The sequence below is a fragment of the Mesorhizobium sp. IMUNJ 23232 genome (genome assembly GCF_044326205.1).
In the GTDB taxonomy this organism is placed as follows: Bacteria; Pseudomonadota; Alphaproteobacteria; order Rhizobiales; family Rhizobiaceae; genus Kumtagia.
Window position 1 is genome coordinate 170,442 of sequence record NZ_JBIRCY010000005.1, and the last position, 57,671, is coordinate 228,112.

Here is a 57,671-nt window from a genome sequence, read left to right on the forward strand (position 1 = left end):
GGCTGCTCGGGCTTCCGACCTTGCCGCTGCCCGGCATCGGCGCGGGGGAATTGACGCTTTCCGCAAAGGGCGTCGCGGCAACTGGCCTTGCGAGCAAGCTCGAGCTCAAGGGCGACCGGTTCCTAGCCTCCTTCGACGGGACGACCAGCATCGACGGCGACGGGTTTTCAGCCAAGGGCAAGGCATCGGTGGAGGCGGCGGACATCGAGCCGTGGCTGATGACCTTGGGGGTGGTGCTGCCCGGCATGGGGCTGGGCACAGCGGCCGAGTTTTCGGCGCAGGCGGATCTTGGCTCCGGCCTGCTGGTGCTGAGCGGCATGGATGGCGTCGTCAACGAGACGGCTGTTGCCGGCGACCTCAACGTCGAGTTCAAGGACGGCATGCCGAATTTCAGCGGCGCTTTGGTGCTTGACGAATTGCCGCTGGAGCCTTTCGCCGCGATGATGGTCGGCGAGGAGGCGCTGAAGAGCAATCAGGGCGCATGGGCGACGGCCCCGTTCAGCCAGAAGGCGGTGCTGCCGTTCACGGGTTCCGTCGATGTTTCGGCCGCGACGCTGACGGCGGGAAGCGCCAGCGCCTACGACGCGACCTTGTCGCTGGGTATCGGCGCGGAGGGTTTTCGCGCCGACAATATCAAGGCGACTTATGGTGGCGGGCAGCTCAGCGGGCGCTTCGAACTGAAGAACAATGGCGGTACAGGGCTGTTTTCGGGGCAGGTGCAGCTCAACGGGGCCGATCTTACGTCCGACAGCGGGATTGGGGGGCTGGCGGGTAAGGGCAATTTCTCGGCCACCGTCTCGGGAAGCGGTAAGTCGGTCGAGGCGATCATAGCTGCGCTTTCCGGCTCCGGCACGGCGGCGATCAAGGGGCTTCGCATCGATGGTATCAATGGCGATGCGCTGCCGGCCTTGCTGGCCCGCGCCGATGCCATCGGTCGCGACATCGATGCCGCCAAGACGGGTGCCTTTGCCCCGGAAATCGGGGCCGCCGGCTCCTTTGCCGGGGGTGACGCCGATGTGGCCTTTACCATCGCCAACGGGGTTTTGCGGGCGCCGCCGGTGACGCTGGAAAATTCTTCGGCGCGCATCTCGGCGGAATTGCGTGCCGACCTGAACACCGGCGACCTTTCGGCGAGCGGCACCGTCACCTATGCGGCGGGAGAGGAGGCGCTGGCCGGATCGGAACCGGCGCTGCGGTTCACCGCCGAAGGGCCGGCCGGCGACGCAAAAATTACCTTCGACAGCGAGCCGCTCGCACAGTTCCTGACGCAGCGGGCATTGGAGCGCGAGCAGGCGCGGGTGGAGGCCATGCAGGCCGTCCTGCTTGAAAAGCAAAGGCTTCGGCGCGAGGTGCGTTATTATGCGGCGCTGGAGGCCGAGCGCAGCCGACTGGCCGCCGAGGCGATGCGCAAGGCTGAGCAGGAGGCCCGGCAGCGGGCGGAAGCCGAGGCGCGCGCCAGGGCTGAAGAGGAGGAGCGTAAGCGGCTGGCCGCGGAGGAAGCCAGGCGGCAGGCGGAAGAGGCCGCGAGGCTCAAGGCCGAGGAAGAGGCGCGTCTCAAAGCCGAAGAGGAAGCAAGGCAACGGGCGGAAGAAGAGGCGCGGCAAAGGGCGGAGGAGGAAGCTCGCAAGGCCGAGGAAGCACGACGCAAGGCCGAGGAAGAGGCAAGGCTGAAAGCGGAGGCCGACGAAAGGGACCGCATCGCCGCCGAGCAGGCGCGGGTTGCCGCGGAACAGGCCGAGCAGGAGCGGCAAGCGGCTGAAAAGGCCGAAGAATCCCGGCGCCAGACCGAGGAGGTGGTGCGCCGCCAGGCCGCGGAGGAAGCGCGGCAGGCCGATGAAGCCGCGCGCCGGGCGGCTGAACAGGCGCCCCGCCGGCCGGTCCAGCCGGAAGCCGAGACGCCGTCGGATGAACCGCGCCAGGGCCTGGAGATGGGCGACTATCCGCCGCTCGCGAAGCCGAAGCCCTCGGCGTTCGAGGATTTCTTCCGGTCGCTGACGGGAGGATGAAACCCGGCGAGAGGGTTACGGCACTTGGGTCGGAAGCGCGGGCTTGAACGGTTGGGAAGCTGTAGCTTTGACCTCTAAATTCGCCCGTTCACTCTTCACCCAATCCAGAACGTGGACGCGGATGGCCGAGGAAAGATTTGCTTCGCGGGGCCGGCCTTCGTCGATCTCGGCAATCAGGGCGGCAAGAGGCAGACCGCGCAAGCTGGCGATCCTCGCGAGTTCGTCGAAGAAGGGTTGTTCGAGCGAATAGCTGGTCCGGTGGCCGCGGATCGAGACCGAATGTTTGCGCACAAGGCTCATTCGGTGGCTTTGGGGTCGCGGCGGCGCGCCTCGACATGCGCGTCCAGCCTGCCGGCTTCGGCCCGATCCCTCTGTTTTTCGCCCTTGGTGCGGCCATGGCGGACGCGGTTCTCGTCAGCGAGACGCGCCTTCTCGTCGCGGTCGCGGCGTTTCCTGGCGGCGCGAAGGTTGACGATGTCGCCCATGACAAAATTGTCCCCGAGCGCAGGCTATGCCGGCTATTTCTTGCGGAAGGCGTCGAGCGAGACGACGTCGGCGCCCTTGCCGTCCTCGGCCACGGCGGCTGGCTTGGCGGGAGCCGGCTTTTCCTTTTCCTTGGGTTCCGGCTTCTTGGACGCGGCAACGGGGGCCGGTTTCTTTTCGACGGCGACCGGGCGAAGCGGCTCGGGCGCAACAGGCGCGGCCGCCTCGGTCTTCACGTCGAACTCCAGTTCGAAATTGACCGACGGATCGTAGAAGCCGCGCACCGCCGAAAACGGAATCTCCAGCTTTTCCGGAACGTCGGAGAAGGACAGGCCGATCTCGAAGCCGGTCTCGGTGACTTTCAGGTCCCAGTACTGGAACTGGATGACGATGGTCATCTGCTCGGGATAACGCTCGCGCAGCCGCGACGAGACGCGCACACCCGGCGCGCCGGTGAGGAAGGTGATGAAAAAATGATGGCTGCCCGGCAGGCCCGTGCGCGCAACCTCGGCCAGAACCTTGCGCATGACGCCGCGCAACGCCTCCTGGGCAAGAATGTCGTAACGGATGTGGTCTTCGGCCATCGCGCTGCGGGTTCCGAGTGAATCGACTGCCTTACCTCTAATGAAGGATAGGGCCGCCGTAAACGGAATATAGGGCTCGGCATGCAGAGCTTCAGGTGAGGCTGGCCTGCAAATGCAGGCTTTCTGCGCTTCCGGTGCTCACGTACCCAAAAGTACGCTCCGCTCGTCGCTTCGCGACCCCGAAAGCCAGCATTTTCGGCTCAGCCTGACCTGAATCTCTTGCATGCCTATGCGGAGCGGACAAATAAATCCTCTAACCGCGTTTGCCATAGGCGCGGAGAAACGTGCGAACGGCGTTCTTTGCCGAGGTTTCGAGAAAATTGTCGTCCATGTCGTCGCCGAGCAGCATGGCGGTCTGCAGGTCGGCATTAACCAGCGCCAGGAACTGGCGAGCGGCGAGGTCGGGGTCGTCGAGGTCGAGATGACCGGAAAGGGCGAGGCGGGCGAAGCGTGCGGCGAGCGCCGACCAGACCTTTGCCGGGCCGTTGACGCGCCAGTCGGCGAAGAGTTCTGGGTAGCGTTCGCCCTCGGACTGGATCAGCTTGCGCAGGAATTTTCCGTCGCGGTTGCAGATGCAGTTGCGCGTCAGGCGGACTGCGAAGGCGGCGAGATCGGCCTCAAGGTCCGTGGGTTTGTCCGGAAAGGTGGCGAGCGTGTCGAAAATGTCGGCGTTGATGCGCTCTGTGACCTCGCGGACGACGGCCTGGAACAGCTTTTCCTTGTCGCCGTGATGGTTGTAGACGGTCTGGCGCGAGACGTTGGCCTGAACGGCGATCATGTCGATGTTGGTGCCGCCAAAGCCTTCGCGGCAGAAGACGCAGGCCGCCGCGTCGATGATCGACAGGCGCTTCTCGATATGGCCGCGCGGGCCGGTTTCGATCTGGCCGCGGGGGCCGGCTATGTCAGGAGCGGTGACAGGTGGCATCGGAAATTTATGTACACCTGATTGACAATTTGGACAAGAGCGTCCAAAAATATCGATATTGTGCAGTGCGGGAGCTTTTGGCCGAAGCTTCGCGTTGCCAGGCCGCCGCCATTCCGGACTAGCGGCCGCAGCAAAAGAGCCATACGTCATGCAAACGAATTACCTGCGCTACGCGATTGTGCTTGGGCTGGTTTCAGCCATCGGGCCGTTCGCGATCGATATGTATCTCCCGGCATTGCCGTCGATCGGCGCCGACCTCGGCGCCAGCGACATGGCCGTGCAGATGAGCCTGGTCGTGGTCTTCCTGTCCTTCGCCATCGGGCCGCTTTTGGTCGGGCCGCTGGCAGACATCCATGGCCGCAAGCCGATTCTCTACGGTGGATTGGTGGTGTTCGCGCTGGCGAGCGTCGGCGCCGCACTTGCCCCCAATGTCGGCTGGCTGATCTTCTTCCGCCTGGTGCAGGGGCTTGGCGCCAGCACGGGCATGGTCGTGCCGCGCGCCGTCGTGCGCGACCTGCACACCGGCCCCGAAGCGGCCAAGCTGATGTCGCTGCTGATGCTGGTGTTCAGCGTGTCGCCGATTCTCGCGCCGCTGACCGGCAGCTTCATCATCGACGCTTTCGGCTGGCGCGCGGTGTTCTGGGCGGTGACGATTGCGGCGGTGCTGGCTTACATCCTGATGGTCGCCGGCCTGGAAGAGACGCGCCCGGCCGAGATGCGCGGCGGCAGCTCGTTTTCCGCCGCCTGGGCGGGTTACAAAAAGCTCTCGGTCGATCGCAGCTTCCTCGGCCTCGTGCTGATCGGCGGTTTTGGCATCGCCAGCTTCTTCGTCTACCTCGCCAACTCGTCCTTCGTGATCATCGACCACTACGGCATGTCGCCGTCGACCTACAGCCTGTTCTTCTCGGTCAACGCGGTTTCGTTCTTCGCCGTGTCGCAGTTCAGCGGCTGGCTGGCGCAGAAGTTCGGCTTGCGCCGCGTCGTGCGCATCGCCGTGTTCGGCTACGCGGCCGTGATGATCGCGATGTACGCCGTGATGGCGACCGGTGTGGAGTCGCTCGCCTTCATGGCCGTCGCCCTGTTCTTCGGCTACGGCTTCCTCGGGCTGGTCATCCCGACGACCTCGGTGCTGGCGATGGAAGACCATGGCGAGATCGCGGGAACGGCGTCGGCACTGATGGGCACGCTGCACATGATTACCGGCGTCGCCGCCATGACGGTGACAGGGCTGTTCGCCAACGGCATGCCGATGCCGATGATCACGGGTATTGCCGCCTGCGCGGTCATTGCGCTGGTTTTGTCCGTGGTGACGCTCGGTTCCCGGCGCCGCCGCCAGGAGATGGAGGTTGCGCCGGCAGAATGAATGCGGGCGTACCGAGTGAGATTATGTCGAGGGCGCCGCGAGCGCCCTTGATTTTATGAAGGCCAACCTGTCGGCAATCGGGGCGCGCGGCACTGCCACCAGATCGTAGCCGCAAGCGGTGTAGGCTGCGGCCACCGCCTCGAAGGTTCGCACCGCCTCGGCAAAATCCTGCTTGCGCTCGGTGTCGTTGCCGTAGATTTCCGGCCAGGGCGGCAGGATGAAGACGGTCCTGTTGTAGCGGAACTTTTCCGCGGCGCGGCGAAAATGATCGGGGACGGGCAGGCCGCATAGGTTCATGTAGCCAACGCATTCGGGAACGCCGCGGTCGAAGAAGACGGGGCCGGCGACAGCAAGCGCCTGGTTCCAGGAACGCATCTCCCAGGCGAGCATCAATTCGGCGAAGAGTTTCTGGTCGGCCCAGTGCAGCGCGCTGCCGCCGATGGTCACCTGGTCGCGGATGATACTGCGCCCGGCTTCCTCGGTGCCGGCGAAACCCTCGGCGCGTAGTGCGTCGATCAGTGTGGTCTTGCCGGAGCCGGGGCCGCCGGTGAGGACGAAGAAGGTGTTGGGAGACATCGCGCCAACTATTGATCAAGAACGAAAATTGAGCGGCGGGACAGATCGCTATTCGCCTTCGCGCTGGATCTCGTCTTCGACGATCGCACGAAGGGCAGGGAGGGAGAGCTTGACGGTTTGCCAAACAACGGCAGCCGAAACATAATCGTAGCCGTGCCTGTAGATGTTCCCCGCACCTGCGATCTGCTGCCAAGGGGCGTCCGGATGACGGTCCTTGATCGTCGCAGGCAAGCGGCGAGATGCCTCGGATATTATCTCCAGAGCCCGCGTCACGGCGTAGAAACGGAGGGTATCCGTGGCCAACTCGTCTTTGCTGGTATCCGCTAGAAACGTTTCGGCGTGGCCGATGTTCTCGAGGATATCGAGGAGGGCGTTGCGCTCCCGCTCAGAAAGCATAGACGAGATCGCGGGTGACCGCAGAGCGTATGCGGGGCTTCAATCCAGCACCGTCAATGACATCCACGGGCTGGCTGAACAGGCTTGCGACCTCTTCTTGAATGCCGACGTAGTCGTAGATCGTGATAGGCAGCGCCGGATCGAGGTCGACTAGGATATCGATGTCACTCCGGGGCTTGGCTTCGTCCCGTGCAACCGAGCCAAAAACACCGGCATGCTGAATGCCTTTTGCGCGCAATTGTGACTCGGCGGCGCGCAATGTTGCCAGTGCGTCTTCACGTTTCGTGCCCATGCCGCGATCGTATCAAACGGAAAGCTCAGTCGCGAGAAGGAAAGTGGAGGTTTCTGTTGCCAGGTACCTCCGAACCCCGCCTAGAAGTGCGAACCTCTAGGACTTGATTTGAAGCTATCGCACCGCATTAAGCGGCGAGACGTGCTTCCGCATAGTTGTCGTTGGCAACTATAAGTTTAGCCCGATAACGGTGGTACAATGCCGGGCAAAAGTACGATCTTTACACCTTCGTCGATCCTATTTCGCCCCCAGCAGAAGCCGCCTTTTTGCGGCGGCTTTTGGTGGAGGCGCCGGGTACCGCCCCCGGGTCCGAACGGCTTATTGCATCGCCCATTTATTGCCATAGTCAGGCAAGCTGACGGACCGAATATAGGGGGCCGGCGAAGGAATTGAAAGCCCCGGCGCATTCAAGCGAAAGCGCTTGTGGACGGCCATTCGGCCTTGACTCGCGCCGGTACGTCCACAAAGCTTGGGTTGTGGAAACGCGTCCGAAGTCCAGCCGGTGCGATTCGGCTCTTGGACGGCACGCACAGCCGGAGGGATAGAGATGGCCGATTACCTTGCAGACGTGAAGAAATACGATGCCGGCGCCAGCGCCGAAGTCGTCGACAAGATCGTCAAGCATCTCGGCATCGCGCTGCGCAACCGGGATTCCTCGCTGGTTTCGGCCACCGATCCCAAGGAACTCGAGCGCGTCAAGACCAACTGGGCCGGCAAGAAGCTCGGCGTGACCGACGGCGCCAAGGCTGACGCGGCAATCGCCAACACCGCCAAAGCGATGGCTGCCGACAATTCGAAGAGCCGCGTGACGTTCTACTACCTGGTGGCGAAGGAACTGGGGAAGCTCGGCTCGCTGTAGGGTTGGTCCGATGCGGTCGGCATCGTGCCGGCCGTTCGCGTTCCGGCACTTGCCGGCAAGATGTCTGTTGACGATATCTGGAGAAGCGGCCGCGACTGCTGCCCGCAGGCGCTGCCAGATGTTATGCTTGGGACCATCCTGACCCTTTCGTGATCCGATGCGCCAGTATCTCGACCTTCTCGACCATGTGCTGAAAAACGGCACCGACCGTCCCGACCGGACAGGCACCGGCACGCGCGGGGTGTTCGGCTATCAGATGCGCTTCGACCTCAGCCAGGGCTTTCCGGTGACGACCACCAAGAAGCTGCACCTGAAGTCGATCATCCATGAACTGCTGTGGTTCCTGGCCGGCGACACCAACACAAAATATCTCACCGACCATGGCGTGACGATCTGGGACGAATGGGCTGACGAGAATGGCGACCTCGGTCCGGTCTATGGCGCGCAGTGGCGCTCCTGGCCGACGCGCAATGGCGGCTCGATCGACCAGATCGCGAACCTTCTCATACAGATACGGAAGAATCCTCACTCGCGGCGTCTGATCGTCTCGGCCTGGAACCCGGAAGAAGTGGACCAGATGGCGCTGCCGCCGTGCCACTGCCTGTTCCAGTTCTACGTTTCCGACGGAAAGCTGTCGTGCCAACTCTACCAGCGATCAGGCGACATTTTTCTCGGCGTTCCCTTCAACATCGCTTCTTATGCGCTGCTGACCATGATGGTGGCGCAGGTGACCGGGCTCAAACCCGGTGATTTCGTGCATACGCTTGGCGACGCGCACATTTATTCCAACCATTTCGAGCAGGCGCGCGAGCAATTGAAGCGGACGCCGAAGAAACTGCCGACGATGCGGATCAATCCGGCGGTCAAGGACCTTTTCGCCTTCCGTTTCGAAGACTTTTCGGTCGAAAACTACGTCGCCGACGCTAGCATAAAAGCACCGATCGCCGTGTGACGATCGCTTGCGGGCGGTGACCGTCGTTCGCTTCCATGCGGCGGGAGCCGCTCCGGTTCCGTCATCAGGGAGAAGAAGAATGTCCCGACTTGTCCGGGTTCTCTGCGCGGCGGCAGGGCTGGCGTCGATGGCCGTGCCTGCGGCGGCTAACGATTCCATCGCCGGACTCGGCGCCGGCGGCATTATTCTCGGCCGCACCGACGACATCGCCATGGAAAGCGAAAAACTGTTCATCTCGATGCAGGAGGTGAAGGTCGACTATATTTTTCGCAACCAGTCCGACAAGGATTTCGAGACGATCGTCGCCTTTCCGATGCCGGACGTCGATGCCAACCCGCACGAGATGCCGCAACTGCCGGACGACACCTCCGACAATTTTTTGGGCCTCGAGGTGACGGTGGCTGGCGCGCCGGTGAAGGCCGAACTGGAGCAGCGGGCCGAGGCCGTGGGCGTCGACGTGACCGGATTGCTGAAGGCGCAGGGCGTGCCGGTCAATCCCTTCGCCAAGCCGGTCTTCGCCGCGTTGGAAAAGCTGCCGGAAGACGTCGCGGCCGACTGGATCGATCGCGGCATCATTTTGATCGATTCCTACGACGACGGCTCGGGCTGGAAGAACGTGCGCACGCCGCTGTGGACGCTGAAATCCACCTATTGGTGGCGGGCGAGTTTTCCGGCCGGCAAGCCGGTCGCGGTGGCGCATCGCTACCGGCCGAGCGTCGGCGCCTCGGTCGGTCTGAACTTCTACAACGGCAGCGCGTTCCAGGAGGCGTATCCGGAATACAGGCAGCGCTACTGCATCGACAAAAGTTTCGAGAACGCCGTCGTCAAAGCGAAAGCCGGCCCTGACGGCTATCCGGCGCTGTCGGAAAACCGCCTGCAATATGTGCTGACCACCGGCGGCAACTGGGCGCTGGGCACGATCGGGAAATTCCATCTCACGGTCGACAAGGGCGACCCGAAAAACCTCGTCAGCTTCTGCGCGACGGGATTGAAAAAGACCGGGCCGACGCGGTTCGAACTCGAAGCCACGGATTATTATCCTGAGCGCGACCTCGATATCCTGATCCTGGAACCGGCGGGCACGGCGAACTGATGCGTATCGCGATCTATGCCGCCGTCGCCGAAAATGGCGTGATCGGCCGCGAGGGTGGGCTGCCGTGGCGGCTTTCGAGCGACCTTAAGCGTTTCAAGGCGGGCACGATGGGTAATCCGATCGTGATGGGCCGCAAGACCTGGGAGAGCTTTCCGAAACGCCCGCTGCCCGGCCGGCTCAACATCGTGATCAGCCGCGATCCGGCCTATCGCGCGGAAGGCGCGGAGGTGGTCACCTCGCTCAAGGATGCGCTGACGCTGGCGACCGCAAAGGGCCGCTGCATGGCCGGCGCGGATGAGATCTGCATCATTGGTGGCGGCGAGATCTACCGGCAGGTGATCGGCCTCGCCGACAGGCTGAAACTCACGCATGTGCTGGCCGACATCGACGGCGACACGCTGTTTCCCATCGTCGACCCGGCAGTGTGGGCCGAGGTCTCGGCAGAGGACGTGCCGGCCGGCGAGAAGGACAGCCATGCGACACGTTATACCGTCTATGAGCGACGTGATGAGGCAGCCGGGCGGACGTAGTCTTCGATCTCGTCATGAGTTTCTGGGCGGCGGCGATCGTTTCGAAGCCGGCCTAAAAATGGACGGCAGCGAGACCGGAAATGCCGCATTGTCGGCTGCCCGTCCGGCGTGGCAGAAGCATGCGCTACAGCAAATAGCGGGGCGATCCGGCAGTTTCCTGGTAATTTGACGTGGGATTGATCGTGGCGGGCGCGGCCCGCGTTGAAAGCGTGACGGCGCAACCCTATACAAGGGACAACGACTGCATACGACCGCCGGTCACGGGTGTGTTGAGATTTGGGTGATGCTGGCCTGCAAATGGTGATTTCTGCGCTTCCGGTGCTCACGTACCCAAATGTACGCTCCGCTCGTCGCTGCGCGACCTCGAAATCGCCATTTTCGGCTCAGCCTGACCCAAATCTCAACACACCCTAACGTGCGGCGCGCGGAGTGAAAGGAATTCGATGCCCTGGAAGAATCAGAGCGGCGGCGGCGGCCCTTGGGGCGGCGGCGGCAATGGCGGCGGAGGTGGTCCATGGGGCCAGGGGCCGCGCGGTCCGAGCGGCCCGCAAGGTTCTCCGCCCGACCTCGAGGACATCATACGGCGTGGCCAGGACCGGCTGAAGAACGTGCTGCCCGGTGGTGGCGGCGCCAACCCGCTGATGTTTGCCATCATTGGCATCGTGATCGTCGTGTTCTGGCTGTTCCAGGCAATCTACACCGTGCAGCCCGACGAACTGGCCGTTGAACTGCGCTTCGGCAAGCCGAAGGCGGAATTGTCCGAGCCCGGCCTGCACTTCCACTGGTGGCCGATCGAAACGGTCGAGAAGGCCAAGACCGCGGAGCAGCTCATCGACATTCCGGAAGGGCGCGGCAGTTCGACCACCGGCCTGATGCTTTCGGGCGACCAGAACATCGTCGACGTACGCTTTTCCGTCGCTTACCAGGTAGCCGATCCGAGGGCCTATCTTTTCAACGTGGCCGATCCGGACAAAATGCTGCGGCAGGTCGCCGAAAGCGCCATGCGCGAGGCCGTCGGACGACGCCCGGCGCAGGACATCTTCCGCGACGACCGCCAAGGCATCGCCGACACGGTGCGCACCAACATCCAGCAGACGATGGACGAGTACGGTGCGGGCCTGACTATCAACGCCATTTCCATCGAAGACGCCGCGCCGCCGCGTGAGGTGGCTGACGCGTTCGAGGAGGTGCAGCGCGCCGAGCAGGACGAGGACCGCTTCGTCGAGCAGGCTAACCAATATTCAAACCAGAAACTCGGCGCCGCGCGCGGTGATGCCGCGCAGATCCGCGAAGAGGCAGCCGCCTACAAGAACCGCATCGTGCAGGAGGCGGAAGGCGAGGCTCAGCGCTTCATCTCCGTCTACGATGAATATGCCAAGGCTCCGGATGTGACGCGCAAGCGCCTCTATCTCGAAACCATGGAACGGGTCATGCGCGACGCCAACAAGGTGATCGTGGAGCCGGGCAGCGGCCAGGGCGTGGTCCCCTATCTGCCGCTTCCCGAACTGCAGAAGCGCGCCCCGGCCACCGGAGGGAGCAATTGATGTCGAACCGCCTCGCAGCTATTGGCGTTGTCGCCATCGTCGTGCTTTTCCTGATCTATTCTTCGATCTTCGTGGTAAACGAGCGGGAACAGGCAATCGTGCTCCGCTTTGGCGAGATCGTCGACGTGAAGACCGAGCCCGGAATCTACTTCAAGGCGCCGTTCGCCTTCCTCGAAGCCGACAATGTCCAGATCATCGAGGATCGCGTCATGCGCTTCGACCTGGACGACATCCGCGTCCAGGTGTCGGGCGGCCGGTTCTATGAGGTCGATGCCTTCATCGCCTATCGCATCAACAATGCGCGGGTGTTCCGCTCGGCCGTATCGGGCAGCGTGCCGCTGGCCGAGCAGCGGCTGCGCACCCGTCTCGACGCGGCGCTGCGTCGCGTATACGGCCTGCGTGGCTTCGAGGCCGCCCTGTCGGAAGAGCGCGCGTCTATGATGCGCGAAGTACGCGACCAGCTTCGCCCCGACGCGACATCGCTCGGCCTTGAGATCGAGGACGTGCGTATCCGCCGCACCGACCTGACGCAGGAGGTCTCGCAACAGACCTACGACCGCATGAAGGCCGAGCGTCTCGCCGAAGCCGAGCGGCTCAGGGCGCGGGGCAACGAGGCGGCGCAGCGCATCCGCGCCCGCGCCGACCGCGAGGTCGTCGAGACGGTGGCCGAAGCCCGCAAGGAATCGGAAATCCTGCGCGGCGAGGGCGAGGCGCAGCGAAGCATCATCTTCGCCAACGCCTTCCAGCGGGATCCGGCTTTCTTCGAGTTCTACCGTTCGATGAACGCCTACGGCACCAGCCTTACCAGCCAGGGCACGACGATGCTGCTGACGCCGGATTCAGAGTTCTTCCGCTACTTCAAAAATGCGGAGGGAACTCCGACCGTCCAGCCGGCGGCGCCTGCCGCTCCAGCTCCGGCGCCCAGTGGGACTTCGTCCACAGGCTCCGTGCAATAGGCGCCGGCAGGTGAACGACTTCCTGGCCGCCATGGGCCTTGTCCTCGTTGTCGAGGGCCTGGTCTATGGCGGTTTTCCGGCATTGGCGAAAAAGCTCGCCACGGAAGTCCTGTCGATGTCGGAGAATACGCTGCGCGGCGCCGGCCTTGTAGCGATTGCCGCCGGTGTCGCCATCGTCTGGCTGGTGCGTGGGTAGGCCGCCGCGTCGCGCTCTCACGCAACTTTGTGATTTTGCCGATAGGCAGAGCCGCAAACACGCCCTATTTCTTGTCCACGGTCGACATTCGGGCGCTGCTGCCTGACCCGAATATCAGCACGCCTAATGTCTTGAACGAACCGCAGGTTTTGCATTCCGCAGGACACGCAGGTTCCGCAAATTTCCGGAGAACGACTACATGAGCGCAACGTCCGTCCGTTCGGCCATCGCCAAGAGACTGTTCGCGACGACGACCGCCTTGCTTTCCGGTGTGCTTGTGGTTCCGTCCTTTGCGCCGCTGGCGCTGGCCCAGGAGCAGGCACAACCCGCTCCGGCGGCGGCGCAGCCAGCACCGGTCGCTCCGCCTCAGGTTCAGCTCCAGCCCTCGCACGGACCGGCCTCGGTCGCCGATCTCGCGGAAAGGCTGCTCGGTGCGGTGGTCAACATCTCGACCACGCAGAACGTCAAGGGCACCGAGGCGCCGAACGCCGTGCCGATGCCGCAACTGCCCGAAGGTTCGCCCTTCCAGGATTTTTTCGACGACTTCTTCAAGAACCGCGAAGGCGAGGGTGGCCAGGGCGGCGGCGGAAACCAGAAAGTCCAGTCGCTGGGCTCTGGTTTCGTGGTCGATGCCGAGCAGGGAATCGTGGTCACCAACAATCATGTGATCGCCGATGCCGACGAGATCGAGGTCAATTTCTCCGACGGGTCGAAGCTGAAGGCTGAACTGGTCGGCACCGACACCAAGACCGATATCGCCGTGCTGAAGGTCGACCCGAAGCTGAAAAAACTCACCGCCGTCAAATTCGGCGACTCCAACGTCATGCGCATCGGCGACTGGGTGATGGCGATCGGCAATCCGTTCGGGCTCGGCGGCACGGTGACCGTCGGCATCATCTCGGCGCGCAACCGCGACATCAATGCCGGCCCCTATGACGACTTCATCCAGACCGACGCGGCGATCAACCGGGGCAATTCCGGCGGACCGCTGTTCAACATGGAAGGCGAGGTCATCGGCATCAATACGGCGATCATCTCGCCCTCCGGCGGGTCGATCGGCATCGGCTTCTCGATCCCATCGGAACTGGCGATCGGCGTCGTCGACCAGCTTCGCCAGTTCGGCGAGACGCGGCGTGGGTGGCTGGGCGTGCGCATCCAGCCGGTGACCGACGAGATCGCCGAGAGCTTGGGCATGGCAACCGCCAAGGGAGCGCTGGTCGCTGGCATCATCAAGGGCGGCCCGGTGGACAACGGAACGATCCTGGCCGGTGATGTGATCCTCAAATTCGACGGCAAGGACGTGAAGGACATGCGCGACCTGCCGCGCGTCGTGGCCGAAAGCCCGGTCGGCAAGGCCGTCGACGTGCTGATCGTGCGCAAGGGCGTCGAGCAGACAGTGAAGGTCACGCTCGGCCGGCTTGAGGACGGCGAGAAGCAGGCTTCGGCCGAGGAGAGCGCCGGCGAGGAGCAGGAACAGGCGGTGACGACCGCCTCGGTGCTGGGCATGACGGTCGGCGAACTCAATGACGAGACGCGCAAGAAATTCGAGATCGCCGGCGATGTCTCGGGTGTGGTGATCACCGAGGTCGAGCCGAAGTCGCTTGCGGCCGAGCGCGGCATCCTCGCCGGCGAAGTGATCACCGAGATCGCGCAGGAATCGGTGTCGTCACCGAAGGACGTGATGGACCGCATCGGCGCGCTGAAGGAACAGGGCCGCAAGAACGCGCTGCTGATGCTGGCGTCGAAGTCAGGCGAACTCAGGTTCGTGACGTTGCGGATGGATTGAGTCCGGAAAGTCAACCAAGTATCTGATTTTGCTTGGCTGGCAGTCTATTCCGATAAGGCTTGGCGCGCTTTCCAATCTTCCCGCGCAAGCCGGTAAAGCTGATGTCGCTTCAACGCGGGGTGCGTATCGGGAACGCCCGGGTGGTCGAAATAGGCCTCGCGCTTCATGCCGAGACGTTTCATGACGGCGGTGGAGCGGTCGTTGTTTGCCACGGCGAATGAGACGATCTCGTTCAGTCCGAGGCTGTCGAACGCGAAGTCCAGCAACTTTGCCGCACCTTCCGTGACATAACCCTTGCCCCAGAATTCGGGGGCGAGCCGCCAGCCGATCTCGAAAGAACCTGCCGGCACGACCGGAACGATTTCCGCGGCGTGCAAGCCGACAAAACCGATGCATTCGCCGGTGGCGGCGATTTCGGCCGCCGTCCAGCCGAAACCGTCGCGGTCGATCTCGGCGCGCATGCGGTCCATCATCGCGTCGCTCTGCGCGCGATCGCGGCGAAAGGGGAAGAACTCCATCACCGTGTCATCGGAGTTTATGCGGTGGAAGAGGTCGCGGTCGCGCTCCTCCCAGTTGCGGAGGATGAGGCGGTTTGTTTTGGAAAGGATCATCTGACGAAATCGGCCTCGGCATAACCCTGGATATAAAGCAGGGCGGTCAGGTCGCCGTGGTCGATCCGGATGCGAGCCTGCTCGGCGACGGCCGGCTTGGCGTGCAGGGCGACTCCCGCGCCAGCCAGCGCCAGCATGTCGAGATCGTTGGCGCCGTCGCCGACGGCGATGACATCCGAGGTGGAGATGCCGAGGCGCGCGGCGATCTCGGTCAGGGCGATCGCCTTGGCCTCGCGTCCGAGGATCGGCTCGGCGACCTTGCCGGCCAGCTTGCCATCGGCCTCCAGCAGAATATTGGCTCGGTTCTCGTCGAAGCCGAGCTTTTCGGCGATGCGCGTCGTGAAGGCGGTGAAGCCGCCCGAAACCAGCGCCGTCCAGGCACCGTTATGGCGCATGGTGGCAACGAGTTCGCGGCCGCCGGAGGCCAGCGTCAGCCGGTTGGCGACGATGCGATCAACGACGCCGGCGTCCAGACCTTTCAGCAGGGCGACGCGCTCGCGCAGTGCCGGTTCGAAAGCCAGTTCGCCATTCATCGAGCGCGCGGTGATTTTCGCGACGTGGTCCTTCAGCCCGACCTCGTCGGCCAGTTCGTCGATGCATTCCTGGTCGATCATGGTCGAGTCCATGTCGGCGAGCAGCAGCTTCTTCCTGCGGCTTTCCCTTGGCTGGATGACGAGATCGATTTTCGCGGACGCCAGCTCGGCGCGGAGGCCGGATGCCTGGTCCCGCATGTCCAGACCGTCCGGCAAAGTCAGGTCGCAGGCGATGCCAGCCGCAAGCCAGCGCGAATCGGTTGCCTTCAAGGCGCGCGATGCCATATCCACCAGCGCAGGTTTTACGGCGCGTTCAGCCGGGTGCGAGATCAGCGTGGCGACGAGCGACATGGAAGAGTCCGTTCGGGATGCGGGACGGCTGAAGGATGCGATCCTGATAGCCGGGCCCACCGCCAGCGGCAAGTCGGCGCTGGCGCTGGATATTGCCGAGCGCGTCGGTGGGACGATCGTCAACACCGATTCCATGCAGGGGTATTCGGTGCTGAACGTGCTGACGGCGCGCCCCTCCGAAGCGGAACTCAAGCGCGTGCCGCATCATCTCTACGGGCACGTCCATCCTTCTACGCCCTATTCGACCGGCGCGTGGCTGCGCGACGTCATGCGGCTGATAGACAGCGGCGTGCTCGATGGGCGCAGGCCGGTCTTCGTCGGCGGCACCGGGCTTTATTTCCGCGCGCTGCTGCAGGGGCTCTCGGAGATGCCCGATATTCCGCAGAATGTGCGCGACCGCTGGCGCTACGAATTGATGGAGCAGGGCGCACACAGGCTTCACAGGATTTTGATGCGGGAAGACCCGGTGACCGCTTCCGGGCTGCGGCCTTCGGACAGCCAGCGGATCGTGCGTGCACTTGAAGTGCTGGAAAGCTCGGGAAAGTCGCTGCGGGAGTGGCAGGCGATAGAGGGTCAGCCACTCGTCGACCGAGGCAGTGCGCGCCTGCTCGTCATAGATCCGGATCGGGCTGAACTCATCCGGCGCATCGAGGCGCGATTCGACAGGATGCTGGAACGCGGCGCGTGCGAGGAGGTGCACAATTTGATGCAACTTGGCCTCGACCCGGCGCTGCCGGCGATGAAAGCCATCGGCGTCAGGGAGCTTTCAGCCGCCGCCGCGGGGGAGATTTCCGAGGGCGAGGCGATCCTTCGCGCAAAGATTGCAACCCGCCAATATGCCAAGCGACAATCGACATGGTTCCGCAACCAGTTCGGACCGGAATGGCAAAGAATTCAGTCAGTAAGGCGCGAATCCGAAGAAAGGGATCGAAACAGTTCTCAGGAACTATGGTTACCTGACGTTTAAGTCATGGTTCACGCCATGGTTGTTGATATTAACGCTCCGTAAGGTCGAAGCTGCGATAAGTCCGCCGTATGCGTGCGGAGCGGCAATGAGGTTCCACAAATCCGAGTCGGCCTTCATTGTTTTCATCGCCGTGATCCTTGCGGCCGGTGTGGTGATCCTGCATGCCTATGACGTGCTGCAGGACAGTCCCCGGGTTCTGGCAAGCGCTCAGGACGTGGCCGCCCACTTCACCTATCTGGCGCATCTGCTGTTCGCCACCGGCGTACTGATCGCCACCGCGCTGTTCTTCGGCATCTTCTTCATCTATCCGCTGATCCGCACCCAGGTGAAGGAAGAAGGCAAGCTCCGTGCCATGACCAAGTCGCTGAGCGACCGCTCGGTGACGCTGGAACAGGCGGCTCTGACCGACGCGCTGACCGGCATGCAGAACCGGCGCTACTTCGACGAGGCGCTCAAGGAATATCTTGAGGAGTTCAGTAAGATCGACAAGCCGGTCGGGCTGATGATCTTCGATCTCGACCATTTCAAGCAGGTCAACGACACACATGGCCACGACGTCGGCGACGAGGCGTTGCGCGTGGTCGCCGGCTGCCTGAAGGACATGACAAGATATCACGACGTGGTGGCGCGGCTGGGCGGCGAGGAGTTCGCCGTGGTGGCGCCGAACATGGATCTGGACATGCTGACGCGGTTAGCCGAGCGCATCCGCAAGGGCATTGCCAACATGCCGATCCTTTCCGGCAACGTGCGCCTCAGGATCACGTCAAGCGTCGGGCTGGCGGTCTGGGACCACAAGGAAACAGCGGAGGACTTCTTCCGCCGCGCCGACCAGCAGCTTTACCAGGCGAAGAAAGAAGGCCGAAACCGCGTCAGCGCGTGAAGTGCCATTCCATCCCGGTCGGACCAAAATTTCGATAAGAGAGATTGAGCGCGTTTGGGCGGCCTATCGGCGTTGGCCGAAGCCGGTGTTGCGAAACTCGCTGCGCTGGTCGTCGCGTTGCACGCTCTGGCTGGACGACTGCTCGGGGAAGGGCGCCCTGCGGTATCCCGGGTCGCCGGCCTGCCGCGCCGGCTCGACCGGCTCGGCTGCAGCGAGCGACGGTCCCGTGGGCCGCTGGTGGTTGCGGAGCTTGTCAACGATCATCGCGAGATCGACCTCGCCGCCGACGCCGGACACCACATCCGCCGCATGATGCTTGCCCGCGCCTGGTATGCGATCGGCTGTTAGTCTTTCGAACTTGAACCGCATGGTGGTGGCGATGCCGTCGCCGAAGGCGATCGCCTCGCGCTGGCCCATGGACGACAGGAAGGAGAGGGTTGACGCGGATGAGTCGGCGATGGCCGAACGGATGATCGCCTGATCCTGCTCGTTGGCGAGACGCATGGCGAAGATCGTCGAGCATTGCGACAGGATCGTTGGGTCCAGTTCGCCAGGGCGCTGCGTGACGACGCCGAGGAAGCAGCCATATTTGCGGCCTTCCTTGGCGATGCGCGACAGGGCATGGCGCGTCGGCGCGAATCCCAGCCGCGAATCGGAGGGCATGTAGCGGTGCGCTTCCTCGCACATCAGCAGCAGGCGCAGCTTGCCCTCACTCCATAGCGCAAGGTCGAACGCGAGCCGCGCCAGCACCGAGCAGACCGAGTTGACGACCTCGGAGGGCAGGCCGGCCATCTCGAAGCAGGTGACCGGCCGCCCGCCATGCGGCACGCGGAAGATCTTGCCGATGGTCTCGTGGATCGAATCCTCGATCAGCCGCGCCGCGAACATGAAGCGGTAGCGCGGGTCGTTGATGGCGGACTCGATGCGCGTGCGCAACGCCTTGAGGGCAGGGCGGTCGTTCTTACTGTCCAGCAATCCCATCCGCTCGTCGATCAGGCGGATCAGGTCGGCGATGCGGTAGGGCACCGGCAGGTCGGCCGTCATCGAATCCTGGCCGCGCCGGACGAGGCCACCGGAGGCGGCGTTCTTGTAATTGTTTTTGGCGACGGGAATGAGATCGCGCAGCACGTCGACCTCTTCAGGCACCACCTCCCGTCCGCGGAAAAGAACCTCCGCCAGTTCCTCCAGCCGGAACAGCCAGAAGGGGAGTTCCAGGCTGTTGGTGTCGATCTTGTAGCTGTGTTCGGGCAGCGCGCTGGCGAATTCGTTGTGCGGGTCGAGGATGAGGATGCGCAGATCCGGCCGCGCCTCGATCGCCTTGCGCAGCAGCAGGGACACAGCGGTCGACTTGCCGACGCCGGTGGTGCCGACGACGGCGAAATGGCGCGACAGCGTGTCGTCGATGGCGATGCGGGCCTCGATCGTCTCGTCCTGGGACAATGAGCCCAGAGTGACCGCCGGACGCCCGGCGAGGTCGTAGACCGCTTGCAGGTCGCGCGAGCGGATGCGGTGTGCCACCGCGCCGATATGCGGATACTGGGTCACGCCGCGGTCGAACACCGGAGCCGCTGGCGGAACACTGTCGCGCACCTCGCCGATCAATTCGACGCTGACCTCGATGGCGTTCTGGTCGCCGGGGTTCCAGTGGCGGTCGGCCTTGCCGATGGCGTAGACGAGACCGACGGTGCGGATCGGGCCGAGATTGATCGAGATCATCTTGCCGACGGTCCACATGCCCGTGATGGCGCCTTCCGCGTCGTCGGCGAAAGCGGCGATCGTCGCGCGGGCGCCGTCGCACTGGACGACATGCCCGAGTATGCGCTTGTCGTTCTGGGCAGCGTCGCGCCGTTCCTGCACTGTGCCTTCCCCGGCGGATCGGTCCCGCTCAACAAACATTCAGACTGCCGCCTCTGGTCTCAAAACGAAAGTCAAGCCTAGCGCGGTTGGGTTAAGGTCGCGTGTGGCGCGATGGTTTCGGGAGATTTAACGAGCGAAGTACAGTTTTCGGTATCGCCCGTGTGGACTCGTCCGTGGACTACCAAGCTGAATTGCTGGAAGACGGTTTGAAACCATACTGCCCTACTATGCAGGGTGTCACCGGTGTTCAAATGTCGTCGACCTCGCTGTCGTCGGGACGGGCAGTATCGAGCGAGATCGGTTCATCGATGGTCTGCGGCATCGGCTTGCATCGTACGCGCTGAGCAACCGCCCAATTGCTGAACTCAAATGTCTCATACCAATCTTCGAGATCTTCTAGCCCGAAGTCGTCGACAAAGCCTTTTGCAAAATGGTCAGTGTAACCTTCACGAAATGACGGCCGGAACCTAGGGTTCAATTTCTGGCTATCCGATATGTTTGTCGCACCGCTACCCATGGCGCCGATCTCTGCGAGCCCGAAAGAACCTTTTGCCAATCCGACGATCGGATTCTTGAGTTCGCGAGCGCACTGGATTCGGAAGGTCAATTCGCCCACCAGTTCGGGGGCGCCGACAATTCGAACGGGAACGCCCGCATCTTCCACGTCGAATCCCAATGCCTCGATCATGGTCAGCGTCGTCGAAACGCAGACCGGGGAAATTCGCAAGGGCGGCACCATTGCCCGGAAACTGACAAGGATGAAATTACCGCGAAAAAATGCTTCTCCCATATGTGTAGGGAACCAGTTCCTCCGTAAGACCTGCACGTGATAGCGAGCGTAGGCCATATAGATGGCTGGCATCATGGTGCCGTTGGCCGTGGGATGGCGGTCACCGGCCCTGGGGTGAGGTTCCTTCGCCTTTCCATAATGCATGAAAGGATAGTCTGGTGTCGCCAGGAAGTAATCGGCGTCGTTGAGCGCCATGGACAACTGCGCCGCGGCTGTCTGCCGTCGAGGCGAACCGTATGCACCGGACACTTGCGTGGCTATCCAAGGGGCGGGCAGGTCGGAACCAGTGATCTCTCTCGACCAGGAATTCACTTTCAGCCGGAAAGCCCGATGGTCTGTCATATATTGGCCGGCGGGAGTGCTGCTACCCTCATTGTTCTGTCCATGCCGCTCGAATGTGATCGAATGACCGGCAGGCAGATCGGGAAACTCGGCCCGCGACACATCATGGGCTTTGCGAATAGCATCCTTAGTGCGATCTATGGCGGGCGGGCCGGAGATATGTTCGAGGCTGAGTTCGTTTCGGGCAACGTTCACCGCCACATCAAAGTCCGCAAATGTTGGTTCCGTGGAAGCTCCCGCAGCCCTGCGGTGTTCATCAAACAGTTGTTCAAATGTAATGCACGCGGTGGGAAGAGGGGTCGCTCCCCGGGCCTTCGGATGATAGTCGCCGGATATTCGTTGTTCGTTGGAGAACTGAATTTCATATCGAACCAGCGTCTCCGTCAGCGGCGTAAGCTCAGCGCTGCCATAGTGGTGATAGGATGCCCCATCCCCATGGCACCGCTCGGCCGACCCGAGCATTTTAGCACGGTAGGTTACATCTTTGAGGGCCATATCCGGCACCATGTTGAGACGTGTGGCGCTTGCGCTTCCAGCCATGAACGACTGGCCGACGCCGAGCGCTATCCGGGCTCCGGACAACGCCGGGGCGACTGCCTCGACCGACTGTGACATAAGATCCGAAGATCGAAGGGTTGCGGCCAAATCGATGGCCTTTATCTCGTCTTCGTTGAACCCTCCTGCTGTTTGAGGTGTCAGCCAGCCAGCTCTTTCGGCCACCAATCTGGCAGATTTTGATGCTGCCATGGCAGATTTCTGCGCACTTTTTACCGCCTTCTCTATATTTTTTACTACCTTCTCCACAGATTCTGCTTTCTGTAGCGAGCGATTCGTCGTCCTTTTTAGAATGATTGCTTTGCGGTTCACCAAAAATATATAATAGAGAGCGACCGCCGCGATGATGGTAATGGCTATCGAAAGGTAGCCCAGAGCCATCACAAACATATCGGAATCCATGCTTCCCCCCAAGCCACCTTACTGTAAGACCGGTTCGCCATTACAGGGATGTGCATTGTGAGGCAACCTGTATCCCTTGCTGGTTTGTCTAATATCTCGGGCAGGCAATTTGGGATGGCCAGTCGCCTCTAACTTCGCTATGTGTCCGTGTTCGGAATTCCGTTGTGGTGGGATACATGAATCTTTCCGTTGATGCACTGCTCGTTGAGCAGCGGGCGACCCGTGCCGGATATGGCCCGGCGGAGTTGAGATTGTATGGCGATACAATCCAGGCCGAGCCGAATGCTGTCATCGGCCTCTACAAGGAGATGCCGCTCGACGGCTTTCTCGCCAATCAGGCGCGCTTCGGTATTGGCAACTATGCGCTGGTGGACATGACGCCTCAGCGTTGCCGTATTGTGACGGCTCCGGGCTATTGTGGGGGCTATATTCACACCGGACCCAAGGGATCGATAGCCGCGACCACGCTTTCGCCCATCCTGCGCGCACTCCAGGGCGACATACGGATGGACTCGTTCGGTTTAGGGTTTTTCCTGAACTATGCATCGAGGCATTCCTACAACCAACTGCCGTTTCGAACTGTTTTCGACAAGATATTTCGCCTTCCTCCTGCGTCAGTCGTCGAGTTTGAGGAAGGCAAGTTCACTCGTTACTCCAGCTACATAATGAAGGGGAGAGAACTCGGTCCTGCTGCTTCGTTTGAAGCTGCCATGAATGAGGTGAGCAGTGCGATTGCTGCATATTGCAAGCGTCGAGGGATAAAACCCGCAATCATGTTTTCGGGCGGTGTCGATTCGCTAAGCATATATCTGTCGATGCGTCAAAAGCTTGGGGCTGCGAATATCCAGGCGATCACTGTTGATCACAATCGAGCAAATGGACCGGATAGAGCTTTTGCGGTTGCAGATAAACTTGGAATCAAAGTCGATCACGTCGCAGACAAGTATTCCAATTCTCCAAAAACGAACGCTATCCTAGCGGAAATGATGAGGAAAGATATTATCTTTAGCAGAGGGCCGAGTGTAGCACTTCTGGAGAAGAATCTTTCAGGTACTCTCATTCTTCACGGCCAGAACATGGACGCAATATCCAAAATAAATATGGTTGTTCTGCAAGCGAATCTTGAGAGAGGATACCTCTCAGTCGACAGGGTAAGAGAGGCTAGAACGGATGCTGAAAAGATATTGCAGTATGAATATTTTATTGGAAATCTTCAGTTTACTCCCCAGTATTTGAATGATGTTGAATTTCAGCAGCAAACATTGTCATTCTTTTCTAGGTTACACAGCGGAACTATACCTGACCCTGATCCTGGCCGCCGCGGTATCTTGCGAGGTATGATATCAGCTCAAGCGCCTAACCTCCTAGGGAAGCCTGATTATCCTGTCGATCAGATCGAAAATCTGGACATCGAGGTTGATACATTCAAGAATTTTGTTGGAATTAAGGATCTGGATCCAGCATTGGCGATTCACCTTATTCGATATTATACTTACGCCCATATTGGCAACAAGCGGCTCGCAACCTTGCCAACTCCGGACGGCAGTCGCCAGCTTCTCGTCGCGTCGAGCGGTCCGATCGTCACCTACTTCGTGGGCAAGCCGATCGAGCTCTCCCGTACACTCCGGCCGAAAAAGGAAACCTATGCCTATGTCCAGAAGTTGGCGGGGATGTCGTACAGCAAGATGACAACCCAATCGCGCGAAAATTTTAATCTCCGGAAATTGGACAAGTTCGCCGGAGATGGTCTGCTGATGGGAAATATGGAACGCCTTGATCCGAAAAATTCAATGGTCATTCCGAGGATCGTCGACGAGCCGACACGCGCCTATGTCGAGTATATGTATCGTGATGTATATCAGACTGCTCGCCCGGATGACCCAAACGTCAGCCTTCTAAGCCAGAGTCGTGCTCGTCAACTGCTCAATCTTGAGCAATTGCTTGTCGGCGCTCTCGAAGGCGCTATGCCTGGTCACCAGGAGCAACTTGCGGTCATAGCCGCATAGGCCACGACAGGATTGCCGCCGACAGCGATGTGTCCACTAGGTCCGGCTGGCGTGAAAGCGAGCGCGGATCATTTAAATTCCTAGGTTTGATCGTGGGGTCGCTGGTATCATAAAATGACTATTTGTCTTGTCGGTCTGCTTCCGACAGGATGCGAGCCCGAGCGAGCGCGGAGGGCAAGCCATCATGCTGACGAACGTTACCGTCGAGGACGAAGGGCAGATCATTCGTCTCGCCTGGGCTGATGGCGCGAGCGCGCGGTTCCATGCCGCGTGGCTGCGCGACAACGCGCTGGACGACAGGACCAGAAGCCCGGGCAACAACCAGCGACTAATCACCGTCCTCGATATCCCGGCCGATACGCGGATCGGCGAGGTGTCGATAGCGGCGGGCGATCTGTCGCTGCATTTCCTGCCCGAGGACAAGACGGTGCGCTTTCCGGCAGGCTGGCTGGCTGCGCATGTCTATGATCGGGATGTGCGGCAACAAGCCGGCTGGACGGACGAAACGATCCACCGCTGGACGCGCGCCAGCATGCAGAACGCTATCCCGCGCGCCGGTCTCGCCGCCGCTGCCTCTCATCCGTCGGTGCTGCGCGACTGGCTGGCGGCGGTCCATAGCTATGGGTTCGCGGTAATGGACGGGCTGCCGGCGGAATCGGGTGCGCTTCTCAAGGTGGTCGACCTTTTTGGTTATATCCGCGAAACGAACTACGGGCGCTGGTTCGAGGTGCGGGCGGAGGTCAATCCCAACAATCTCGCCTACACCAATCTCGGGCTACAGGCGCATACCGACAATCCGTACCGCGACCCGGTGCCGACGCTGCAGGTTCTCGCCTGCATCGAGAATACGGTGGAGGGCGGTGAATCCAGCGTCGTCGACGGGTTCTCGGTGGCGGCCGCCTTGCAGGAGGAGGATCCCGAGGGGTTCCGGCTGCTCTCGTCATGGCCTGCGCGGTTTGAATATGCCGGCTCGGCTGGTGTGCGGCTGCGCTCGAAACGGCCGATGATCGAACTCGGGCCGGACGGCGAACTCATCGCCATCCGCTTCAACAACCGCTCGCTGGCGCCCGTGGTCGACGTGCCGTTCGACGATATGTCGGCCTATTACCGCGCCTATCGCCGCTTCGCCGAACTGATCGAGGATCCGGCGTTCGAAGTGTCGTTCAAGCTCGAAGCCGGACAGGCCTTCATCGTCGACAATACGCGTGTGATGCATGCGCGCAGGGCGTTTTCCGGTTCGGGCAAACGCTGGCTTCAGGGCTGCTACGCCGACAAGGACGGGCTGCTGTCGACGCTTGCCGCTCTCCAGGAGAATGTGAAGGAAGCCGCCGAATGAACCAGACCGCACCCACATCCGAAACCATCGTCGAAATTATTGCCGACATTTTTGAGCGGCGCGGTGCCGACGCCTATCTGGGTGAGCCGGTGACCGTGTCCGAGCACATGCTGCAAGGCGCCTGGCTGGCCGAGCAGGAGGGTGCGCCGGAGGAACTGGTGGCGGCGGCGCTGCTGCACGACATCGGCCATTTCACCAGCGAGTTCGGCACCTATTCTCCTGATGACGTCGAGGACAAACATCATGACGAGGCGGGCGGCGCGCTGCTTGAGCCGTTCTTCCCGCCGGTGATCGTCGAATGCGTGCGGCTGCACGTGGCTGCCAAGCGCTATCTCTGCGCGACCGACCCCACCTACTTCGGAAAATTGTCGGATGCGTCGGTCCACACGCTGTCGTTGCAGGGCGGGCCGATGAATTCGGAGGAAGTAGCCGAATTCCGTAAGAATCCGTTCCATGACGAGGCGGTGCGGGTGCGGCTGTGGGATGAGGGCGGCAAGGTCGCCGGTATGAAGACCAAAAGTTTTCGCGATTATGTGCCGCTGCTGGAACGGGTGGTCAGGGCACACGACGCGACGGCGTAAGGTTTCACATGCGGATCGCTCGCGTCCTTGAGAAAACCAGCGCGGGACGCCGATTCAACCGCTGCCGACGACGGGTTCAAGCCACGACGAAATCGGCGTTGGTGAGGTTGAGGCTGGCTGTCAGGGTCGCGAAATGGATGCCGGCGGTCGCGCCGGTTCCGTCCACGTCGTAGAATAGCTTGCCGGTGTCGGTCTCGTAGATGATGCGGTCGCTGGTGTCTTCCGCTGCGCCGGTGGTGTTTGCGCGGAAGGCGGAACTGGCGAGCACGCCCGTCGCCGTCAACGCCGTGAACACGGCGTTTTCCAGTTCGATCCGGTCGTCGACGGTGCTGAAATCGGTGATGCTGTCGACATTTCCGGCCGCCAACGCCGACGAAAAGACAAACATGTCCTTGCCGGCGAGGCCCGACAGCGCGTCGCTACCGCCATTGCCGTCGATGCGGTTGGCGCCGGCATTGCCGACGAGTTGCTGGCCGATCTCGTTGCCGGTGAGGTCGAAACTCGACGTGCCGGCGCCGTTGGCCGTGGCCAGCCATTCGACATGGACCCCGAAACCCAGTGTGTAGTCGGCATTGACCAGCGCGCGGTCCATCGCGCCTTGCGTTGACGTTTCGAGGATGGTCGTGGCGGCGCTGTAGATCAAATAGGTGTCGTTGCCGCCAAGACCGCGCAGCACATCGCTCGCGCCACCGCCGTCCTTCAGCGTGTTGTCGCCGGCATTGCCCATTATTTCCTGTGCCAGCGTATTGCCGGTCAGGTTGATGGCGGTCGTTCCGCCATTGGAGGTGGTGCGCAGTGTCTCGACCGCAGCCCCCGCTGCAAGCGTGTAGCTAATGCTTGCAGCGACGACGTCATTGCCGCCGCCAACGGTCTCGACGATCGTGTCGCCGGCGTTGTCGACAAAATAGGAATCGTTGCCGGCGAGACCCTGCATGGTATCGGCGCCGCCCTTGCCGTTGAGCGTGTTGACGCCGGCGTTGCCGACCAGGGTCTGGGCGAATCCGTTGCCGGTGAGGTCGATGGGGACGAGTCCATCGTTGGACGTGGTACGCAGGAACTCGACGCGGGCGGCCGCGGCCAGCGCATAACTGACCGTGGTCGCGACGAGATCGGCGGTGCCGCCACCAGCGATCTCGACCACCACGTCACCCTGGCTGTCGACAAAATAGGTGTCGTCGTCGGCGCCGCCGGTCATCGTGTCGTCGCCGCTGCCGCCGATCAGCACGTCGTCGCGCATGCCGCCGAAAAGGCTGTCGTTGCCGGCGCCGCCGTCGAGCACATCGGAGCCGTCGCCGGCGGCGACGCCGGGGGTGAGCCGGTAGATCTGGCCCGACAGGATGACGGCGTAGAGATTGCCAGCATTGTCGGTGCCGAAGGAGGAGATGTGGCCGAGCGTCGCGCCGGTCACATGTTCGGTGTGGTCGATGAAACCCTGCGCCTCGCCGTCGACGACGCGCAGCGTCATCAGCCGGTTGGTGACGTAGTCGCCGAAGAAATAGGCGCCCTGCAGGCCGGCGCCCGGCCCGTGATAGACATAACCGCCGGTAATCGCCTCGCCGAAGGGATGTTCGTAGTCGAAGACGGGATCGGTGAGATTGGGCGGGTTGGGAGGCGGGCTCGGACCCTGGATCGAGCCCTCACGGAAATCCCAGCCATAGTTGACGCCGCCCGGACCGCCGGCTGCCTCGAAATCCACCTCTTCACGCGCACCCTGGCCGACGTCGCCGATGTAGAGGTCGCCGGTGGTGGAATCGAAGCTGATGCGCCAGGGATTGCGCAGGCCGTAGGCCCAAATCTCGTCGGCGCCGGCGGTCGCGCCGGCGAAGGGGTTGTCGTCCGGGATGGCGTAGTTGCGGGTGGTGTCCGCGGCGAAATCGTCGCCGTTGACGTCGACGCGAAGGATCTTGCCGAGCAGGGAATCCAGGTTCTGGGCGTTGCCGTCGGGATCGTTGGAACCGCCGCCGTCGCCTGTGGTGATGTAGAGGTTGCCGTCAGGCCCGAAGCCGAGGAAGCCGCCATTGTGATTGCCGTGGCCGGGATGCGGGACGGTGATAATCCTTTGCACGATCGCCGCGTCGGCGACGGTCGGATCACCCTCCGAGCGCGCATATTCACGTACCTCGAGATTGCCCGACGAATTGGTGATGAAGACGAAGAAGCGGCCGTTGGTCTCGTAGTCCGGATGGAAGGCGAGGCCGAGCAGGCCGCGTTCCGAGCCGCTGGCCAGATGGCTGTCGGGGATGTCGAGGAACGAGGTCTGCGCGCCGGTGGTGGTGTTGATGCGCAGGACCTCGCCCGTGTCCTTCTTAAGCGCATAGACGAAACCGTCGTCGCCGGGCGCACCGGTGACGAAGGTGGCGCCGGCGCCGATATTGGCGAGAAGAGTGGCCTGGATGTTCCCGGAGGCGGGATTGAGATCGGCGACGCTATGGCCGTAGAGCGTGTCGTCGCCGTCGCCGCCTGAGATGGTGTCGTTGCCGTCACTGCCCGAAATCGTGTCGGCGCCTGTCGTGCCGTCGAGGTCGTCGTCGTTGACGGTTCCATCCATGGGATAGCTCTCGTTAGCCCTTCTATGCGCAACCGATGCTGCGGAGCATGTTCACGGCACACGCGGCACAGTTGCACACGGGCGACGTTGACGTGAACCGGAAACTGATACGAAGAAACGACGACGTGAGATCATCCGAGCCTCGAGTGTTCTCATAGATCGATTGCCGCCAGTCGCGACAGGGTCGGCTTGTTGTGTCCGGCAGCCGATCGAGGGCGTTTCGTGCCGGATCCGCAAGCCCCGGCAGTTCACTCCTCTACGCCTGCTCCATGACCAACGTCGAAACAGGCGGAAATCTTCCCACGATAAAGAGACGGGGCCGGCGTTGCCACCGGCCCCTAGGATCTAGGCCACCACGAAGTCCGCCGCGGTAAGCACGGGGTTGCCGCTGAGTTGAGCGAACTGAATCGCCGTTCCGGCGCCGTTGCCGTCGGCGTCGTAGAACAGCTTCCCGGTATCCGTCTCGTAGACGATGTGGTCGTTGGCATCGACGGCCACGCCCGAGGCGTTTGCGCGGAAGTTGCCCACCGCCAGCGCACCGGTTGCCGTCAGCTTGGTGAAGATCGCGTTCTCCAGTTCGATCGTATCGGCTGCCGCGCTGAAGTCGGCGATCGTGTCGATGTTGGTCGCGCCGATCGTTGCGGAGAAGACGAAGGTGTCCGTGCCGCCCAGCCCGTTCAGCGTGTCAAGGCCGCCCTTGCCGTCGATGCGGTTGGAAGTGGCGTTGCCGGTGATGTCCTGGGCGAAGCTGTTGCCCGTAAGATCGATGATGGCCTTGCCCGCGCCGCTTGTGGTGGCCAGGTGCTCGACCTGCGCGCTGGACGCCAGCACGAAATCGACGTTGACCAGCACCTTGTCGTCCGTGCCTTGGCCGGCGCCCTCGACGATCTCGGTGCCGGAGGCGTAGACGAGGTAGGTGTCGTCGCCGGCGAGGCCCTTCAGCACGTCAGCCGCGCCGCCGCCGTCCTTCAGGATGTTTTCGCCGGCGTTGCCGGTAATCGTCTGGGCAAGGTCGTCACCCGCGAGGTCGATTGACGCGTTGCCGTTGCTGTTGGTGGTGGCGAGCTGTTCGACATAGACGCCGGCGCCCAGCGTGAAATCGACGTTTGACAGGATCTTGTCGGCCACGCCCTGCGTCGAGCCTTCGACGACCACGGTATCGGCGCTGTAGACGAGATAGATATCGTCGCCGGCCATGCCGCGCAGCGTGTCGCCGGCACCGCCGCCGTCCTTCAGCGTGTTCTGAGCGACGTTGCCGATGATCTCCTGGGCAAGGGCATTGCCGGTGAGATCGATCGCCGCATTGCCGGAAGCGTTGGTGGTGGTGAACAACTCGACCTCGACGTTCTTGGCGAGCGTGTAGTCGACGCGCGCCAGGACGCGGTCCGACCCGTCGCCGGCAAGCTCGATGACCACATCGGCGGCGTTGTCGACGATGTAGATGTCGTCGCCCATCAGGCCTGAGAGGGTGTCGACGCCGCCCTTGCCTTCGATGATGTTGTCGCCGTAGTTGCCCATGATGTGGTTGTCGTCGCTGTTGCCGACGAGCTTGAGATCCAGAACGCCAGCCGCCAGGGTTGTGGTGAGGATCTCGATGTTGGCGCCTTCGGCCAGCGTATAGTCGACCAGCGTCTCGATACGGTCGGCCGTGCCCTCGTTGGCCATCTCGACGATCGTGTCGGCGCCGTTCCCGATGAGATAGGTGTCGTCGCCGGCGCCGCCATGGAGCGTGTTCTTGTCGTCGCCGCCGGACAAGCGGTCGTTGCCGTCACCGCCATAGATGATGTCGTCCTCGTTGCCGCCAAACAGTTGGTCGCTGCCGTCGCCGCCATACAGGGTGTCGTTGCCGTCGCCGCCATTGATGAGGTCGTTGCCGCCTAAACCGCTCAAGATATCCTTGCCGCCAAGCCCGGCGATATCGTCGCGCAAGGCGTCACCGCCGAAGGCATTGTCCAGATCGTCGCCGGTGGTGACGCGGGTGATCTCGTTGATCTCGGCCGAGATCTGGCCGCCATCGTCGTCAGTGCTGTTGTCCTGCCAGGCGGCGACGAATTTTCCGGACAGCAGCCCGGCGATCGTGGGGTTCGTGTCGAGGTTGCCGGAGGCGGTGATGGTGAATTCGTCGGTCACCGCGACGCCCGCCGGCGTATAGACGCGAGCCATGATGTCGTGGTCGGTGGCGCTGTACTGCTTCGTCCAGGTGACGACGATGAAGCCGTTTTCGAGAACGCTGATATCGGGATCGCTTTCCACATAGGCCGACGGCGCGTTGACGTGCTGGTAGAGATCGGGCGTAACGTTGAGGCCGTTGCCATCGAAGATCTGCAGGGTAATGCCGGAGTTGCCGGCGTCGGCGCCCTGCCAGCCGGTGTCCTTGTAGACGATGGCCCAGCGGTCGTCGCCAAGGCCAACCGCTTGCGCCTGGGTGTTGTCGCCGGAGGTGGCGGCGACGAAATCAGCTACCTTGGTGGAGCCGTCGGCATTGTAGATGCGGGCGTGGATCGTCTGGTCGGCGGGATTTGTGTCGGTATAGGTGACGACATAACCGCCGCCACTTAGCGCGGCCACGGTGCTGTCATGCGCATTGACTGAACCCGTGTCGACCTGGAAGTACCCGCCGCCGAGAAATCCGCCATTTTCGTTGAAGCGGCCCTGGTAGGTATGGTCGCCGAAATCGTACGCAGCAACGAATCCGCCGCCGCTAAGCGGGGAGAGCTGAAGGTTTTCGGCACTCCCGTCGAACGAAAAAGCCAGCTCCTGACTGACCTCGGCGCCGGCCTCCGTATAAATACGCGCTCTGAAACCTTCACTCGAATCATGCCAGGCGACGACAACGTTGCCGTTTTCCAACTGAACGACCTGCGGCTGGCCCACCACGGTGGTGGGCCCGACAGACGGCGTGCGGAATGTTCCGATGAGTACTTCTGCGGCGTCATAGAAATCCACCTGGAGCGAGCCGGTGTCGACTGTGCCGCTGTGATAGGCGACGGCGAAACCGCCATTGGCGAGGCCGGTGACATGGGGGAGGAGCTGGTTTCCTGCCAGGAAGCTATTGGCCTGGAACTCTTCGATGGGGGTGTTGATGTAATTGCTGGTTATGGCCATGGGTCAGTGTCCTTAACGAGATGATGGGAACGTCGGCGCGTGCTGGCGCGGCGACGTGGTTCCGGAATTGTCGCGGACGAGCGACTCCGCAGACGGGGCTTGATCCCGGTTGGATGGCGCTCTCGATTGCTAGGTTTGATAGGCGCGTAGGCGTGTTTGTCTTGTTTTCCGCGGGAAACGGCTCAATTGCCGTGCGCCTCGTCATTCAGGCTGACGCGACGCTTTTCCCCCTTATGCTCCCCCGAGCGGTTTCGACGAACGAAGAACCTGCCATGCGCCCTGAGCTTTGAAGAAAGTGGCAAAGGCGTTCTGGCAAGCTGTGCGTGCCGGTGCGTTGATAACGCCCGTTTAGTTTCGCTCTGTTTCGAATTGAGTTCGGCGAAACCAATTTCCGTTTCGAACCCTGTTTCATGATCTGGAGGAGGGCGTGTTCTCGATGCGCTTGCCGCGTGTCCCAAGTCATGGCCAGATGGGCGCTGGTCGCTGCAAGCTGCTGCCGAGCATGGTGTTGGACACCCCTGCAAGCAAATCCGCGGCAAGCCTTTCGGCCTGCCGCGGACGGTGTTCAACGAAGATTCGCCGGTGGGCGGGATTTACGCCACCACGAAATCCGCCGCGGTGATCGCCGGATTGCCGGTGATCAGTGCGAACTGGATCGCCGCGCCGGCGCCGTTGCCGTCGGCGTCGTAGAACAGTTTTCCGGTGTCGGTCTCGTAGACGATGTAGTCGTTGGCATCGACCGCCACGCCGGAGGCGTTTGCCCGGAAGTTGCCCGCCGCCAGCGCCCCGGTTGCCGCAAGCTTGCCGAAGATCGCGTTCTCAAGCTCGATCGTGTCGGCGGCGGCGCTGAAGTCACCGAGCGTATCGACATTGCCTGCGCCGAGCGCCGAGGAGAAGACGAAGGTATCGGCGCCGCTGCCGCCGTTCAGCGTGTCGAGGCCACCCTTGCCGTCGATGCGGTTGGCGCCGGCGTTGCCCCTGACCTCCTGGCCGATCTCGTTGCCGGTCAGGTCGATGGCAGAGACGCCCGCCGAACCGTTGGTGAAGAGCTGTTCGACATAGACACCCTTGCCGAGGGTGTAGTCGACCGCCGCCATCACCTTGTCGGCGGCACCTTGCGCCTGGATCTCAACCACAATGTCACCGGAGTTGTAGATGCGGTAGGTGTCGTTGCCCTCAAGGCCTTTCAGCATGTCGGCAGCACCCGTGCCGCCATCGTGCAGGACGTTCGATCCAGCATTGCCATATATGTCCTGCGCGAACACGTTGCCGGTGAGATCGATGTTCGACAGGCCGGCAGAGCCGTTCGTCGTCATAATCTCGACGTAGGCGCCCTTTCCGAGCGTGAAATCCACCGCCGACACGACTTTATCCGCCAAGCCCTCCGCAGCGCCCTCAATGACGATGTCGCCGGAATGGTAGACGCGGTAGGTATCATCGCCACCCAGGCCTTTCAGCGTGTCGGCTTCTATGCCGCCGCCATCGTGCAGCAGATTGTCGCCGTTGTTGCCGGTAATCTCCTGGCTCAGTTTGTTGCCTGTCAGGTTGATCGCCGTTGTCGCGGCTTGATCGATGGCTGCGAGGAACTCAATGTCAGTGCCGAATGTCAGCACAAAATTGGAACTCGTGAGCACCTTGTCTTTGGTGCCGTTTCCGAAGTCCTCACCTATGCTATCTGCCAGGTCGTCCACGATATAGAGGTCGTTGCCAGCCCCGCCATATAAGTCGTCGTATCCCGTCCCACCTTCCAGCGTATCGTTTCCATCTCCTCCATACATAGAATCGTTCTGGGCGCCGCCGACAAGATGGTCGTCGCCGCCTTCGCCGTGCAGGATGTCTTCGCCGCCGTTTCCGGTCACGATATCCTTCAGTTCGTCGCCGGTGAAATTGTCGTCGGCTGCGTCGCCAACGGTGGTGCGCACGATCTCGTTGATCGCCGCGCTGAGGCTCGTGCCGTTGGAGTCGGGCGTATTGTCGAACCAGACGGCGCCGAACTTGCCGTTGAGCAGGCCGGCGACGGAGGAGTTGCTGTCGTCGCTGGAGCCGAGGCTGAGCGTGAACTCGTCGGTCACGGCGACGCCCGCCGGCGTATAGACACGGCCCTGCACGTTGAAGTCGGTGAAGCTGATCTGCTTGGTCCAGGTGACCGCGATGAAGCCATTCTCCAGCATCGTGACATCCGGCTCGACCTCGGCCTGGCTGGACGGGGTGTTGACCCGGATGTAGCCGGTGAGGCCGTTGCCGTTGCCGTTGAAGACCTTCAGCGTGATCGCGGAATTGCCGGCGTCGGCGCCGCCCCAGCCGTTGTCCGTGTAGACCACCGCCCAGTTGCCGTCCTTCAGGCCGACCACCTTGGCTTCCGTGTTGTCGCCGATGCTGTCGAGGGCGAAGTCATTCACCTTCGTCGTGCCGTTGGCGTTGTAGATACGGGCATGCAGAACCTGGTCGGCCGGGTTGGTGTCGGTGTAGGTGACGACGTAGCCGCCGGTGCTCAGCGCCGCGACAGCGCTGTCGTTCTGGGTTCCAGGCAGCAGGATATCGTTGACCATGGCGCTGGCGCTGACTTCGTCGCCGGCGTCGTCGAAGACGGTCTGCCAGACATTGTCGGCCCTGGTATCGGTCACGACAAAGCCGCCGCCTGCAAGCGCCGTAACCTGGATGTCGCTGCCGACGGGATCGATCGCGATCTCGGAGCCGATCGGCGTGCCGTCTGCCTGGAACAGGTGGCCTTTGGTGTACGCAATAGGCGATTCGGCGTCGACCCAGGTCACCAGAACGTTGCCGTTGGAGAGTTCGATCACCTGAGGCTGGCCAACGGCCATGGTTCCATTTTCATAAGGAATGTGGAACGCCCCGACAGGCTCGTGGGCAGCATCGTAGAAGTCGACTACGACTTCTCCGTCATTGATGTTGCCGTTGTTGTAGGCGACGGCGAAGCCGCCATTCGACAGGCCGGTGACGTCAGGCAGAAGCTGGTTGCCGGTTTCGAAACTGTTGGCCTGGAACTCGGACTTGATGACGTTACGGGTATAGGTGCTGGTGACAGTCATTGGAGTCTACCTCTTGACAATGGGGCGCCGCGCCGCGCCGACAAGGGAGCGGGACGGTCATGCCCGGTTGGTGGATACGGGCGCGGGTCCGCCCACTTCAGGGACAGGGAACCGGCACTCGCTATGGGCGCCGTGTTAACCTCGCGTCACCGCCCCGTCTTGTCCGCAGGGGAACCCGACTTGACCGCTGGGGAACTCCGGCGAACAAAATGCCCGAAATTTTCACTTTTCTTCGATTTCGGATATCGCCTGGCCGGCAAAGCCACAGTAGGAGGCATCTGCTCTGAAATTGACGACGGCCGCAGGGTCGGGAATGAACGATTGCAACGCAAACCCGTTCGAATCGATTTCGCTTTCCTTCGCGAAGCCGCTAACCCCGTGCTATTCCCTTCGTTCGATCTTGGAGATAGGCTTGTGGCACCTTTTCGCGCGCGGCCAGGGGGCGAAGTTCGGGCGCAATGGAAAAGCTGGTTCTGTCGACCCAGGGGATGCCGGACCGCCTTGACGACCGGGCGCGCTTCAGCACCTGGCACGACATGTATGTGGCGGCCTATTGCGAGTTCGACCTGAGGCGCGTGGAAGGCAAGCCCTTTGCCGCCAACACGGAATTCCAGGCGATTGGCGGCATCGGCGTGGCCAGCACGGACGCCGCCGTCGACCAGGTTCTGCGCAACAAGCAGCATGTCGGGGGGGCGTCGTTACGATCAAACTTCTGTCTGGCCTTCAGCCGCAACGAATTCCCCATCCTCCAGGCGCAACTCGGCCGCGAGGTGGTGCATCGCGTCGATAGCCCAGTGCTGGTGACGGAAGGCGAAGCAGGCGATATCCGGCAGCCGGGCGGCTTCAACTTCCACCTCCTCGACATCCCGCCGCAACTGCTGATCGGGCGTGTCGCCAATGCGTATGACATGGTCGCGCGCCCGCTCGATGCCGCCCCCCAGGCGGCCGCGCATCTCAAGCGCTACATCGGCATCCTGCCGCAGATCACGCAGGGCGAGCCCGATTCGGCCCTGTTCGACCATATCGCGACCACCTTGATCGATCTGGTGGCTCTGGTGCTCGGCGCCAATGGCGACTCGGCCGACTTGGCAAGGATGCGCGGGCTGCGCGCCGCCCGGCTCGAGGACGTATTCGCTTTGATTCGCAAGCACTATGCCGATCCGGAATTTTCCACCGCCCATGTCGCGCGCAAGCTCGGCTTGACGCCGCGCTATGTGAACGATCTCCTGCAGGAAACCGGAACCGGCTTTGCCGACCGGGTGATCGAACTCAGGCTGCAGGCAGCGCGGAAAATGCTGGCCGACAAGGGCAAGGACCGTCTCAAGGTGATCGACATCGCCTATGCCGTGGGCTTCGGCGAAGTATCTTACTTCAACCGCCGTTTCCGTCAGCGTTTCGGGGAAAAGCCTTCGGAGGCACGGGGCCATGGCGATGGTCACGTCAGCGAGAAAGCCTGAGTCTTGCGGGAGCTAAATCTGGCAATCCGGTCTCGACTTTTTCCCCGCTTCGGCGACGGTATCTCCGCGGTCGCGGTCCGGCTGCCTGACGGACGTTCGATATGACGCAGAAGCTCATCCTCTCCACGCAAGACATGCCGACCGGGCTTGACGACCGGGCGCGCTTCAATACGTGGCACGACATGTATGTGGCGGCCTATTGCGATTTCGATCTGAGGCGCATCGAGGACAGGCCGTTCTTCGCCACGGCCGAAGCCCAGCATTTCGGCGGCATCAATGTCGGCGCCACCACCGCAGCCATCGATACGCTGATGCGCAGCAAGCAGCAGGTTGCTGCTGCTGTCCGCTCGAACTTCTGCCTGGCGTTCAGCAACAACGGGTCTCCGCTGATCCAGGCGCAGGCTGGCCGGGAGACGGTGCATCGAGCGGAAAGCCCTATTCTGGTGGCCGAGAGCGAGGCGGGTTATGTGCGGCAGCCCGGCGGCTACGACTTCCTGATGCTGGACATCCCCGCCAAAATGCTGCTGGAGCGTGTCGCCGATGCTCACGATCTGGTGGCGCGGCCGCTCGACGCGGCGCCCAAGGCAGCTTTGCACCTCAAGCGCTACATCGGCATCCTGCCGCACCTGACCCAGGGCGAACCGGATCGTGCCCTGCTGGATCATGTGGCGACCACGCTGATCGATCTTGTGGCGCTGGTGCTCGGCGCGAACGGCGACTCGGCGGAACTGGCGACGATGCGAGGGCTGCGCGCCGCCCGGATCGAGGAGGTGTTCGCCTTGATCCGCAAGCATTTTGCCGATCCGGAATTTTCCACCGCCCATGTCGCTCGCAAGCTCGGCCTGACGCCGCGCTACGTGAACGACCTGCTGCAGGAGACCGGCATGGGTTTTGCCGAGCGCGTGACCGAACTCAGGTTGCAGTCGGCGCGGAAAATGCTGGCCGACAGGAGCAAGGACCGGCTCAAGGTTATCGACATCGCCTACGCAGTCGGCTTCAATGAAGTCTCCTATTTCAACCGGCGTTTCCGCCAGCGGTTCGGTGAGAAGCCGTCGCAGGCACGCGGCGGCCCCGAAGCAATGCAGCCCCGAGGCATTGCTGATCCTCGGCCGGAATGACGGTGCCCGGCATTCCTGCCGGGTGCGCGAAAATTGATACGGCCGGGTCCCGCGACCGCGCTACCCCTTGTGATGGACTTCCTGGAGCCCGTAGACGGGCGTGGGCAAACCTTCCATCCGAGCTTTCAATTGCAGCGACAGAAACTGCGAATAGTGGCGCGACTGGTGCAAATTGCCGCCGTGGAACCACAGCGCGTCCTGCTGCGTCGGCTTCCACATGTTGCGCTGCTCGCCCTCCCAGGGGCCGGGGTCCTTGGTGGTGCTGGAGCCGAGTCCCCAGCATTTGCCGACCTTGTCGGCCACTTCCCTTGAAATGAGATCGGCCGCCCAGCCGTTCATCGAACCGTAGCCGGTGGCGTAGACGATCAGGTCGGCGGGCAGCTCGGTGCCATCCTCAAGCAGGACGGAATGCTCCCTGATCTCCTTCACGTCGCCGCGCGCGAGCTTGATCTCGCCGTCGATGATCAATTGCGAGGCGCCGATGTCGATGTAGTAACCCGAGCCGCGGCGCAGGTACTTCATGAACAGGCCGGAATTGTCATCGCCCCAGTCGAGCATGAAACCCGCCTTTTCCAGCCCCGTGTAGAAATCGGCGTCGCGTTTCTTCATCTCGGCATAGAGCGGGATCTGGAACTCGTGCAGGATTCTGTAGGGCAGGGAAGCGAAGATCAGGTCGGCCTTGGCCGTGGTCATGCCGGACTGGACCGCCTTTTCCGAATAGAGCGCGCTCAGGCCGACATCCATCAGTGTGTCGGAGCGCACGATGTGGGTCGACGAGCGCTGCACCATGGTGACGTCGATGCCGGCTTCCCAAAGGGCGGCGCAGATGTCGTGGGCGGAGTTGTTGGAGCCGATGACGACGGCCTTCTTGCCGATATAGGCGTCGGGGCCGGGATGTTTTGAGGAGTGGTGCTGGTCGCCCTTGAAACTCTCCATACCCTTGATTTTGGGCATGTTCGGCTTTGCCGACATGCCGGTGGCGAGGATCAGGTGCTTTGGTTTGAGCACGATGTCCTTGCCGTCGCGGGCGACAGTGACCGTCCATTCCTTCTTCTTGTCGTCGTATGAGGCACTCTTCGCCTCGGTCGAGCCCCAATAATTGAGCTCCATGACTTTAGTGTACATTTCCAGCCAGTCGCCGATCTTGTCCTTGGGCGAGAAGATCGGCCAGTTCTTGGGGAAATCGATATAGGGCAGGTGATCGTACCAGACGGGATCGTGCAGGCAGAGCGACTTGTAGCGTTTACGCCAACTGTCACCGGGCCGCTCGTTCTTCTCGACGATGATGGTCGGCACGCCGAGCTGCCGCAATCTTGCGCCGAGCGCGATGCCGCCCTGGCCGCCGCCGATGATCAGGCAGTAGGGCTGCTTGGTGAAGCCGAGTTCGGCAGCTTCCTTCTCGCGTTCTTCCTTCCAGGTCGGGCGGTTTCGAGCTGCGCCATGCTTGGCGCCGAGCGGACGGTCGAAGCCGGCGGGTTCCTCGAACCCCTTCAGTTCGACCATGGTTGTCAGCAAGGTCCAGATCTTTCCGTTGCGGACCCTTATCTGGCCAAAGCCGCGCGCAGCATCGGTTTCGAAGCTGATCCAGCCCTCGATCAGGCCGTTGTTTTCGGTGGCGTCCTCGCCCTCGGCGATCCGCCAGTTGGACGGGTTTGTCTTCGCCAGCTGATTTTTCAGCATGTCGCGAATCTGATCGCGACCCTCCATCGTCTTGATGTTCCAGGTGAAAGTGACGAGGTCGCGCCAGTAGCAATCCTCCTGGAAACAATCGGCCGCGGCCTCGATGTTGCCGGCGGCAAGCGCGCCGCCGAATTTGTCGAGCAGGTCCGAAAGTTTTTTGTTGGGCGCCTTGTCGAGCATGAAAATCCTCCCAGGAAAGGCTTCGCGGCCCGCACGCCTCCTCGCGGCGAGCCTTTTTGCAGTATGTGCGAAGGCTTTGCCCGCCGTCACGCCCGACCAAAGTCGGGACCGGTTTATGTATTGTACCAGAAGCTCGCGGCCGGACTCACGCCACGGAGAAATCCGCGTTGGTCAATGCCAGCCCGGCGATGATCGTCACGAAGTGGATGCCGGCAGCAGCGCCTGTCCCGTCTGCGTCGTAGAAGATTTGTCCGGTGTCGGTCTCGTAGATGATGCGGTCGCTGCCATCCTGGGCCAGCCCAGTGGTGTTCGCCCGGAAGGCCGCTGCGGAAAGCGTACCGGTGTTCAGGGCGGTGAAGATGGCGTCCGAAAGCAGCAGGCGGTCGTCCGGCACGCTGAAATCGAGGACCGTGTCGACATTGCCGTCGCCGATAGCTGTCGTGAAGACGAAAGTGTCGGCGCCACCCAGACCGCGGAGCGTGTCGGTGCCGCCCTTGCCGTCCAGCCGGTTGGCGCCGGCATTGCCGGTCATCATCTGGCCGATCTCGTTGCCGGTAAGATTGATGGCGCTGGTCCCGGCGACCGAGGTGGTCGTCATCCACTCGACATGGACGCCGGCGGCCAGCACGTAGGAGGTCCCGGCACCGACCTTGTCGACGTCGCCTTGCGTCGAATTCTCCTGAATACTGTCGGTCGCCCTGTAGACCAGATAGATGTCGTCGCCGTCGAGACCCGACAACGTGTCCCGGCCGCCGCCGCCTTTCAGAGTGTTGGCGCCGGCGTTGCCCGTGATGGTTTGGTCGAAGTCGTTGCCGGTGAGGTCGATCGCCACCGCATCCGTTTGCGACGTCGTTTCGAGAAATTCGATCTCCACGCCGGCTGACAGCACCCAGGAGGCGGACGCAAGCACGGTATCGATACCTTCGCCGACCGCTTCGACCACCGTGTCGGCGATATTGTCGACGATATAGGTATCGTTGCCCAGGTGGCCGATAAGCGTGTCGGCGTTGCTCCCGCCGTCCAGGCGGTTGGCTGCGCCGTTGCCATTGATGTTGTCGGCGCCGGAGCCGCCGATCACATTTTCAATCAGGGACGCCGGGTTGTTCTGATACATGAAGGCGTTGAACACGTTGCCGCGCGCAAAGCCGCCATTCGGGCCGCCGCCGAGATAGGCGCGCTGATCGCTGGAGAAAGTAGAATAGCCGCCGGGGGTCAGGCTAACGAACAGGTTGGTCGTTTAGCCGGAAAGATCGTAGGTATCGTTGCCGCCGCCGTCCCACACGGTCTGGAAAATTCGGTTTGCGCCGGGGTCGATGGCAAGGTTTCCGTTGACGTAGGTTTCGCCCGTCGTCGCGTTCCAGGAATAGACGGTGTTGCCGTTGTTGGTGGTGTAGTCGGCGCCGTACATGTGCTGCAGGGCGGCGATGTCGTCCATCATGAAGGTCTGCGGCGCACCCCAGGTCTCGTAGTTGTAGCCACTGGTGTCGTCGCCGATGAAGGTGCGGTACGTCATCACGCTGTATTCGAGCGAGTCGCGGTTGGCCGGCAGCGCGCCGAAACCGCCCGTCTCGTGGCCGTGCTTCAATCCAAGGGCGTGGCCGGTCTCGTGAATGATCGTATGCCAGTCGTAATTGCCGGCCGTCGGCAGGTCGCCCGAGGGACCGAAGAAGGCGTCGCCGCCGTAGTTCGCAGTGTCCGGGTAGTAGGCGTATGCGGTGCTGGGATTGCTCGTGTTGGCGTAGCGCAAGGTCGCGGCGCCGGTGTCCGTTCCCGCATAGGATATGGTGAGGCCGGTAAAGCCTTCGACGGAAAAGCCGACCGCACCGCTCGGCTGCGTCTGGATATCGGCGTTCAAGGCGAAGTGCACTGCAACCATCTGCTGGGCGCTAAGCTGGGAAAAGTTGGTAAATGCTTCGGGATGACCGGTGCCATACTCGGAAGCAGCGTCTGGATCGCTGTAGCTGATCGAGCCGTCGGACCATCTGTTGGGGCCGAGGAGGCCGTCGATGCGCTGGACGCCGGAGGCGACGTTGGCGGCTGTTGGATCGCTGGTGCCGTTGGCTACGGGGCCGACATCGAGAGGTGCGGCGCTCATCATGGCCTCCGATCAGGCAGGGCAGGGGCCACGGCCCGACCTGGCGATAGGCTCGATGGGGAGAGGGCTTTCGCTACCGTTGATCTGCTGCCGTTGTGGCCACAACGTGCGTGCACAGCAGGATGTTGAATGGACATCGCCCGGTCTTTCCAAAAGGCTTTTAAACGGCCAAGTCGTAAAAAATTTCGAAACTATGCCGATCGTTATTGTATCGAATTGACGCTTCCCTCCGCCTGCGATGGGTACAACCCAGGGACGATTCCGATACGTTGCCGTTGATCGTTTGCACCTGGTTGCCGGAAAGGCGCGGGCCAAGGCGGCCGCGCGCGCATGGACTGCCGGAAGGCAGTCTGGCTGCCGTGATGAAACGCGGATCGCAATGCGATGAAAGCGGCCGGTGCCCTGCAGGTGCCGACCAAGCAAAGGAAATCAAGCCAAAGCGTTGGCGTATGAGGCATCCCGATTCAACCCAACCGCCCGCCGCGCTTGCGGCGGGCGGCGTTTGGCATGCGGGAGTTCACGCTACGGAGAAATCCGCGTTGGTGAGTGCAAGCCCAGCGGTGATCGTCACGAAATGGATGCCGGCCGTGGCCCCGGTTCCGTCCGCGTCGTAGAAAATCCTGCCGGTGTCGTTCTCGTAGATGATCCGGTCGCTGGCGTCGCCGGCCAGTCCGGTGGTGTTCGACCTGAAAGCGGCGGAAGCCAGCGTGCCGGTGTTCAGCGCTGTAAAAATGGCGTCCGAAAGCAGCATGCGGTCGTCGGGCACGCTGAAGTCGAGAATCTTGTCGACATTGCCGCCGCCGAGTGCTGTCGCAAAGACGAAGGTGTCTGCGCCGCCGAGACCGCGATACTGGTCGGCGCCGCCCTTGCCCTCCAGCCGGTTGGTTCCTGCATTGCCGGTCATCATCTGGCCGATCTCGTTGCCGGTGAGATTGATGGCGCCGGTGCCGGCGGCCGAGGTGGTCGTCATCTGTTCGACATGGACGCCGGCCTTGAGCACATAGGAGACGGCTGTGGCGATCCTGTCGACGGCACCTTGCGTAGAACTCTCCTGAATGACGTCGGTGGCGTTGTAGACAAGATAGATATCGTTGCCGCCGAGGCCGGACAACGTGTCGAGGCCACCGCCGCCCTTCAGGACATTGATGCCGGCATTGCCGACGATGGTCTGGGAGAAGGCGTTGCCGGTGAGGTTGATAGCGCCGGTTCCGCCCATCGAGGTGGTGCGCAGCGTCTCGACCTCCGCGCCGGCGGTGAGTACATAATTTGTGTTGGTGGCGACGATGTCGGCGAGATCGCCGGCATCTTCCAGAATGACGTCCCCAGCATTGTCGACGAAATAGGTGTCATCGCCGGCAAGGCCTTTCATGGAATCCGCGCCGGCGGCGCCGTTGAGCACGTTGTTCACGTCGTTGGCCACAAGAATGTCATTGTGGGACGAGCCGGTGAGATTCTCGATCGAGAACAGTTCATCGCCGGCCGCGTGTCCGCCCGTGTAGGTCTCGGTCCACATGTTGACGTTCACGGCGGCGTTCGAGCCGGCGTAGCTCGCGGTGTCGACGCCGCTGCCGCCATGCAGGTGATCAGCGCCGGCGCCGCCCACCAACGTATCGTTGCCGGTCTCGCCGAGAAGGTGGTCGTTGCCGCCGAGGCCGTTGATGACATCGGTGCCGCCGGCGCCGAACAAATCGTCTATGCCGGCGGTGCCATTGATCGTCTCGTTGACGTTACCGGCGAAGATGAAGAAGGACTCTTCCAGATCGGCCACCTCGATGCCGCCGAGCGTCAGCACGTCGGCGACGCCGTTCTTGCGGATCGTTATGTCGGCGCCCTGCACCGTGTCCGAGAGCACATGCAGCAGCGCCTCGAAGGTGCCGACGTTGAAATCGGTCAGGTCGATCCTGTCGTTGCCGGTATCGCCCAGATTGGCTTCAAGCTGCCCGCGGATTTCGCCGCCGGTGAACTTATCGGTGTGTATGTTGACGTAGAGGCCTTTGCTCAACAGGTCGTCCACCTCGGTGATCGGGATGTCCCAACTCCTGGAAATGCTGAAAGCCTGGGCCGACGGCGGCGTGAGACTGAACACCACGCCGCCGTTCACGCCGGCGACTCCGTGGTGGATGTGGCCGCTGATCGCGTTGGTGCTGAGTCCTGTGACGTCGACGTCGATATCGAGCTTCGTCTGTGCGAAATTCAGCACCGCGTCGGCGGTGCCGGTTGCTGTCGTGTCGCGCGGCGGAACCTCGTTGGCGCCGCTCAGGTCGGCGTGAAAATAGCGGGAGCGGAAATCGACGACGGTGTTGTCGCCCGACCCGACCTCGAATTGGAAGCTCTGGTTGCCAGAGCCAAGCGTGATGTTAGCCATAATGCCCTCCCAGACTTTGCGCTAAAAACCGATGATAGACCCAGGCCGGGGGAGCGGCCCGTAGCAATCGTGTCAACGATGGCGGGGCCGCACTTCTTCCCGCAAAGAAGCAACGAGCGGCGCGGCACGAAAGTTTCGGCGGCAATGAAAGAGCATGCGCGAAACCACCGGAGGACCGCTGGCATCCACAGATGGAGAATTCCGAGTGAGCGGCCAGTTTGGCGGGCGGGCGAGTTGAGGCGGGCGGGATTCTCGGGTGGGACCGCCCTCAACATCAGTTCGTCGGTCGATTCGATGCCGAACTCGCGATTTTCAGCAGGGGGATAAAATGCCCGGTAAAAATTCCGTGATGAAGAGCCGAACCCGAATATAACTCAGTCATTTCAAAATGTTGATTGAAAGGCGCCTTTTGTCGCGGTGAGAAATTGTTCCTGTTTTGTTCCCATCACATACAGTGAGCGCATAGTCCGGTCTCCGAAACGAGAGACCGGAAGGCCGCATGGGGCGGCCAGGCTCTCGCAACGGACGCGACTGCGCCATGCCGGCCATTCGCGAACGGCGACACGCGATCCTTTGAGGACCACTATGGCTCTGCAGACAGAAACACAAACACTCATCGCTTCGTTTGCGGTACCCCCGTCGGAAAAACGGGTGAGTCTGATCGACCTGACTATTCGCGGGCTGAAAGAGACGGGCGTCTGGACCCAGTTGAAAGCACTTTATGTGCTCGCCGCGCATGACAGCCAGGCTGCGAACATGAATTGGAAGTCGCCTCCAACCGCCCCGAAGTTTGACCTTACTTCTAGCGCATCCCCTATTTTCATTCCCGATATCGGCTATAAGGGCGATGGCGTCGATGACTACCTCGACACCAATCTTGCCGGCAACGATGCGACGGTCTTCACGACCAGTTCGGCCGTGATGGGGGTATGGGTTCACGAGAATCCGGCTGGCGGGGACCAATATCTGATCGGCCAGGCAAGTTCGTCCGGCGAGCGGACGGTTCTGGCTCAGAACGATTCGACCGGATCGCTTGCAGGCCGGCTGGGCAGCCCCAGCACGGTCGCCCTCGGCCTGGCGCCCGTGAATTCGGTCCATCTGACCGTTTCGCGAACCGACAACGCCAACCTGACACGCTATTTCAACGGCAAGAATGCCCAGACCGATTCGTCGGGAAGCCCGGCCCTTTCCGCTTCCAAAATCACGCTCCTCAGTCGCGGAACAGCCGATTTCAGCGATGCCATCATATCAATCGCTTACTTTGGCAGCGGCCTGACCGCGCAACAAGTGGCCGATCTCGACCGTATCCTGCGGAACTATCTGAACAACGTTCAGATATCGGAGTATCCCTATGCTACCCCAGAGCAGTTCGGTGCGATCGGTGATGCATTTCTGAACAGCAACGATGACTTGGTTGGAACCGACGATACGGCGGCGCTCGATGCCTGCCGTGACTACTGCGTCGCGACGGGCAAGACCATGCTGCTCACCTCGGCTTACTGGTACAAGGGCGGTGCTTTCCAACTCAACGATCCGATCACCATTCGCGGCACTGATCGGTCGACCAGCGGCCTCTTTCTCGACATCGACAATACCAAGCCGGGTATCTTTATTCTCGGGCAACACATCACCTGCGAGAACTTCTTCATCGATGTGCACACTCCCGAGGAAATTCAGAACGGGCAAGGGAACAACGGAACCTGCGTGACCGTCGGGGATGTATATTACATCCTGCCCGTCGATGCGGCGCCGGTGGAAGGCGAATCTCCTTACGAATTCGGATTGCGGGTGGCGCCTCCGCTCGCCACCGACATCGTGCTGCGGGACTTGTGGCTGCGGCAGCGCAAGCAGTCCGGCGGCGGGCACGCGATCGCGACGGTGGGTCGCACGTCCGGCGTGACGATTGAGAACATCCTGTGCGAGGGCTATGATCGCTTGACGCCCATGGGCAGTTTCCTGCTCACCCATTGGGGCCTGTCGGGCCAGACTTTTCCCGCGTACGAGGATGGAACGCTGATCGAGCCGTTCGTCCTGCAAAAGACAGAACACACTTTCACCTACCACCCGAACAACATCTTCGTGCGCAATATCCGGCTTCGCCATACCGGCAGGGTTCTGGAGCATTCCGCTTCCTACAATGTGTTCGTCGACGGCGTAAATATCGACGGATTTGACGATGGAGTTCTTGGAAACGGCGTGCAGATCACAAATATCACCGTCGGCGATGAAGCCGACAGCTTCGCGCATCCCGACGACAAGGGCAAAGTCTATTCCAACATCGTCATCGGAAACGTCGTCGGCTGGAACATCGAGGGCAACAGTCCAAACGAGGCCGGCACGTCCCTTCTGGACTGGCCCGCTTCTTCGACGAGCAAGTACTACAACGCCGACGGTTCGCTCACCAAGGACTGTATGGCGATAAAGTTCGATCATGACCCCATTTCCCTCGCCATGGGACAGGAAGAAGTGGTCAGCCTTGCCGTCCCCGAGGCCAAAGTGGGAATGACGCCGTTCACCCGGTTCAGCAAACCGATACCTACCGGTTACACTGTTGTCCCCACGATCGAAGTAAACGGCACGATCAAGGTGACCTTTCGCAACAACAGTGTCCCCAGCCCGACCGATATCGGCGTGGGCACGCTTGTGGCTTATGTTGAAAAGCAACGCCGGCACTATCAGCCGGAGTGGACCGGCTGTCATTTCTACAACTGGCGGATCCACGGCATCGGGACCACCACCGACCTCATCAACATCCGCAACGGCCGGATATTCGCGTCTTTCGATAATATCCAGGCGCTTGGTGCAGACAATGTCGCGGGCGTGCTTCTACAGCAGACGCGCGGCCGGCTGAACTTCAGCAACTGCGTGGTGCCCGGCAGAGTCGAGATGAATGTCTGCGACGGTGTGACTTTCGACAATTGCGCCATCCGCGACACCGCGACGGTCGTACTGCAAACGACATTGGCGACCGGACTCACCCGAGGCCATATCCTGACCGGAACCGCGCGCCCGACTGAAAACGACAGAAAGGTGGTCGGCACTATAACGGAAGTCCGCTCCAACGTGCTCGCGTTCAAAACTCAAAACGTAGGCGATGATTTCACGGTAGATGAGATCATTACCGGAGCAACATCTGGAGCGACCGCCAAAATCGCGGATCAAACGGATGGCGGGACGACCGGCACGCTGACGCTCACAGAGGTTTCTGGTTCGTTCCTTGATGGTGAAACCATCAATTCGGCCGGTGGGTCCGCGAAGGTAGACGCAGCGAATTCGACATCCACGTTCTACGTGCGGCTTCACGAGACGCCGTGGCACGCATTTGTCAAAGATGAAACGGTCAGTTCGAACACGCTCGCCTATGATGACCAGAAGGCGCAGTTCAAGATCGGGCAGACGATCGTCGGAGAAAATTCTAGAGCACGTGCGGTAATCACGGCCCAGACGGACCTGGGAACGACCGGAGTGCTCACGCTTACATCGATCGACGGGATGTTCGTCGACAATGAAAAGATATCGGATCCATCGTTCGGCCGCGCGCTGGCCAATGGTACCGTCACCGGCGGCATGCTCAGTTTCGACAAGCAGGTCGGCGATTTCATAGTCGGTCAGACCATCGTGGGAGACAACTCCAGCCCTCCTGCAACGGCGAAGATCGCCGCGCAGATAGATGGCGGGACTACAGGTACGCTTACGCTTTCATCGATCGTCAACGTGTTTGTGGACAACGACCCGATTACCGATCCTGCGTCCGGCCGAGCGTCGGTGAACGGTACCACCAACGTGACTGTCAAGGCGGTTTCTCCGGTGCCGACCTATGCCGTTCTGATCGATGGCGAGATGGAAACCAGCTATCTGAAGTTGGCCGTGCTGCAGGGTGGGACTACGCTCGAACTCTATCCGCAACTCGCTTTCGATGACGGGGTTGGCGCCTTTGCCGTGAACGACACAGTCACGGTGGCCAGCGCTTCGGGTGTGATTGTCGGGCAGACGGGCGACGGGGAGTCCGGAACGCTCATTCTCAAGGATGTCTCGGGAACGTTCCTGGACAATGAAACCCTCAAGGTCGGTGGCTTCGACAAAGCCAAGGTCAAGGCGGTTTCCCTCAGCGGCCAGCTTGTTACGCTCGTTGACGGCATCCCGAATGACGTTTTCGTCGGTGACAAGATCACTTACGCGGGTGGAGTGACTTATGTCACGGAAAAGAAAGACGCCTTGGAAACGGCGAAGGTGAAGGTTCAGCCGGTCCCCGCCGGCGCCGCAATCGGAAGTGAGATCCAGCTTCATCGCCGCAGTCGGAACATTGCATTCGACAATTGCGAGATCAGCGGGGGCAGCCGTGGTATCGCCGTGATCAACGCCGACAGCGTTCGGGTGAGCGGTGGCACAATCCGGGATTGCGGCGCTTTCGGATTGCTGGTCAATGCGGGAGCGACCGTCGACCTGGACGGCGTCACCTTCTCCAACAACGGATTGGTGCGCGTGGGACTCGAGGCAAATGCCGACACTCGCGACATACTTGTGGGGACGGGCGGGACCGTTCGCGCCGACAGGCTGATCTTCAAGGACGGATACTGGGTAGAATACAATGTTGACGTCAATCCTGACGCTACCGGCGGCCATCTCCGAGACAGCATTTTCGCGCCGATTGGAGGGCCGGGAACCCCCGTTCCTGGGCAGCCTTTGGACGGGCATATGCTGATCTTGAGCAGTCAGTTCGGCATCTCCGGCAACCGCGACAGTGCCGGCATGCTCGTCGGCGCTGGAACACGCCAGGGTTTTGCAACCTACAATCCACCGCCGCTTGCTGATGGCGCTGGCGTAACCACGTCGGTCACCGTGACAGGCGCGGCGCTCGGCGATTTCGCTTCGGCGTCGTTCAGCCTTGGTCTCCAAGGCATCCTGCTCACGGCATGGGTAAGTGCAGCGGACACGGTGTCGGTACGGTTCCAGAACGAGACGACCGGCCCGATCGACCTCGGCAGCGGCACGCTGACGGCGGTCGCTGCGAGGCCCTAACGCGCTGGGAAGCGGCTGCCGGACAGCAGCCGGCCTGACCCAGCATTTCCATGGACTCGGTCCCGGCATCGTCCGGGGCCGAGGCTTTTTCAAAGCCTATCGGCCGAGACCGTGCATGTGGTCGATGAAGGCGGCGCGGATTCGATGCACCTATCTTACGTCGATTTTCCCCGTTGACACCGCCCAATGCTCGCCCCTATTGTCCGCGCCCATGAAGACGATCCTCATTCTCGTAGGAAGGCGCATGGGCAAGGCGGTGTAACCGCCGGGCGATATCCACCCATGCGCACCAAGCAGGCTCCCTCCCGGGGGCCTTTTTTATTGCCCGCAACACGACTAAACGACCAGCACACGCCGATGAAGGCGAGAACAGACGGGACTGCAGCGATGACCAGCATGGCAAAGATCGAGACCGGCAAGCGCGAGATGACGGGCGCCGAGATGGTCGTCCAGGCGCTCAAGGACAACGGGGTCGAGCATCTGTTCGGCTATCCCGGCGGCGCGGTTCTGCCGATTTATGACGAGCTTTTCCAGCAGGAGGACGTGCAGCACATCCTCGTCCGCCACGAGCAGGGGGCGGGGCACGCGGCGGAGGGCTATGCCCGCTCGACCGGCAAGGCCGGGGTCATGCTGGTGACCTCGGGGCCGGGGGCCACCAATGCGGTGACGCCGCTACAGGATGCCCTGATGGATTCTATCCCGCTGGTCTGCATCACCGGCCAGGTCCCAACCTCTCTGATCGGTTCCGACGCGTTCCAGGAATGCGATACGGTCGGCATCACGCGACCCTGCACAAAACACAACTGGCTGGTGAAGGACGTCAACGACCTGTCGCGCATCATCCATGAAGCGTTTCATGTCGCGACCACCGGCCGGCCCGGCCCGGTCGTCGTCGACATCCCGAAGGACGTGCAGTTCGCCAAGGGCATCTACACGCCGCCGCAGACGGCGCCGCGCATGAGCTACCAGCCCAAGGTGCAGGGTGACCTCGACAAGATCAAGGAGGCGGTGGCGCTGCTGGCGTCGGCGAAGAAACCGGTCATCTATAGTGGTGGCGGCGTTATCAATTCCGGCCCGGAGGCCAGCCACCTGCTGCGCGAACTGGTGGATTTGACCGGCTTCCCGATCACCTCGACGCTGATGGGGCTCGGCGCCTATCCGGCGAGCGGCAAGAACTGGCTGGGCATGCTCGGCATGCACGGCACCTACGAAGCCAATCTGGCCATGCACGACTGCGACGTGATGCTGTGCGTCGGCGCTCGCTTCGACGACCGCATCACCGGCCGCATCAGCGCGTTTTCGCCGAACTCCAAGAAGATCCACATCGACATCGACCCATCGTCGATCAACAAGAACGTGCACGTCGACGTGCCGATCATCGGCGATGTCGGGCGTGTGCTGGAAGACCTCGTCCGGCTGTGGCGGGCGACGGCGAAAACCGACAAGAAGGCGCTTTATCCGTGGTGGGAGCAGATCGCGCGCTGGCGGGCGCGGGATTCGCTGGCGTTCAGGAACAATGACGACGTGATCATGCCGCAATACGCCATCCAACGGCTGTTCGAACTCACCCGCGACAAGGACGTCTACATCACCACGGAAGTCGGCCAGCACCAGATGTGGGCGGCGCAGCATTTCCACTTCGACAAGCCGAACCGCTGGATGACGTCCGGTGGCCTGGGCACGATGGGCTACGGCCTGCCGGCCGCTCTCGGCGTGCAGATCGCCCATCCGCAGTCGCTGGTCATCGACATCGCCGGCGACGCCTCGGTGCAGATGACGATGCAGGAGATGTCCTGCGCGGTGCAGTACGAGGCGCCGATCAAGATCTTCATCCTGAACAACCAGTATATGGGCATGGTGCGGCAGTGGCAGCAGCTTCTGCATGGCAACCGGCTGTCGCATTCCTACACGGAAGCGATGCCGGATTTCGTGCTGATGGCGCAGGCCTATGGCGCGCATGGCATTCGCTGCGAGAAGCCGGGCGATCTCGACGACGCGATCAAGGAGATGATCGACGTCAAGAAGCCGGTGCTGTTCGACTGCCGCGTGGCGACGCTCGCCAACTGCTTCCCGATGATCCCGTCGGGCAAAGCGCATAACGAAATGCTGCTTCCCGACGAGGCGACCGACGAGGCGGTGGCGAATGCCATCGACGCGAAGGGCAGGGAACTGGTCTAGCCCTAGATTGCGGGCCGCTCGTGACAGGCGGCCCATTTCATTCCGTAAAAAATTCAGTCTGTTCGCGAAAGCACAAATCCAACATGAACGCCCAGCTTCAGCCCACCGGCTCCGCCTATTTCATCGCCCGCGAGACCGAGCGTCCCGAAACGCACACGCTGTCGGTGCTGGTCGACAACGAGCCGGGCGTGCTCGCCCGCGTCATCGGTCTGTTTTCGGGGCGCGGCTACAACATCGAGAGCCTGACGGTTTCCGAGACCGAGCACGAAAAGCATCTGTCGCGCATCACCGTGGTGACGCGCGGCACGCCGCATGTTCTGGAGCAGATCAAGCATCAGCTCGAACGCATCGTGCCGGTGCATCGCGTGGTTGACCTGTCGGTGCGTGCCGGCGAACTCGGGCAGGACAAGCCGCTGGCGCGCGAGCTGGCGCTGATCAAGGTCGCGGGAACGGGCGATGCCCGCGTCGAGGCGCTGCGGCTCGCCGAAGCGTTCCGAGCGAAAGTGATCGACGCCAACACCGAGCATTTCATCTTCGAGATCACCGGCGCCGTCACCAAGATCGAGCAGTTCATCGCCATCATGAAGCCGCTCGGGCTGGTGGAAGTCTGCCGCACCGGCGTGGCGGCGATGAACCGCGGCCCACAGGGGATGTGATTTTTCATCCGGACGGTGTGTGGGCCGAATTTTCTCCACGCGACCGTTTCCACGGTCCGCCAATGCCTTGATGACTCCTGTTGCCAGGGATGTGATGGCTGCCAAGCTTGTCACCGAAGCAATTGCGCGCGTGACATGCGGCCGAATATTAGGTCAATTATACTGACATAAAAAGACGATCCGGAAACGCCATGTCCACCGATGTCTTCCTCGCATTGCTGCTCTACGCGTTCGTCACCTCGATCTCGCCGGGGCCGAACAATCTCATGCTGTTGGCGTCGGGTGTGAATTTCGGCTTCGTGCGGACGATCCCGCATATGGTGGGGATCGCCATCGGCTTCCTCGTGCTTCTCCTGGCGGTCGGCTTCGGGCTGGGCGCCATCCTGACCGCTTTTCCGGCGCTGGAACTGGCGCTGAAAGTCGCGGGTGGGGCTTATCTGCTTTATCTCGCCTGGAAGATCGCGATGTCGCGGACGCTGGGCAATGCCGGCGACCGCAGGGCGCGGCCGATGACGTTTCTGGAAGCGGCAGCGTTCCAATGGGTCAATCCGAAGGCCTGGGCGATGGCGGTGGGCGCGATGTCGCTCTACACCAATCATGCGCAGCCGTTTTTCTCCGTCCTGGTCATCGGCTTCGCTTTTGCCGCGGTGAATTTCCCGAGCGTCTCGACCTGGGCGGGTTTTGGCGTGGCGTTGCGCGGATTTCTCGCCGATCCGGCCCGGCTCAAGTGGTTCAATATCGCGATGGGTTTGCTGCTGGCGGCCACGCTGTGGCCGATGCTCCGATAGTCCAAGCACGCCGGCACTGGCTATTAAATGTTCTTAATGTAGCTTGAAGGCCGCTGTTCGGCCTCTCGGCGCGACTATCTATCGGGGACATGACCCTGGCGCAGACGAATCCGCCGGGCCGCCAGTTGCGGGATCCCCGGACGATGCGTCGCAAAGCCTTGTTTTCGATCCTCCTGCTTGCCTGCGCCGTTGCGGCGCTGCTGGCCGCGTCGCCGTCGACATTGGGCAAGGTGCGGCAGATGATCGGTCTCGATCATGCCGCCCCGGCCCCTGGCAGCGGACGCCAGAGGCAGCAGGTTGCAACCGTCACTACCGCGACGGCGACGACGGCGGATTTCCCGATCCGCCGCTATGCGATCGGGTTTGTCGTTTCTCCGGCCGTGGTCGAGATCGGCGCTCGGGTTTCCAGCCAGGTCACTGCGATCGAGGTCAAGGACGGGCAGATGGTGGCGGCCGGCGACGTGCTGATCCGGCTCGACGACCGCGAGCTCAAGGCGGCAGTTGACCGCGACCAGGCGACGCTCGACAAGGACCAGGCGCTGCAGGTCAGCGCACAGGCCGACCTTGTGCGGGCGAGGGACCTTGCCAACGACAAGTCGGGCACCCAGCAGGCTTACGACCAGGCGCTCGCGGCCGAGAAATCGGCGGCGGCGACCGTGGCGGCCGACCAGGCGGCGCTCGACGCCGACAAGGTACAGCTCGAATTCGCGACCATCACCGCGCCGATCGCCGGCAGGCTGGGGCAGGTGAACACGACCGTCGGCGACCTCGTCGGCCCGAACACCGGCGGCACGGCCATACAGGCATTGGTGACGGTCACCCAGATGGACCCGCTGGAGGTGCAATTTACCCTGCCCGAAAGCGAACTCGGCCTGCTGCAGAAAGGGCTGGCGTCGGCGTCGCCGCCGACCGTCACGCTGCACAAGGACGGCGACCCGACGCCGATCGGCACGGGCATGGTGGATTTCGTCGATTCCAGCGTCGATACGGCATCGGGCACGATCTCGGTTAAAGCGACCGTCCCTAATCCGGGCCTGACGCTTTGGCCGGGGCAATATGCCGACATCATCGTAGAAGCCGGCGTGATGCCGGGGCTGGTGTCCATCCCCACCGTCGCCGTGCAGGCGGGCCAGCAGGGTCCGTTCGTCTTCGTGGTCAAGCCCGACGAGACGGTGACCATCCGGCAGGTGACGATCGCGGTGAACCAGGGCGACAACAGCGCCGTCAGCAAAGGGCTGCAGAGCGGCGAACGGGTGGTGGTCGAGGGCCAGATAAGGTTGACGGAGGGGATGAAGGTCCGGGAGGGCAGCGGTGACGGTGCGGCCGGGCAAGACAAGCCTGCCGCGGCTTCGGCGAATTCCGGCGGCACAAACCCATGATCTTCGAATTCTGTATCCGCCGGCCGGTCGCGACGCTGCTGATGTCGTTCGCGCTCGTGCTGGGCGGGCTGTTTGCCTACAAGTTCCTGCCGGTGGCGGCACTGCCCAGCGCCGAATTCCCGGTGGTCAACGTGTCGGCGCAACTGGCTGGCGCCTCGCCGGAGACGATGGCGACCTCGGTGGCGACGCCGCTGATAAAACAGTTCGAGACGATCGCCGGCATAGACTCGATTTCGACCACCAATTCGCTGGGCTCGACCTCCATCGCCATCCAGTTCGTGCTCAACCGCGACATCGACGCGGCGGCGGCCGACGTGCAGGCGGCAATCGCCCGCACGCTGAAGACGCTGCCGCCGCAGATGACCAGCCCGCCGAGTTATCGCAAGGTCAATCCCGCCGACCAGCCGATCCTGCTGCTGGCGCTCGTCAGCGACACGGTTCCCCTCACCGATCTCGACGCCTTCGCCCAGAACGTGATTTCGCCCTCGCTGTCCACCATCGACGGCGTCGCGCAGGTATCGATCTTCGGCAGCCAGAAATTCGCGGTGCGCATCCAGATCGACCCGACGGCGCTTGCCGCGCGCGGCATCGCCATCGACACGCTGCAGAACGCGGTGGCGCTGGCCAATAGCAATACGCCGCTCGGTACGCTTACCAACGAGCGCCAGCAACTGACGATCACCGCCGACACGCAGCTCGACAATGCGACCGCATTCTCCGACCTGATCATCGCCACCCGTGACGGCCATCCGGTGCGGCTCGGCGAGGTGACGCGGGTGATCGACTCGGTCGAGGTCGACACCACGGCGAGCTGGTACAACGGCACGCGCGCCATCCTGCTCGCCGTGCAGCGCCAGCCGGACGCAAACACCGTCGACGTGGTCGACCGGGTCAAGGCGATGCTGCCGTCCTTCGACGAGCAACTGCCGGCGGCGGCGAGCATAAAACTGCTCAACGACCGCTCGACCTCGATACGCCAGGCGGTGGCCGACGTGCAGTTCACGCTCGGGCTCACCATCGTGCTGGTCATCGCGGTGATCTTCCTGTTCCTGCGGCGGGTGACGGCAACGATCATCCCTGCCGTCGCCGTGCCGATCTCGCTCATTGCCACGCTGGGCGTCATGTATCTGTTCGGCTTCTCCATCGACAACATCTCGCTGATGGGCCTGACGCTGGCCGTCGGGCTGGTGATCGACGACGCCATCGTCATGCTGGAGAACATTGTCCGCCACATGGAGGAGGAGGGGCTGTCGGCCTTCGACGCGGCGATCAAGGGCGCGCGCGAGATCGGCTTCACCATCGTCTCGATCTCGATCTCGCTGGTGGCGGTGTTCATCCCGGTGCTGCTGATGGGTGGCGTGGTCGGGCGCATCTTCAACGAATTCGCCGTGGTGGTGACGGTGGCTATCCTCGCCTCGATGTTCGTGTCGCTGACGCTGACGCCGATGCTCTGCTCCAGGCTGCTCAGGGTGGGGAAGAAGACCGGGGAGGGGGCGGAACGCCCCGTTGTTTCACCTGGCGATGTACCCCCACCCCTAGCCCCTCCCCACAAGGGGAAGGGGGACGATGCCGCCACCGCCGCAGCCAAGATGGTCGGAGGTGCGTCGATGCCGGGTCCCCCTCCCCCTTGTGGGGAGGGGTTAGGGGTGGGGGTAAGATCACAGCCACATACGACTGAAGAACCTCAAAACTTCTTCCTGCGTGGCTATGACCGGCTGCTGCGTATCTGCCTGCGCTTCCGGCTGCTTGTCGTTCTCGTCTTCCTGGCGACAACGGCCTTGTCCGTGTGGCTGCTGATGGTCTCGCCGAAGGGGTTTTTCCCGCAGGAGGACATCGGCCAGCTTTCGGTCACCACCGAGGCACGGCAGGATGTTTCCTTCGACGCCATGGTCAAGCTGCAGGCCAAGGTGGCTGACGTCTTCGCGCACTCGCCCTATGTCGGCAATGTCGCCTGGTCGGTGGGCGGCGGCGGGGGAGGCGGCTCGACGCCGATGAACAACGGCCGCCTGTTCGTCGAGCTGAAGCCCAAGGATGAGCGCCCGAACCTCGAAAAAGTGCTTGCCGATCTGCGCCGCCAGCTTGCCGATATACCCGGCATCAACACCTACATGGTGCCGGTGCAGAACCTCAACATCGGCACGCGCGCTTCCAAGAGCCAGTATCAACTTGTGGTGCAAGGACTGGATACGGACGCCACGGATCTGTGGGCGCAAAAGCTTGCGGACGCGATGAGCGGCGACCATCGGACCTTCGTAGATGTTACGACCGATCTCACCAACAACGCCCTGCAGGCGACGCTGGTGATCGACCGCGACAAGGCGGCGAACCTCGGGATCGACGCCGATACGTTGCGCTCGACGCTTTATGGCGGCTTCGGCACCGAGCAGATATCGACCATCTACGGCTCGGCCGACAGCTACCAGGTCATCCTCGAGCTTGATCCGCAGATCGACTGGACGCCGGAGCGTATCCAGGGCATTCGTGTACGCACCGCCAGCGGCAGCCTGGTGCCGATCGGCGCCTTCGGCCATGTCGACCGCACCGCCGGGCCGCTGACGGTCAACCAGCTCGGCCAGCTTCCGGCGGTGACCATCTCCTACAACCTGCCGCAAGGCGTGGCGCTGGGCGCCAGCGTCCAGCGCATCAATGCGCTGAAAGAGCAGATCCAGATGCCTCCGACGATCTCCACCACCTTCGCCGGCACCGCCAAGACCTTTCAGGATTCGCTCGCCAACCAGGGTTTTCTGATCGGCGGGGCGATCCTGACGATCTACATCGTGCTCGGCATCCTCTATGAGAGTTTCATCCACCCGCTGACCATCCTCACCGGCCTGCCGTCGGCAGTGCTCGGCGCGTTGCTGGCGCTGATGCTGGCAGGGATGGACGTGTCGATCATCGCCATTATCGGCATCCTGATGCTGATCGGCATCGTCAAGAAGAACGGTATCATGATGATTGATGTGGCGCTGAACCTCAGGCGCGAAGGCATGACACCGGACGACGCCATCCACCGTGCCTGCCTGATGCGCTTCCGGCCGATCATGATGACGACGCTCGCCGCTCTCATGGGAACCTTGCCGATCGCGCTGGGGGCCGGCGCCAGCGCCGAACTGCGCCAGCCGCTCGGCGTGGCGGTGGTCGGCGGGCTGGTCGTCTCGCAGGCGCTGACACTGTTCATCACGCCAGTCATCTATATCTATATGGAGCAGTTTTCGGGCTGGCTGCTGGGGCTTGCGCGGCGCGGAACGAGCGCAGGCGAGGTTGCCTAGGATGCCTTCGGGAATTCGTGGTGCTCAGAACAGGGCGATCGACGGTTTCGTCAGCATCAGCCAGAAGATGCCGATGACCGCGAAGAAGGCCGGGAAGCCGAAGGCGAACCAGATCCTGTAGAGGCGGAAGTACTCATCGGCCAACGCGCCGCCGGCATGCGCGGCCTGTCGCGCCAGGTTGCGCAGCCTGATCTGGATAAAGACCACCGGCAGCCAGAACAGGCCGGTGACGACATAGAGCGCCAGCGACAGCACGATCCAGCCTTCCGACAGCGGCCAGCCGATTTCATGCGCGAGCCATGCCCCGGTGATCGGCTGAAGGACGACGGCGGTAGCGGTGAACACGGTGTCGGCGACGACCACGGTGCCGGCAACATGGGCGATGGTTTTCGGATTGCGTGTCCGGTGCGCCATGACCATGAAGAAGGCGATGCCGGCGCCGGTGCCGAACAACACGGCCGCGCCGAGAACATGGACGAGGCGGAGCAGGTCCTCCATCGCTCAGCGCTCGTCCAGGATCGCCAGCGCCACGAGCGTCAGAGCCAGCGACGGCAGCACCTTCACCAGCGGCCCGAGCGGATCAGCCCAGAGATCGGGCGTCAGCACGGTCGCCGAAAGCAGATAGGCGGCCGACAGCAGCAGCATCCCCTTCAACGCAGTGGCGGCGTAGCGGCGGAAGGCCACGCCGATACCGAGCGCGATGTCGGCGAGGCTGGTTGCCAGGGTGAGTGCATCAGCGGTGGCAGGGCAGGCGCCGGCTGTGACGAGATGCTGCGCGGAGGCGTCGAACCGGACGAGCGCGATCAGCCCCGAGAGCAGCCAGAACAGGCTCAACGCGGCGAGAATGGGCGCCTTCAGGAGATAGAGCCTCGCGAACCAGAGATCTTGCACCCCTGCCGGCGTCGACAGAATTTTTGAAAGCGGCTGGAAGGAACGGCCTGCTGCCGGAACATGGTCGGCGACGCCGGCGGCGGCGACTGTCATGGCGGTGCTGCGCAGTGGCGAGCGCCAGCCGAGATGGCCGAGCCCGTC

Annotated in this window: 43 protein-coding genes and 1 other RNA gene (2 of these 44 cut by a window edge); 23 read left to right on the plus strand and 21 right to left on the minus strand. The window is 62.2% G+C overall.

Annotated features, from left to right (window positions below; genetic code table 11):
- Positions 1-2,006 carry the 3' portion of an AsmA-like C-terminal region-containing protein gene (locus ACH196_RS05630; protein ID WP_396645642.1) on the plus strand. It extends 2,101 nt beyond the left edge of the window, so only the last 2,006 of its 4,107 coding nucleotides appear in the window; the start codon falls outside the window, past its left edge; its stop codon occupies positions 2,004-2,006.
- Positions 2,007-2,021: 15 nt separating this feature from the next.
- Here the strand turns inward: ACH196_RS05630 and ACH196_RS05635 are convergent, their stop codons facing one another.
- From ACH196_RS05635 to ACH196_RS05650, 4 genes are all read right to left on the minus strand, one after another.
- Positions 2,022-2,306: a ribbon-helix-helix domain-containing protein gene (locus ACH196_RS05635; protein ID WP_396645644.1), complete on the minus strand. Its 285-nt coding sequence runs from the start codon at positions 2,304-2,306 to the stop codon at positions 2,022-2,024.
- Positions 2,303-2,491, minus strand: coding sequence for a DUF4169 family protein (locus ACH196_RS05640; RefSeq protein ID WP_396645646.1), 189 nt, complete (start codon positions 2,489-2,491; stop codon positions 2,303-2,305). Before ACH196_RS05640 ends, ACH196_RS05635 begins: the two co-directional genes overlap by 4 nt.
- Positions 2,492-2,524: 33 nt before the next feature.
- On the minus strand, positions 2,525-3,073 hold the full coding sequence (locus tag ACH196_RS05645; RefSeq protein ID WP_396645648.1) for an SspB family protein: 549 nt from the start codon (positions 3,071-3,073) through the stop codon (positions 2,525-2,527).
- 253 nt (positions 3,074-3,326) lie between these two features.
- Positions 3,327-3,998, minus strand: a complete 672-nt coding sequence (locus tag ACH196_RS05650; protein ID WP_396645650.1) for a TetR/AcrR family transcriptional regulator — start codon at positions 3,996-3,998, stop codon at positions 3,327-3,329.
- Positions 3,999-4,146: 148 nt separating this feature from the next.
- Between ACH196_RS05650 and ACH196_RS05655 the strand changes: the two genes are divergently transcribed.
- Complete coding sequence (locus tag ACH196_RS05655; RefSeq protein WP_396645652.1) at positions 4,147-5,361, plus strand: multidrug effflux MFS transporter; 1,215 nt, start codon at positions 4,147-4,149, stop codon at positions 5,359-5,361.
- A 21-nt stretch (positions 5,362-5,382) separates the two neighbouring features.
- Here ACH196_RS05655 and ACH196_RS05660 read toward each other — a convergent pair whose 3' ends face one another.
- The 4 genes from ACH196_RS05660 to ssrA all read right to left on the minus strand — a co-directional run bounded on the left by ACH196_RS05660 (position 5,383) and on the right by ssrA (position 7,024).
- Positions 5,383-5,937 carry an AAA family ATPase gene (locus tag ACH196_RS05660; RefSeq protein ID WP_396645654.1) on the minus strand — a complete coding sequence of 185 codons (555 nt, stop codon included), beginning with the start codon at positions 5,935-5,937 and terminating at the stop codon, positions 5,383-5,385.
- Between the two features lie 48 nt (positions 5,938-5,985).
- Positions 5,986-6,333, minus strand: a complete 348-nt coding sequence (locus tag ACH196_RS05665; RefSeq protein ID WP_396645656.1) for a DUF86 domain-containing protein — start codon at positions 6,331-6,333, stop codon at positions 5,986-5,988.
- Positions 6,323-6,625, minus strand: a complete 303-nt coding sequence (locus ACH196_RS05670) for a nucleotidyltransferase family protein (protein WP_396645657.1) — start codon at positions 6,623-6,625, stop codon at positions 6,323-6,325. Before ACH196_RS05670 ends, ACH196_RS05665 begins: the two co-directional genes overlap by 11 nt.
- Positions 6,626-6,667: 42 nt before the next feature.
- Positions 6,668-7,024, minus strand: a transfer-messenger RNA (tmRNA) gene (ssrA, locus tag ACH196_RS05675).
- 148 nt (positions 7,025-7,172) lie between these two features.
- On the opposite strand from ssrA, the gene ACH196_RS05680 reads away from it, so the two are divergent.
- The 8 genes from ACH196_RS05680 (at position 7,173) to ACH196_RS05715 (ending at position 14,541) form a co-directional block, all read left to right on the plus strand.
- Positions 7,173-7,484: a DUF2853 family protein gene (locus tag ACH196_RS05680; RefSeq protein WP_396645658.1), complete on the plus strand. Its 312-nt coding sequence runs from the start codon at positions 7,173-7,175 to the stop codon at positions 7,482-7,484.
- A 157-nt stretch (positions 7,485-7,641) separates the two neighbouring features.
- Positions 7,642-8,436 (plus strand): thymidylate synthase, encoded by a 795-nt coding sequence (locus ACH196_RS05685; RefSeq protein ID WP_396645660.1) that lies wholly within the window; start codon positions 7,642-7,644, stop codon positions 8,434-8,436.
- A gap of 79 nt (positions 8,437-8,515) precedes the next feature.
- Entirely contained in the window at positions 8,516-9,529 is a 1,014-nt protein-coding gene (locus tag ACH196_RS05690; protein WP_396645662.1) for a DUF4424 domain-containing protein, read from the plus strand.
- Complete coding sequence (locus ACH196_RS05695) at positions 9,529-10,059, plus strand: dihydrofolate reductase (RefSeq protein WP_396645664.1); 531 nt, start codon at positions 9,529-9,531, stop codon at positions 10,057-10,059. The genes ACH196_RS05690 and ACH196_RS05695 overlap by 1 nt, the downstream gene beginning before the upstream one ends.
- 443 nt (positions 10,060-10,502) lie before the next feature.
- Positions 10,503-11,603, plus strand: coding sequence for an FtsH protease activity modulator HflK (gene hflK, locus ACH196_RS05700; protein ID WP_396645666.1), 1,101 nt, complete (start codon positions 10,503-10,505; stop codon positions 11,601-11,603).
- Entirely contained in the window at positions 11,603-12,559 is a 957-nt protein-coding gene (gene hflC / locus ACH196_RS05705; RefSeq protein WP_396645667.1) for a protease modulator HflC, read from the plus strand. The genes hflK and hflC overlap by 1 nt, the downstream gene beginning before the upstream one ends.
- 10 nt (positions 12,560-12,569) lie before the next feature.
- Positions 12,570-12,755 carry a DUF2065 domain-containing protein gene (locus ACH196_RS05710; RefSeq protein ID WP_396645668.1) on the plus strand — a complete coding sequence of 62 codons (186 nt, stop codon included), beginning with the start codon at positions 12,570-12,572 and terminating at the stop codon, positions 12,753-12,755.
- Between the two features lie 199 nt (positions 12,756-12,954).
- Positions 12,955-14,541, plus strand: coding sequence for a DegQ family serine endoprotease (locus ACH196_RS05715; RefSeq protein ID WP_396645670.1), 1,587 nt, complete (start codon positions 12,955-12,957; stop codon positions 14,539-14,541).
- A 44-nt stretch (positions 14,542-14,585) separates the two neighbouring features.
- Here the strand turns inward: ACH196_RS05715 and ACH196_RS05720 are convergent, their stop codons facing one another.
- Both ACH196_RS05720 and serB read right to left on the minus strand, forming a co-directional pair.
- Entirely contained in the window at positions 14,586-15,152 is a 567-nt protein-coding gene (locus tag ACH196_RS05720) for a GNAT family N-acetyltransferase (RefSeq protein ID WP_396645672.1), read from the minus strand.
- A complete protein-coding gene (gene serB / locus ACH196_RS05725; protein WP_396645674.1) occupies positions 15,149-16,036 on the minus strand; it encodes a phosphoserine phosphatase SerB in 888 nt (295 codons plus the stop codon). Before serB ends, ACH196_RS05720 begins: the two co-directional genes overlap by 4 nt.
- Here serB and miaA point away from each other — a divergent pair.
- Complete coding sequence (gene miaA / locus ACH196_RS05730; RefSeq protein ID WP_396645753.1) at positions 16,035-17,003, plus strand: tRNA (adenosine(37)-N6)-dimethylallyltransferase MiaA; 969 nt, start codon at positions 16,035-16,037, stop codon at positions 17,001-17,003. The two genes, serB and miaA, sit on opposite strands and share 2 nt — an antisense overlap.
- Before the next feature lie 85 nt (positions 17,004-17,088).
- On the plus strand, positions 17,089-17,883 hold the full coding sequence (locus ACH196_RS05735; RefSeq protein ID WP_396645676.1) for a GGDEF domain-containing protein: 795 nt from the start codon (positions 17,089-17,091) through the stop codon (positions 17,881-17,883).
- 63 nt (positions 17,884-17,946) lie between these two features.
- Here the strand turns inward: ACH196_RS05735 and ACH196_RS05740 are convergent, their stop codons facing one another.
- Together ACH196_RS05740 and ACH196_RS05745 are read right to left on the minus strand one after the other, a co-directional pair.
- Positions 17,947-19,779, minus strand: a complete 1,833-nt coding sequence (locus ACH196_RS05740; protein WP_396645678.1) for an ATP-binding protein — start codon at positions 19,777-19,779, stop codon at positions 17,947-17,949.
- Positions 19,780-19,987: 208 nt separating this feature from the next.
- A complete protein-coding gene (locus tag ACH196_RS05745) occupies positions 19,988-21,829 on the minus strand; it encodes a hypothetical protein (protein ID WP_396645679.1) in 1,842 nt (613 codons plus the stop codon).
- Between the two features lie 176 nt (positions 21,830-22,005).
- Between ACH196_RS05745 and ACH196_RS05750 the strand changes: the two genes are divergently transcribed.
- The 3 genes from ACH196_RS05750 (at position 22,006) to ACH196_RS05760 (ending at position 25,752) form a co-directional block, all read left to right on the plus strand.
- Entirely contained in the window at positions 22,006-23,835 is a 1,830-nt protein-coding gene (locus tag ACH196_RS05750; RefSeq protein ID WP_396645681.1) for a hypothetical protein, read from the plus strand.
- 184 nt (positions 23,836-24,019) lie between these two features.
- The gene (locus ACH196_RS05755) at positions 24,020-25,171 is read left to right on the plus strand and encodes a gamma-butyrobetaine dioxygenase (protein WP_396645683.1); all 1,152 of its coding nucleotides are present in this window, start codon (positions 24,020-24,022) and stop codon (positions 25,169-25,171) included.
- Positions 25,168-25,752 carry an HD domain-containing protein gene (locus tag ACH196_RS05760; protein ID WP_396645685.1) on the plus strand — a complete coding sequence of 195 codons (585 nt, stop codon included), beginning with the start codon at positions 25,168-25,170 and terminating at the stop codon, positions 25,750-25,752. Before ACH196_RS05755 ends, ACH196_RS05760 begins: the two co-directional genes overlap by 4 nt.
- 76 nt (positions 25,753-25,828) lie before the next feature.
- On the opposite strand, the gene ACH196_RS05765 is transcribed toward ACH196_RS05760, so the two are convergent.
- From ACH196_RS05765 to ACH196_RS05775, 3 genes are all read right to left on the minus strand, one after another.
- Positions 25,829-28,300 (minus strand): PQQ-dependent sugar dehydrogenase, encoded by a 2,472-nt coding sequence (locus ACH196_RS05765; protein ID WP_396645687.1) that lies wholly within the window; start codon positions 28,298-28,300, stop codon positions 25,829-25,831.
- Positions 28,301-28,645: 345 nt separating this feature from the next.
- Positions 28,646-31,405: a hypothetical protein gene (locus ACH196_RS05770; RefSeq protein ID WP_396645689.1), complete on the minus strand. Its 2,760-nt coding sequence runs from the start codon at positions 31,403-31,405 to the stop codon at positions 28,646-28,648.
- Positions 31,406-31,998: 593 nt separating this feature from the next.
- Positions 31,999-34,455, minus strand: a complete 2,457-nt coding sequence (locus tag ACH196_RS05775; RefSeq protein ID WP_396645692.1) for a calcium-binding protein — start codon at positions 34,453-34,455, stop codon at positions 31,999-32,001.
- Between the two features lie 458 nt (positions 34,456-34,913).
- Between ACH196_RS05775 and ACH196_RS05780 the strand changes: the two genes are divergently transcribed.
- Both ACH196_RS05780 and ACH196_RS05785 read left to right on the plus strand, forming a co-directional pair.
- Positions 34,914-35,912 carry an AraC family transcriptional regulator gene (locus ACH196_RS05780; protein ID WP_396645694.1) on the plus strand — a complete coding sequence of 333 codons (999 nt, stop codon included), beginning with the start codon at positions 34,914-34,916 and terminating at the stop codon, positions 35,910-35,912.
- Between the two features lie 101 nt (positions 35,913-36,013).
- Positions 36,014-37,030 carry an AraC family transcriptional regulator gene (locus ACH196_RS05785; RefSeq protein ID WP_396645696.1) on the plus strand — a complete coding sequence of 339 codons (1,017 nt, stop codon included), beginning with the start codon at positions 36,014-36,016 and terminating at the stop codon, positions 37,028-37,030.
- 60 nt (positions 37,031-37,090) lie between these two features.
- Here ACH196_RS05785 and ACH196_RS05790 read toward each other — a convergent pair whose 3' ends face one another.
- The 4 genes from ACH196_RS05790 to ACH196_RS05805 form a co-directional block, all read right to left on the minus strand.
- Complete coding sequence (locus ACH196_RS05790; RefSeq protein ID WP_396645697.1) at positions 37,091-38,890, minus strand: NAD(P)-binding domain-containing protein; 1,800 nt, start codon at positions 38,888-38,890, stop codon at positions 37,091-37,093.
- Positions 38,891-39,035: 145 nt separating this feature from the next.
- Entirely contained in the window at positions 39,036-40,004 is a 969-nt protein-coding gene (locus ACH196_RS05795) for a hypothetical protein (RefSeq protein ID WP_396645699.1), read from the minus strand.
- Positions 40,005-40,127: 123 nt separating this feature from the next.
- Positions 40,128-40,985, minus strand: coding sequence for a M10 family metallopeptidase (locus ACH196_RS05800; RefSeq protein WP_396645701.1), 858 nt, complete (start codon positions 40,983-40,985; stop codon positions 40,128-40,130).
- A gap of 517 nt (positions 40,986-41,502) precedes the next feature.
- A complete protein-coding gene (locus tag ACH196_RS05805; RefSeq protein WP_396645703.1) occupies positions 41,503-43,350 on the minus strand; it encodes a CHRD domain-containing protein in 1,848 nt (615 codons plus the stop codon).
- 651 nt (positions 43,351-44,001) lie between these two features.
- Here ACH196_RS05805 and ACH196_RS05810 point away from each other — a divergent pair.
- From ACH196_RS05810 to ACH196_RS05835, 6 genes are all read left to right on the plus strand, one after another.
- A complete protein-coding gene (locus tag ACH196_RS05810; protein WP_396645705.1) occupies positions 44,002-48,369 on the plus strand; it encodes a right-handed parallel beta-helix repeat-containing protein in 4,368 nt (1,455 codons plus the stop codon).
- 396 nt (positions 48,370-48,765) lie between these two features.
- Positions 48,766-50,547, plus strand: coding sequence for an acetolactate synthase 3 large subunit (locus ACH196_RS05815; RefSeq protein ID WP_396645755.1), 1,782 nt, complete (start codon positions 48,766-48,768; stop codon positions 50,545-50,547).
- A gap of 83 nt (positions 50,548-50,630) precedes the next feature.
- Complete coding sequence (ilvN, locus tag ACH196_RS05820; protein WP_396645707.1) at positions 50,631-51,203, plus strand: acetolactate synthase small subunit; 573 nt, start codon at positions 50,631-50,633, stop codon at positions 51,201-51,203.
- Positions 51,204-51,394: 191 nt separating this feature from the next.
- The gene (locus tag ACH196_RS05825; RefSeq protein ID WP_396645709.1) at positions 51,395-51,991 is read left to right on the plus strand and encodes a LysE family translocator; all 597 of its coding nucleotides are present in this window, start codon (positions 51,395-51,397) and stop codon (positions 51,989-51,991) included.
- A 143-nt stretch (positions 51,992-52,134) separates the two neighbouring features.
- Positions 52,135-53,370: an efflux RND transporter periplasmic adaptor subunit gene (locus tag ACH196_RS05830; RefSeq protein ID WP_396645711.1), complete on the plus strand. Its 1,236-nt coding sequence runs from the start codon at positions 52,135-52,137 to the stop codon at positions 53,368-53,370.
- Entirely contained in the window at positions 53,367-56,639 is a 3,273-nt protein-coding gene (locus tag ACH196_RS05835) for an efflux RND transporter permease subunit (protein ID WP_396645713.1), read from the plus strand. Before ACH196_RS05830 ends, ACH196_RS05835 begins: the two co-directional genes overlap by 4 nt.
- A 24-nt stretch (positions 56,640-56,663) precedes the next feature.
- On the opposite strand, the gene ACH196_RS05840 is transcribed toward ACH196_RS05835, so the two are convergent.
- On the minus strand, positions 56,664-57,137 hold the full coding sequence (locus ACH196_RS05840) for a DUF2269 family protein (protein WP_396645715.1): 474 nt from the start codon (positions 57,135-57,137) through the stop codon (positions 56,664-56,666).
- Positions 57,138-57,140: 3 nt separating this feature from the next.
- On the minus strand, positions 57,141-57,671 hold the 3' end of the coding sequence (locus ACH196_RS05845) for an SDR family oxidoreductase (RefSeq protein WP_396645756.1). 747 nt of this gene lie beyond the right edge of the window; the window shows 531 of its 1,278 coding nt (coding positions 748-1,278); its start codon lies off the right edge, out of view; it ends in the stop codon at positions 57,141-57,143.

Excerpts from the sequence above, each read along its gene's own strand:
- ACH196_RS05635 (WP_396645644.1), bottom strand. The coding sequence starts at position 2,306 with ATGAGCCTTGTGCGCAAACATTCGGTCTCGATCCGCGGCCACCGGACC.
- ACH196_RS05640 (WP_396645646.1), bottom strand. The coding sequence starts at position 2,491 with ATGGGCGACATCGTCAACCTTCGCGCCGCCAGGAAACGCCGCGACCGC.
- ACH196_RS05645 (WP_396645648.1), bottom strand. The coding sequence starts at position 3,073 with ATGGCCGAAGACCACATCCGTTACGACATTCTTGCCCAGGAGGCGTTG.
- ACH196_RS05650 (WP_396645650.1), bottom strand. The coding sequence starts at position 3,998 with ATGCCACCTGTCACCGCTCCTGACATAGCCGGCCCCCGCGGCCAGATC.
- ACH196_RS05655 (WP_396645652.1), top strand. The coding sequence starts at position 4,147 with ATGCAAACGAATTACCTGCGCTACGCGATTGTGCTTGGGCTGGTTTCA.
- ACH196_RS05660 (WP_396645654.1), bottom strand. The coding sequence starts at position 5,937 with ATGTCTCCCAACACCTTCTTCGTCCTCACCGGCGGCCCCGGCTCCGGC.
- ACH196_RS05665 (WP_396645656.1), bottom strand. The coding sequence starts at position 6,333 with ATGCTTTCTGAGCGGGAGCGCAACGCCCTCCTCGATATCCTCGAGAAC.
- ACH196_RS05670 (WP_396645657.1), bottom strand. The coding sequence starts at position 6,625 with ATGGGCACGAAACGTGAAGACGCACTGGCAACATTGCGCGCCGCCGAG.
- ACH196_RS05680 (WP_396645658.1), top strand. The coding sequence starts at position 7,173 with ATGGCCGATTACCTTGCAGACGTGAAGAAATACGATGCCGGCGCCAGC.
- ACH196_RS05685 (WP_396645660.1), top strand. The coding sequence starts at position 7,642 with ATGCGCCAGTATCTCGACCTTCTCGACCATGTGCTGAAAAACGGCACC.
- ACH196_RS05690 (WP_396645662.1), top strand. The coding sequence starts at position 8,516 with ATGTCCCGACTTGTCCGGGTTCTCTGCGCGGCGGCAGGGCTGGCGTCG.
- ACH196_RS05695 (WP_396645664.1), top strand. The coding sequence starts at position 9,529 with ATGCGTATCGCGATCTATGCCGCCGTCGCCGAAAATGGCGTGATCGGC.
- hflK (WP_396645666.1), top strand. The coding sequence starts at position 10,503 with ATGCCCTGGAAGAATCAGAGCGGCGGCGGCGGCCCTTGGGGCGGCGGC.
- hflC (WP_396645667.1), top strand. The coding sequence starts at position 11,603 with ATGTCGAACCGCCTCGCAGCTATTGGCGTTGTCGCCATCGTCGTGCTT.
- ACH196_RS05715 (WP_396645670.1), top strand. The coding sequence starts at position 12,955 with ATGAGCGCAACGTCCGTCCGTTCGGCCATCGCCAAGAGACTGTTCGCG.
- ACH196_RS05720 (WP_396645672.1), bottom strand. The coding sequence starts at position 15,152 with ATGATCCTTTCCAAAACAAACCGCCTCATCCTCCGCAACTGGGAGGAG.
- miaA (WP_396645753.1), top strand. The coding sequence starts at position 16,035 with ATGGAAGAGTCCGTTCGGGATGCGGGACGGCTGAAGGATGCGATCCTG.
- serB (WP_396645674.1), bottom strand. The coding sequence starts at position 16,036 with ATGTCGCTCGTCGCCACGCTGATCTCGCACCCGGCTGAACGCGCCGTA.
- ACH196_RS05735 (WP_396645676.1), top strand. The coding sequence starts at position 17,089 with ATGAGGTTCCACAAATCCGAGTCGGCCTTCATTGTTTTCATCGCCGTG.
- ACH196_RS05740 (WP_396645678.1), bottom strand. The coding sequence starts at position 19,779 with ATGTTTGTTGAGCGGGACCGATCCGCCGGGGAAGGCACAGTGCAGGAA.
- ACH196_RS05745 (WP_396645679.1), bottom strand. The coding sequence starts at position 21,829 with ATGGATTCCGATATGTTTGTGATGGCTCTGGGCTACCTTTCGATAGCC.
- ACH196_RS05750 (WP_396645681.1), top strand. The coding sequence starts at position 22,006 with ATGAATCTTTCCGTTGATGCACTGCTCGTTGAGCAGCGGGCGACCCGT.
- ACH196_RS05755 (WP_396645683.1), top strand. The coding sequence starts at position 24,020 with ATGCTGACGAACGTTACCGTCGAGGACGAAGGGCAGATCATTCGTCTC.
- ACH196_RS05760 (WP_396645685.1), top strand. The coding sequence starts at position 25,168 with ATGAACCAGACCGCACCCACATCCGAAACCATCGTCGAAATTATTGCC.
- ACH196_RS05765 (WP_396645687.1), bottom strand. The coding sequence starts at position 28,300 with ATGGATGGAACCGTCAACGACGACGACCTCGACGGCACGACAGGCGCC.
- ACH196_RS05770 (WP_396645689.1), bottom strand. The coding sequence starts at position 31,405 with ATGGCCATAACCAGCAATTACATCAACACCCCCATCGAAGAGTTCCAG.
- ACH196_RS05775 (WP_396645692.1), bottom strand. The coding sequence starts at position 34,455 with ATGACTGTCACCAGCACCTATACCCGTAACGTCATCAAGTCCGAGTTC.
- ACH196_RS05780 (WP_396645694.1), top strand. The coding sequence starts at position 34,914 with ATGGAAAAGCTGGTTCTGTCGACCCAGGGGATGCCGGACCGCCTTGAC.
- ACH196_RS05785 (WP_396645696.1), top strand. The coding sequence starts at position 36,014 with ATGACGCAGAAGCTCATCCTCTCCACGCAAGACATGCCGACCGGGCTT.
- ACH196_RS05790 (WP_396645697.1), bottom strand. The coding sequence starts at position 38,890 with ATGCTCGACAAGGCGCCCAACAAAAAACTTTCGGACCTGCTCGACAAA.
- ACH196_RS05795 (WP_396645699.1), bottom strand. The coding sequence starts at position 40,004 with ATGTATCAGAACAACCCGGCGTCCCTGATTGAAAATGTGATCGGCGGC.
- ACH196_RS05800 (WP_396645701.1), bottom strand. The coding sequence starts at position 40,985 with ATGAGCGCCGCACCTCTCGATGTCGGCCCCGTAGCCAACGGCACCAGC.
- ACH196_RS05805 (WP_396645703.1), bottom strand. The coding sequence starts at position 43,350 with ATGGCTAACATCACGCTTGGCTCTGGCAACCAGAGCTTCCAATTCGAG.
- ACH196_RS05815 (WP_396645755.1), top strand. The coding sequence starts at position 48,766 with ATGGCAAAGATCGAGACCGGCAAGCGCGAGATGACGGGCGCCGAGATG.
- ilvN (WP_396645707.1), top strand. The coding sequence starts at position 50,631 with ATGAACGCCCAGCTTCAGCCCACCGGCTCCGCCTATTTCATCGCCCGC.
- ACH196_RS05825 (WP_396645709.1), top strand. The coding sequence starts at position 51,395 with ATGTCCACCGATGTCTTCCTCGCATTGCTGCTCTACGCGTTCGTCACC.
- ACH196_RS05830 (WP_396645711.1), top strand. The coding sequence starts at position 52,135 with ATGCGTCGCAAAGCCTTGTTTTCGATCCTCCTGCTTGCCTGCGCCGTT.
- ACH196_RS05835 (WP_396645713.1), top strand. The coding sequence starts at position 53,367 with ATGATCTTCGAATTCTGTATCCGCCGGCCGGTCGCGACGCTGCTGATG.
- ACH196_RS05840 (WP_396645715.1), bottom strand. The coding sequence starts at position 57,137 with ATGGAGGACCTGCTCCGCCTCGTCCATGTTCTCGGCGCGGCCGTGTTG.